This is a genomic window from Dietzia aurantiaca, from assembly GCF_021033825.1.
GTDB lineage: Bacteria > Actinomycetota > Actinomycetes > Mycobacteriales > Mycobacteriaceae > Dietzia > Dietzia aurantiaca.
In genome coordinates, this window is record NZ_JAIFXZ010000020.1 from 1 (window position 1) to 55,563 (window position 55,563).

Genomic DNA, 55,563 nt, shown 5'->3' on the forward strand with positions numbered 1-55,563 from the left:
CGCGGGATCGATCTTCTTCGGCATACAGCCATCCTCCTCGACTCAAAAGGAGGCGGCGGGAAACCTGGGGCGGTTCAAGCTGACCAAGATCTCTGATGTGTACGGGTCTGCTTGGCTCACGGCTGGGGCAGGATCGGTCTTGATGCTAGAGGGCGACCCAGGAACGACCGGCGCTGAGATTCATCACGCCAAGCAGCCCGCCGAGGCTGTGGGGCCGCTGGTGATGCGCCACGACCACGCGACCGGCACGACCGACCCGGTGGACCCGCGAAAAGCGTTGATGGCGCACCTGCGCGGTATGGCGGCTGAGGGGGTCACGAAGAAGTCGGCGGCTGAGGCGATGTTCGGCACCGCCACGGACGCAACCCGCAAGCGCGCCGAGCGTGACTTGATGGGGCTGGTCGCTCAGGGCGGGGTTACTAAGGTCGGCGGAACCTCAGGCGGAAAGGGCGGTGGGACCGAGACTCGCTGGGTCCTCTCCACGGTCAAGTTCAAGGTGACCGCAACTGATGGTGAACCGAATCGCAAGCCTGATGAGCCCAAGAAGAAGCCGCGCACGGCGCAGAAGCAGGCCGCGAAACCCTCCGCCGGGGCGTCGGACGAGTCCGCCGAAAGCGTCGGACGGGCGTCGGACGCGGAGGAGGGGGAGAGCGGTGAAAAACGGTAAAAGCCGAGGTAGAAGGCGTCGGACGCGCGTCCGACGGTCGAGCGTCGGACGAACCGTCGGACGAGCGTCGGACGAAGCCGCCCCGGAGAATGTTTTCGCAGGTAGGAGGCGTCGGACGCGGGTAACGGTCCTCGTCCTACGCCCCCGTTACCCGGACCGTCTCCCCCGTAGGGGGGACGGCCGGAACGAGGAACGACGGGAAGAAAAAAAGAAAGAAATCAGAATGCGTCTGTGGTGGGCGAGTGGACAAGTACTCGGGAGGTTTCCTGGCGCGGTGAGGTCGTGGAGTCCGCCCGCAACGAACTTACTAGGAAGTCATAGTAATACTCAGTGGTCTGAGGGGGCCTGGTTCGGCGCGAGGCATGGCGGAGTTGCTTTGCGGACCGGCTGGCCGGGTGTGAAGCATGGCGATCTGGTCGGCGGACTCGGAGTCCTCGGAGAAGCGGTGGGGATGGGGCTGTGCTCACGTCGAGCAGCCCCCGGCGGTTCAGGGCGGTCTCGCGGTCCGGAACCCCGACCCCTCCTCGTCTCGGCGGCTCCGGGGGCCGATTGTCACCGTCTAATCCTGTTGAGGGCGCGACGAAAGGCCGAACGCGGAGCCTCGGAGGGGTAGCGATCCCTCAACGCCGGAGAATGGCGATGGCCGTTCAGCACCTCGGAACTGTGCGGCGCGAGCGGAAGAGGTCGGCGGTAGTGAGGTCGGCGTTTGTGCAGTTCAAGCTAGTGTCCAACCGAGTTCACGCTGTCGACTTCGGTTCCTTGACAGGCGTAGAGTTCGGCGTAAGGCGTAGACGACCGTATCCGCCGAGCTGACGGTTCCAGCTCGCCCACGAGCAACCCGCCCCAGGGCACGAGAAAAGCAAGCAACTTCAGAAATTGGACAAGTCTGTCCCGAGCACGAGAGGAGCGACAATGAGTCGCCCACCGAAGACCACGCCTCAGCACTCCGAGGGCGATGCCCCGGCTCGACAGGGGACCGCCCTCACCAAGCCTGAGGACGTAATGACGGAACCCACCACCACTTCGGCGGTGGTGCGACCGCTGTACCTCGGGTACGTCCGGGTCTCGACCGCCGAGCAGGCCGACTCTGGCCTTGGGCTGGAAGCGCAGAGCGCAGCGTTATTCACCGAAGCCAACCGGCGCGGGTGGGACATTGAGGTGCTGGCGGACAGGGGAGCGTCCGGGAAGCTGATCAACCCCGGCTTACGGAAGGCTCTCGACCTCCTGGCCGCCGGTCGGGCGGACGGGCTGTTGGTGTCGAAGATGGACCGGCTCGCTCGCTCGTCTCGCCACGCCGCCGAGATCATGGACCTTGCTCAGGACCAGGGCTGGAACCTCGTGCTGATGGATATGGGGATCGACCTCTCCACCCCGCCGGGTCGAGCGATGGCGTCGATGCTCGCGACGTTCGCTCAGTTTGAGCGTGAGCTGATCTCGGCGCGGACGCGGGACGCTCTCGCTGCTCGCAAAGCCTCAGGGAAGCGGTTGGGCCGACCGTCGAGCATCCCCGCCGCGATCCTCAACCGCATCGTCTCGGAGCGCGAGGCAGGCAACTCGTTCCCGATGATCGCTGCCGGGTTGAGCGCGGATGGCGTGGTCTCGCCGACGGGGCTGAGGACGTGGAACGAATCAACGGTGCGGCGGGCGTACCGATCCGCCACCGAGCACGCCGCAGAGTGCGGACCCAGGTCGAGCGAGAGGCGGTGGCCTGAGATGGCGCACATCCGGCGGAACACTCTCTCGACTTCGACCAAGGGCCGACCCAGCTACAGCTACACGGTCGTGTGGACTGAGACGCTGCGCGACAAGTTCGGTCGCCCGATCCCGATCAACCCCACGCGCCCCGAAGGTCGCCACAAGACCAAGGACCACCAGGAGACCTACCGCACCCGCGAGGGAGCGCAGGAGCGGGTGGACGAGCTGAACGCAGCGCGGAACCGGCCCACGGGCACGTCGGCGTCTGAGGTGCGGAGGTTGGGGGATCGGACGCTGGGGGAATACGCGGAGGACTGGCTGGACTCGATGGAGGTACGGGTCGCCGCCGGCAAGCTCAAAGCCGACACCCTCGCGGATTACCGGCGGCTGCTCTCGACTTACGTGCTCAGCGCACCAGCACCACGCGGGACCGGGGGAACCGGTAGCCAGTCGCGCAGCGGGACACGCTCGGAGACCTCGCGGGCCACGTCCCGACGGTCCACGCTCGGGGCAACCCCAGTCGCGCAGGTCACCCCGCGCATGTGCGAGTCGCTACTACGGGACCTCGTGGGGCGGGAGCTCAGCCCGAAGACGGTGAAGCACGCGTGGGCGCAGCTGAACCGGGTGTTGAAGTACGCGATGCGCCACGATGCGATCCCGTCTAACCCGGCTGATCGGGTCGAGTTCGACGGGTCCGGCGTCGGGGACCGCGCAGCCTTCGAGCACCACCCCCTCACCGCCGCACAGGTCGCCTCCGTCGCGGCGGTCGTCGGGGAGCGGTACCCGGTGTACGAGCTGATGACGTTGTTCCTCGCGTATACGGGCCTGCGGTCGGCGGAGTTGAGCGGGCTGGAGGTGAGGGACTTGGAGCTGGCGACGCGCCCCACCCACGCGGGAACGCCCACCTACACCGGCACCGTCCACGTCCGCCGCACCAAGGCGCGGAAGGGCGGGGAGTGGCGCACGAGTACCCCGAAGTCGAAGCGGTCCCGGCGTTCGGTGCCGCTACCGCCGTGGCTCGCGGAGAGGATGGCGGGGTTCCTCGCTGAACACCCCTACGGGCCGACGCTCCCGGACGGCTCGCCCAACCCGGACCACCGCCCCGAGGCCTCGCTGTGGCCGTCGCGGGTTGTCGGCGGGAACCGGATTCCGGGCCAGCTCGCCGTGGTGCCGCTGACGTACGAGGTGCCTGTGTCGGGCGGGACGTTCTACGAGACCGTGCTCCAGCCAGCGTTGGCGGAAGTGGGGTTGCCGGTGAGTCGTCCGGCTCGCCCCGCCACTCCGGCGGACCCCGCCACGGGCACCCCGGCACAGCCCGCACGCCCAGCCACACGGGGAGTCCGGCTCCACGACCTCCGCCACACGTTCGCAACGATGCAGCTGATGGCCGGGGTCCACTACCTCCAGGTCTCCCGCTGGCTCGGGCACGCCACCTTCACTCTCACCCTCGACACCTACGGTGACTGGATTCCGGAGGCTGAGGGCGGCGTGGGGAACGCGCTCCCGGACCCCACGGCGGTCGCTATGCCTGTGGCTCAGGCGACAGCTCCGCAGGAGGAGACGCTGGCTCAGGTTGTGCCTCTGTTCGGTTAGAACTGGCTGAAGGGCGCAGTTTCCATCCGCGGTTCTGTTTGAGAATTTCGGTTCGCGCTACCTTGTACATTTCGGTCGACTTGTCCCTCGCCTCTTTTTCAAGCTCCATGATGTCCCCAAGTCGAGATTCGATTTGTGTCATGCCGGTGGCGTATTCATCCTTTGTTATATGGACCAAGTTACCGTCTTCGTCAGTTTGTGTTGAGCGAGAGTGGAACTCAGCCATTTCTTGTAGGTAGTAGGCCACAGCCTTGAAGCGCTCCGCTGAGGTGCTCTTAAAGGAAATAGAATGGTCCACTACTTCTTGACTCGCGTGTAGGCGTAACTCTTCCACTGCGCCGATCGTGGAGGTCAAGTGTCCAATGACTTCGTCGGGTGGTTTGATGATGTCTGGGATCGATCCAGCAGCTTTTGCGGTTTCCACAGTGTGAACGGCTTCAGTGAGCCAAAGGGTCATCTGCATCTGCTCTTCGACGCTTCGACTTAGTAACTTGACTGTGGATTTAAGTAATTGTTCTCTTCGCCAATTTCTTAATTCTCTATTTCGGGCAGAGTGAATCGACCACCAGACGCCGATTAGGGCCACCGCGCCGGTAATGATTGCCGCGAAGAGTGGGAGCCAGTCTTTGATCGCCATGTCTAGATCGTCCCATGCGGCTACGACAGTCCAGCGCCAGCGCTTTAACTCGGTGCTTCGCGCCACATCGCGTGACGCGGTCAGCCTGGTGCACTATGCGGAGCGAGGTCGGGGACCTCGCTCCCGGACTCCAGGGCTGTCGGGATCAAATCAATGAAGGTTGCCTAGAGCTTCGCCTTTGGCTTTGCGTATCAGGCGATTGATGTTGGTCAACAAAAGGGCTGCTTGCAAGCTGTATTCGTCCGCCATAGAGCTACTAATATGATCGGTCTTTTTGTGGACGGCGATGTTGCGAAGAGTTTGCATGTTTTGGAGTCTGTTGAGGTCCTTTTCTGAGAGTGCTCCAGAAAAAGCCACTTCCCGAACGGAGTAATTCGGGTTGTGTGTGGATCCCTTTGGTAATTTAAGGGCGTGTCCGAGGTCATTGATTGCCCTTTCTACCTCTAGCCAGGTGGTAATAATCGAACCGACTGGCGAAACCGGCGATGCTTCCAGGGCTCCCATGATCGCTAGGCGTTGGTCACTAGCTAGATCGAGTGCAAGATTTTTGAACTCTACCTTGGCGTCTGTGTCGTGATCCCTATGGAATGGGGAGTCGAATCCTTTTGTGGGTTGCTTTTGGCTGTCTTTCGCCTCGGATTCCTGTGTTGGTGAAGGCGATAGCTTGCAGTCACTTTCATCTGAGTCGTTAATTGACGCGTTCTCTACAGTGGCAATGATTTCGTCGCGTTTGATCTCGTTAAACGCAGCCTCGAAACTCCCAGCTTTTAGGGTGCTGAGGTCGTTGACTCGATCAACTAACTTCTCAAGGGCTGCAGATATCTTCGTACGGAATATGATGATTGTGACAATAATTATCACCGGCCATGTGACTGAGGCGATTACCGAGGCCGTGAATTCGAGTCCACTCATTCGGCCATCATCCCACGAGGCTCTGACAACGATGCTCGTCCCACCGGGCGGCACGCCCCAGTCACGGGGTTTTCACGGGGTTTCTCGTGGCCCTGCCCAGCACACTCCGCGGGGTCGGAGCGTCCGCGCAGGTAGGACGGTGTGAGTTGTGGTGCCCCCGGTCGGACTCGAACCGACACTGGACGGGTTTTGAATCCGTTGCCTCTGCCAATTGGGCTACGGGGGCGGGCGCGGCGAGCCGCTGGTCGGAAAGTCTAACCGACGACCGTCGAGCGTCTGTCCGACGCCCGCCCTAGAGTGGCGGTGTGAGCACCACGAGTCAGACCGTCGAAGCCAGTACCCCGTCCACCGCCGTCGTCGAGGACGGGCCCGCGCGTCTGCTCCTCCTGGACGGGCACTCACTGGCGTTCCGGGCGTTCTACGCGCTGCCGGCGGAGAATTTCTCCACCGCATCGGGGCAGCACACCAACGCCGTCTACGGCTTCTTGTCCATGGTGGCGAATCTCGTGACGGAGGAGGAGCCGACGCACCTCGCGGTGGCGTTCGACGTCTCCCGTGCGACGCTGCACCGCACGGCCGAGTACCCGGAGTACAAGTCGACCCGGTCCGCTGCCCCCGAGGAGTTCAAGGGACAGGTCGAGCTCATCCAGGAGGCGCTCGTCGCGCTCGGGGTGCGGACCCTGACGCTCGAGGGCCACGAGGCGGACGACATCATCGCCACCCTCGCCACCCAGACCGTCGCGGCGGCCCCGGGCTCGAGCACGTTCATCTGCACCGGCGACCGGGACGCTCTCCAGCTCGTCACGGACGCGGTGACGGTCCTGTATCCGGTAAAGGGGGTCTCGGAGCTCGCCCGGTACACACCGGAGGCCGTCGAGGCGAAGTACGGCGTGACCCCCGGCCAGTACCCGGACGTCGCCGCGCTGCGTGGCGACACCTCCGACAACCTGCCCGGCGTGCCCAAGGTCGGGGACAAGACGGCGGCCAAGTGGATCACCCAGTACGGATCACTGTCCGAGCTCATCGCCCACGCCGACGAGGTCAAGGGCAAGGTCGGCGAGAGCTTCCGCGAGCACTTGCCGCAGGTGCAGCTCAATCGCCGCATCACCGAACTGACCCGCGACCTGGACCTCGGTGTCGGGCTTCCGGATCTGGTCCGCCACGCCCCGGAGCGGGCAGACGTCAACGCGCTGTTCGACCGCCTGGAGTTCGGGCCGCAGGCCCGCGACCGCTTCCTCAAGGCGTTCCTGCCGGAGGGGGCACCCGAGCCGGTCGCCGAGGTCGCACTCGAGCAGGCCTCGGTCCTGCACGCCGGTGAGGTCTCCGACTGGCTGGCCGCGCACGCGCCGGCCGGGCAGCGGCATGGTGTCGTCGTCGTCGGACCGTCCAAGCCCGGCGCGGGCGACGCGCAGACCATCACCATCGCCGCCGCGGGCGGCGCCTCCGGCCACCTCGACCTCGCGGCGATCGGCCCCGCCGACGAGCAGGCTCTACAGGCGTGGCTCTCGGACGAGGCGGTGGCCAAGGCCCTCCACGACGCCAAGGCCGCCACCCACGCTCTCGCCGGGCGCGGCCTCGCCCTGGGCGGGGTCACGATGGACGTGGCACTCGCCGCCTACCTGGTGCGCCCCGGCCAGCGCAGCTACGGGCTGGCCGAGTTGTACCAGCGCCACCTTCAGCGGGAGCTGCCTGAGGTCGAGGCGGGGGAGAAGCAACTGTCGCTGCTCGACGAGGAGGACGACGCCGAGGTCGAGCAGAAGAACGCCGACGCGGCGGCGACCCGCGCCCGCGCAGTAATCGATCTGGCGGACCGTCTCGATGTGGAGCTCGAGCAGGTGCACGGCGCCCGGCTGCTCGCCGAGATGGAACTTCCGCTGGTACCGGTGCTGGCGCGGATGGAGTCGCTCGGGATCGCGGTGGACGGTGCCGCGCTGGACGAGCTCCGCGACGGGTTCGCCGACCGTGGCCGGCAGGCGCAGGAGGCGGCGTACGCGGCCATCGGCGGTGAGCAGATCAACCTCGGCTCGCCCAAGCAGCTGCAGGTCGTGCTGTTCGAGACACTCGGCATGCCCAAGACCAAGAAGACCAAGACCGGCTACACCACCGACGCCAAGGCGCTTGAGGAGCTGCTGGCGAAGGAGACCGGCGAGACCCCCGGCCGGGCGTTCCTCGAGGCGCTGCTGCTCTACCGCGAGACCACCAAGATGCGCACCACCGTCGAGGGGCTCATCAAGACCATCGGCGACGACCGGCGCATCCACACCACCTTCAACCAGACCGTCGCCGCCACCGGGCGGCTGTCCTCGACGGACCCCAACCTGCAGAACATCCCCGTCCGTACCGAGGACGGGCGCCGCATCCGACAGTCGTTCGTCGTGGGAAAGGGATACGACTGCCTGCTCACCGCGGATTACAGCCAGATCGAGATGCGCGTGATGGCACACCTGTCCGGTGACGAGGGGTTGATCGAGGCGTTCCGGACCGGCGAGGACCTCCACTCGTTCGTCGGATCCCGCGCGTTCGGCGTTCCGATCGACGAGGTGACGCCGGAGCTCCGGCGCCGGGTCAAGGCCATGAGCTACGGACTGGCCTACGGCCTCAGCGCGTTCGGTCTGGCCGCGCAGCTCGGGATCAGCCAGGGGGACGCGCGGGAGCAGATGGACGCCTACTTCGCACGGTTCGGCGGGGTCCGCGACTACCTGAAGGCCGTTGTCGAGCAGGCGCGGCGGGACGGCTACACCGAGACCCTGTTCGGTCGCCGCCGGTACCTGCCCGAGCTCAACTCGGACAACCGGCTCAAGCGGGAGAACGCCGAGCGGGCCGCACTCAATGCACCGATCCAGGGCACCGCCGCCGACATCATCAAGGCCGCCATGCTCCGGGTCGATGCCGATCTGACCGAGCGCGGGCTGAAGAGCCGGCTCCTGCTGCAGGTACACGACGAGCTCGTGGTGGAGGTCGCCGAGGGTGAGCTCGACGAGGTGCGAGACCTGGTGGTGGATCGCATGTACTCGGCCATCGAGCTGGACGTGCCGCTCGACGTGTCCACCGGCACAGGGCCCGACTGGGACGAGGCCGCGCACTGAACCCCGGACGGGTTCCCGATCCGTCCACGTTCAGATCCCGTACCGACCCCGATCCGATACGGCCGATTCATTTTGTGCCGATCCCCGGATGCCCTAGGTTCATTGCAGATTCGGCTAAACAACGCCTGAAAGGCCTGTCATGACCTTCACTTCACGGCGCGGGATGCGTGCCGCGCTGGCCATGTCCGCCACCGCGGCCCTCGTGCTCACCGGTTGCACCACCAACACCGAGGGGCCGGAAGACTCCGGTGAGCCACGTGAGGAGGTGGCCGTGGAGGTGAACGACGAGATCGCCGCGCTCGTCCCGGCGGACCTGCGCGAGCGGGGGGTCATCGTGATCGGCACCAACACCCCGTACGCGCCCAACGAGTTCAAGGACGAGAACGGCGAGATCGTCGGCTTCGACATCGACGTGATGGATGCCGTCGCCGCGGTCATGGGCCTGGAAGCGGATTTCCGCGAGTCGGATTTCGAGAAGATCATCCCCGCCATCGAGGGCGGCACCATGGACATGGGCGCCTCCTCGTTCACGGTCAACGCCGAGCGGCTCGAGACCGTCGACTTCGTGACCTACTTCGAGGCCGGGATCCAGTGGGCCGCCGCCGCGGGCACCGACGTGAATCCGGATGACGCGTGCGGGCTGCGGGTCGCCGTCCAGCGCACTACCGTCTCCGACCAGGAGGACGTGCCCGCACGCAGCGAAGCCTGTGTCGCCGCGGGCAAGCCCGCGATCACGAAGGTCCAGTTCGACACCCAGGACGAGGCCTCCACCGCCGTCGCGCTGGGCAAGGTCGACGCCATGTCGGCGGACTCGCCGATCTCGGCGTACGCGGTCAAGCAGTCCGGCGGAAAGATGCAGCTCGTCGGCGAGGTGTTCGACTCGGCGCCGTACGGCTGGCCCGTGCGTAAGGGCAACGAGCTGGCCGTGGCCCTGCAGGCGGCCGCGAACGAGCTCATCGAATCCGGTGACTTCGAGACCATCGCCGCCAACTGGGGCGTCGAGAACGGGCTGATCTCCCAGTCCGAGATCCGGGAGTGACCGCTCCGTGAGCAGCACGGAAACGGGCACCGGAACACACTCGGGGTCGGCGCCCACACCGATCAAGGCGGTGCCGCTGCGGCATCCCTGGCGATGGGTCTCCGCGGTCGTCGTCCTGGCCCTGGCGTTCCTGTTCATCTGGGGCGCCGCCACCAACCCCGCCTACGGGTGGGACACCTACGGTCGGTACCTGTTCGACACCCGGTTCGGTACCGCGGCGTTCTACACCATCGCGCTGACGCTGCTGTCGATGATCCTCGCGGTGGTCCTCGGCATCGTCCTGTCGGTGATGCGGATGAGCAGCAATCCGGTGCTCAAGTCGGTCGCCTGGGTCTACCTGTGGATCTTCCGTGGGACACCGGTCTACGTCCAGCTGCTGTTCTGGGGTCTGGTCTTCACTATCTACCGGCAGGTCCAGTTCGGGATCCCGTTCACCGACATCCAGTTCATCCGGTTCGACGACACGATGGTCCTCTACTCGGCCTTCTGGCTCGCCGTGATCGGTCTGGCGATGAATGAGGCCGCCTACATGGCGGAGATCGTCCGCGCCGGCATCTCGTCGGTTCCGGAAGGGCAGGCCGAGGCGTCCACGGCGCTGGGTATGTCCTGGGGTCAGACGATGCGTCGGACGATCCTCCCGCAGGCGATGCGGGTGATCATCCCGCCGACAGGCAACGAGTTCATCTCGATGCTCAAGACGACCTCGCTCGTGGTGGCGATCCCGTTCTCCGGGGAGTTGTACGGGCAGGCCCGCGACATCTCCGGGGTCAACTTTCAGCCCATCCCGTTGCTGCTCGTGGCGGCCACCTGGTACCTGGTGATCACCAGCGTCCTCATGGTGGGCCAGCACTACCTCGAGAAGCGGTTCTCCCGCGGTGCGACCCGGAAGCTGACCGGCAAGCAGTTGCGGGCGTTGGCCGATGCCGAGGGGCTGACCCCGTCGTCACTGGCCGCCAGCGGGGCCGCGGGTCCGACCGTCACCGATCAGCCCGGGGGGAACCGATGACGCCGATGGTCAAGGCCGACCAGGTAGTGAAGAACTTCGGGTCGCTGGAGGTTCTCAAGGGCATCGACCTCGAGGTGGGCGCCGGCGAGGTGCTGTGCCTCGTCGGTCCGTCCGGCTCGGGCAAGTCGACGTTCCTGCGGTGCATCAACCACCTGGAGAAGGTCGATGCGGGACGCCTGCACGTCGACGGCTCGCTGGTGGGATACCGGCAGAAGGGCGACAAGCTCTACGAGATCTCACCCAAGGAGGCCGCCCGGCAGCGCCGCGAGATCGGGATGGTGTTCCAGCACTTCAACCTCTTCCCGCATCGCACCGCACTCGAGAACATCATCGAGGCGCCGATGCTGGTGAAGGGCGAATCCCGCCCGACGGCCACCGAGCGGGCCCGGAGACTTCTGGAGACGGTCGGCCTCGCGGCCAAGGCCGACGCCTTCCCCGCTCAGCTCTCGGGCGGACAACAGCAGCGGGTGGCCATCGCACGAGCGCTGGCGATGGAGCCGAAGCTCATGCTGTTCGACGAGCCCACCTCGGCACTCGACCCGGAGTTGGTCGGCGAGGTGCTCGCCGTGATGCGGGATCTCGCCGAGGCCGGGATGACCATGGTCGTGGTGACCCACGAGATGGGCTTCGCCAGAGAGGTCGCCGACACCGTCGCGTTCATGGACAACGGGGTCGTGGTCGAGTCCGGCAAGCCCGCGGACGTGCTCGGAGCGCCCACCCAGCAGCGGACGAAGGACTTCCTGTCGAAGATCCTGTGACCGCCGATGCCGCCTGATCGCGTCCCCTCGAGTGCTCTCGCCCGCGAGGGGACGTGTGTATCAGGACGGCGGGTGGTCACCGAACGGGCGGCCTCGCGATGTCAGGGAAGCGTGGCCACGAAGATCGCGGTGCCGGGGAAGATCCCCCCGCGCAGAGGGCTCCACTGGCCCCACTCCCGGTCCAGCCACTCGGGCCACTCAGGCTCGATGAGATCCCGGACGTCGAAGCCGGCCGCGACCAGCTCCCGGATCCGATCGCCCACGGTCCGATGGTGTTCGACGTAGGTGAGCTCACCGTCGTCGTACTCCGTGTAGGGCGACCTGTCGAAGTACGGGAAGACGGCGACGAGCCCGTCGACGCCCGGGTCGTCGCGGAAGATCCACCGCATCGGATGGTTGACGGAGAACACGAAGCGCCCTCCCGGACGGAGCACCCTGGCGGCCTCGGCCATCACGCGGGCAGAATCCGCGACGAACGGGATCGCGCCGAAGGCGGAGAACGCCACATCGAAGCTGTCGTCGGCGAAGGGCAGCCGCCCGGCGTCGGCCTGGATCAGAGGAACCGATGCGGCCGGGCCGGTGGACCTGCTCGCGGCCTCCGCGCCCACGCGGAGCATGCCCGCGGAGAGGTCGACCGCCACGGCCCGGGCGCCGCGGCCGGCGATCCAGCGAGCGCAGGGCGCCGAACCGCTACCGATCTCGAGGACATCGCGGTCCTCGACCTCGCCCAGCAACCGCCAGTCGCCCTCGTGCAGGCCTTCCGGGCACCAGACGAACTCGCCGTCGGGGGAGTGGGCGCCGAGAAAGTCCCCGTGGGTGGCGTGATATTCAGTGGCCTCGGAATCCCACCACGTGCGGGAGGCGCGGACAGACTCTCCATGTCCAGGGGGGTTTGTGGACGTCACGCTGGAAGCGTACAGTTGACGGTCGCGTGCGTACACGCTCGCGTTTTTCCCGCCCACCTACGATTCCTATCCACCTCGGAGCACCCCACCATATGACCACCAACACCACGTCCCCGCAGGTAGCCGTCAACGACATCGGCTCCGCCGAGGACTTCCTCGCCGCCATCGACGCCACGATCAAGTACTTCAACGATGGTGACATCGTCGAGGGCACGATCGTCAAGGTTGACCGCGACGAGGTTCTGCTCGACATCGGCTACAAGACCGAGGGCGTCATCCCCTCGCGTGAGCTGTCCATCAAGCACGATGTCGACCCCGGTGAGGTCGTCGAGGTGGGCGATGAGGTCGAGGCTCTGGTCCTCACCAAGGAGGACAAGGACGGACGTCTGATCCTGTCCAAGAAGCGCGCCCAGTACGAGCGTGCCTGGGGCACCATCGAGGAGCTCAAGGAGAAGGACGAGGCCGTCAAGGGCACCGTCATCGAGGTCGTCAAGGGCGGCCTCATCCTCGATATCGGCCTCCGTGGCTTCCTCCCCGCCTCGCTGGTGGAGATGCGCCGCGTCCGCGACCTCCTGCCCTACGTGGGCAAGGAGCTCGAGGCGAAGATCATCGAGCTGGACAAGAACCGCAACAACGTCGTGCTCTCGCGCCGTGCATGGCTCGAGCAGACCCAGTCCGAGGTCCGCTCCGAGTTCCTGCACCAGCTGCAGAAGGGCCAGGTCCGCAAGGGCGTCGTGTCCTCGATCGTCAACTTCGGTGCGTTCGTGGACCTCGGCGGCGTCGACGGCCTCGTCCACGTCTCCGAGCTGTCCTGGAAGCACATCGATCACCCGTCCGAGGTCGTCGAGGTCGGTCAGGAGGTCACCGTCGAGGTTCTCGACGTCGACCTGGACCGCGAGCGCGTCTCCCTGTCGCTCAAGGCGACGCAGGAGGATCCGTGGCGGCACTTCGCCCGGACCCACGCGATCGGCCAGATCGTCCCGGGCAAGGTCACCAAGCTCGTTCCCTTCGGCGCGTTCGTGCGCGTCGAGGAGGGCATCGAGGGCCTGGTGCACATCTCCGAGCTGGCCGAGCGCCACGTGGAGGTCCCGGACCAGGTTGTGTCCGTGGGCGACGACGCCATGGTGAAGGTCATCGACATCGACCTCGATCGTCGTCGTATCTCGCTCTCGCTGAAGCAGGCGGACGAGGACTACACCGAGGAGTTCGACCCGTCGAAGTACGGCATGGCCGACAGCTACGACGAGGCCGGCAACTACATCTTCCCCGAGGGCTTCGATCCCGAGACCAACGAGTGGCTCGAGGGCTTCGAGAAGCAGCGTGAGGAGTGGGAGGCCCGCTACGCCGAGGCCGAGCGTCGTCACAAGATGCACACCGCCCAGATCGAGAAGGGACGCGCCGCCGCCGCGGAGGCCGCCGAGGCCGCGCCGACCAACTACTCGTCGGAGTCCGCTCCGGCCTCGCGTCCGGCCGCCGAGGCCAGCCAGGCCGAGTCGACCAGCGGTTCGCTGGCGTCGGACGAGCAGCTCGCCGCCCTGCGCGCGAAGCTGGCCGGCGGCGAGTGATCCTCGTTGCCCTGAGGCGCTAGCCGTCTCGTAGCACTCAGCACGGCCCCGGCCCGCTCCCGAAACAGGGGAGCGGCCGGGGCCGTCGCCAATTTGCCGACCGCCCGCGGGTTTGGTGAGCGTGGCAGAGCCGGAGCGCGCGTGTGACGCGTCGCGCGGGCGCGAACGGGGCTGGAGCCTCGTCGCGCCTGGCACGCGGCCGCGGTGAGGTATACGACGACGACGACGAGGTCATCGGGCGCCGAGGATGCCCACAGCCCCGGGCCCGTCCTCCGCGCTCTGCCCGAGGGGTGACTGAGGCGGGAGGAGCCGGTGAGGGCGCAGCGGCGTTCCCGGGTGGTTGCTCGAAATGAACTCACCGGCGCCGGAGGCATATAGCTCCGACGCCGGTGAGTGTTCGTCGTACGCGCCTTTCAGGAGCGCACGGCTGTGGGTCCGCGGTTCACCGACCGAGGGCGGTTCAGCGGCCCGCCGGTTCCATGATCGGCTCGGGTGCGGCCGGTGCGGTCTCGGCGGCCTCCTCCAGGCGCTGCTCGTCGATCACGCCCTCGTCGTTGATGGCGCCGGCCTTCACCGCCTCGCCCACGGTGATGCGGGACTGCACGTCGGTCTTGGTGTCTGCGGTGGGTGCGGTGAAGTCGAACTGGTCGAGGTCGGTGCGCAGCAGGAAGACGTTGTAGGCATCCCACGTGGAGAGTGCGTAGTAGAGGTACCTCCCGTCCGAGGTGATCGACTCCGGGTGGATCATCGGCGCGTAGGCGTTGGGGAACATGCGCCGGTCGACCAGAGTCTGGGGCTCGGACCAGGGGCCCTGCGGTCCGTTTGCGACGCGCATCGAGACGACGCCGCTCGCCATCGAGGTCAAGGCCACGTACTTGTCCAGATGCTCGTTGTACGCCACGGAAAGCTCCTCGACCGGTCGAGGAAGGACCTCGTAGCCGGTCGGCTCGTTGGCCCAGGCGCCTTCTCCCCCGTACCACTCGTATGCGGTGGGGTCCTCGATCTTGTCGAGATCCACACGCGCGAGCGTGGCCGGCCCGCGACGGCCGGACGGGGTCATGTACTCGTACAGGTGGCCGTCGGCCTCGAGGAAGGCGCTCATCTGCATGCCGTACCAGCCGTCCTGGTCGACTGCGGGCAGGTTCTCAGCGGTGGGTGGCGTATCGAAGTCCACTGTCGGGTTCCACCCGGTGAAGTCGGTGACGCGGCGCATCGAGTCGGTGAGTACCGTCCAGTTGGCGCCGTGGTCCTCCGACGTCACCAGCGCGGAGTAGTTGGTGTTCCAGCCACCCGGGGCGTTCCAGTCCCGCACGGACATGACGCGCATGTACATGGTGCCGCCGACACTGATCGCGGCGGTGGGGATCACCGTCACCTCGCCGACGCCGTTCGCCTGATGGGCGCCCTGGACCAACGCCGCGGCGTCACCGTTCGGGGCGGTGGGCCGCGCCCCGGTGATCTTCAGACCGTTCGTGGGTGTGCCGGACTGCGCCGTGAGCATGACGTTGGACCGCCAGCTGTTGTCCGTCAGGGTGCAGTCGCCGAAGGTGTCCCCGAACATCACCATCGTCTCGTCGCCGTGCTCGAACATGATCCCGAGGTCCGTGCCGTGGATGTTGTACACGGAATCGGTCTTGGCGGGGCTGGTGGGGCCGGTGACCAGTTGGAGTACGGACGTGGCGCCCTTCAGGACGGGGATCGTGCCCTGGTCACTGGTGATCCACCGCGGGAAGTCGCGCACGGAGGAGGCCGCGACACCGGCCACGGAATTCGCGGCGTTGGCGAGTGAACCGGCGGTGAGGTTCAGGCCCAGCGAGCCGGGCGGGAAGTTGCCGAGGAAATTGTTGCACGGCCCGCTCTGGGACCCGGTCGATCCGGCTGAGCCGCTCGACCCGGGCGCTCCGGCGGAGCCGAGCGAGCCCGAGGACTGGGCGGCGGCGGTGACCGGGGCCACGAGGGATACCGACATGACGGCCACGGGCACGGTGAGGAGTAGCGAGTTGATCGCTGAACGACGACGCATAAGGGGGAGTTTAGGGGAGTTGGTTATTGGGGTGCACATTGATGGGTCACTTACACTCCAGGCATGTTGATGGTGGGTCTGACCGGAGGGATCGGTGCCGGTAAGTCGACGGTGACCGCGGTGCTCGCTGAGGCCGGGGCGGTGATCGTCGACGCGGACCGGATCGCACGTGAGGTGGTGGAACCGGGCACGCCGGGCCTGGCCATGCTCGTCGCCGAGTTCGGCGAGCAGATCCTCGGCGTGGACGGGGCACTGGACCGGGCGGCCCTGGCGCGGCTGGCGTTCGTGGACGCGGGGCGCACCGCCGCGCTCAACGCGATCACGCACCCGTTGATCGGCCAGCGCACCGCCGAACTGTTCGGCACGGCGCCGGAGGAGGCGATCGTCGTGCACGACATGCCGTTGCTCGTCGAGGGCGGGATGACCCCGGGATACAACCTGGTGATCGTGGTGGACACGCCCGCCGATATCCGCCTGCGGCGACTCGTCGAGCAACGCGGAATGCCCGAGGACGACGCACGGGCCCGCATGTCCCGTCAGGCGACGGACGAGCAGCGGCGGGCGGTCGCCGACGTCCTGCTCGACAACTCGGGGGAGCGTCAGGTCGTCGCGGACCTGACGCGATCGCTCGTCGAGTCCCGGCTGCTGCCGTTCGAGCACAATCTTCGGACCGGCACTCCGGTGATAGGGGATCGGGCGGTCGTGCCGTTCCGTCCCGAGTGGGCGGGCGAGGCGGAGCGGGCGTCGGCGCGGCTGGGCCACGTCCTGGGGGAGGTCGCCGTGCGGATCGACCACGTCGGTCCGACCTCGGTGGGCGGACTCGATGCGCCGGACATCATCGATATCCAGGTGACGGTCCGTGACGAGGCGGGCCGGGACGCGGCACTGCGCGCGCTCACCGCCGCGGGCTGGGTGCGGGACCGTTCGAGCGAACGCCCGCTGTTCCACTGGTGCGATCCCGCGCGGCCCGTCGAGGTGTCGGTCATCGCGGAGGACGATCCGGAACACGAGTTCTCGTTGCTCATGTCGGAGGTGATCGCCGATGATCCCGCGGCCCGCGAGGAGTACGCCGGCATCCTTCGACGTGCGGATCGCGAGGAGACGCGGCAGTGGGAGCGCGCGCGATGCGCGTCTGCGCGGTCCTGACCGGAAACGATGCCGCGCGGTCCTGAGTAACCGAGGACCGGGCATCTGAAGGCCCGGCTGTCGCCGGGCCTTCAGAGCATCGTCGGATCACTCGGTCGGGACTACCCCGTTCACCAGTTCGGAGACCGGAACCTGTCGTACGACCTCGGACTGTGCGGGCGACGCGGCCCTCGCGGACCGCAGAGCGGAGGGGGCCGGGAACAGCTCGTTCAGGTCGGTGCGCACGAGGAACACGTTGTACGCGTTCCAGGTGGTGACCAGGTAGTACAGATCTTCACCTTGCGCCCACGGGTGCATGAAACCCCCGTATACGCCCGGCAGCATCGAGTAATCGATCAGGGCGGTCGTCTCGCTCCACGGCCCCTCCGGGCGGTCCGCGGTGCGCATGACGATCGAGTCGAACCCCTTGGAGTACATTGCCGTGTACTTTCCCAGGTGCTCGTTCCACATGGTCGACAGCTCGCTGGCGGGGGCGGGCATCACGACCGTGGCGTCCTCGATGTCGGACACCCACGCCTCCGCGTCCCCGTCCCAGTAGTCGTAACCCGCCGGATCGAGCACGCCCGTGAGAAGTGTGTCGTCGGTGAGGTCGTCGTCGCCGAGTTCGGCAGCGGTGGGGGAGTCGCCCGTCGCCACCCGCGCCAGGATCACCGCGCCCTGCCGGCCCGAGGGCGTCAGATACTCGTACAGGTAGTCGTCGTCCTCGCCCTTGACGAACGAGCTCATCTGTGCGCCGCGCCAGGAGCTGTCGACGGCGGGTGCGCCGTCGCCGACCGGCACCGCGTCGGTGATCGGCCGGGCCATCTCGGGCACGGGGGTCCAGTTCTCGCCGTTGTCGGTGGAGTAGGCGATGCCCGAGTAGTTCGTCGTCCACGATCCCGGCTGTCCCCAGTGCGCCACCGACATGTAGCGCAGGTACTGCACCCCGTTGACGGAGATGCCCGCGGTGGGGATGATCGTCACCTCGCCGGGCTGGTCGGCCCGCGGCACGATCGACTTGGCGAGCCCGTCGGGATTCATCGCGGCGGAGTCGATGGTGATGCCATCGTCCAGCACGGCGTCGCCGGAGCGGAACAGGACGTTGGAGCGCCACTGGTTGCCGGGCACGGAGCAGTCGCCCATGGTGTCGCCGAAGGCCATGAGGATCTCGCGATCGTCGGCGTCGCCGTTGTCCCACATGATGCCCAGGTCGGTTCCCCCGACCCCGTACTTGGCGATGGACTCGGTGGGACTGGTCGGGCCGGTGACCAGCTGCAGGAACTGGGTGGGGCCGCGGAGGACGGGCACGGTGCCCTCCTCTCCGGTGATCCACGGCGGCATCCCGTAGACGGAGCCCACGAGCGGATCGAGCGACCCGGAGAGACCGTTGCCGACCGAGCCGGTCTCGAGCTCCTGCACGAGCGACCCGGACCGGTCCGCTGACCCCATCGACCCGGAAGCCGAGCCCAGGAACCCGGAGTCGCCGGTTGAACCGAGCGACCCGAGGGAGCCGGTGGCCATCCCCGCGCCGGTCCGGTGTTCGAGTAGCGAGCCGAAGTTGCCGAACATCTCGCTGCAGGGTCCGGCGTCGGCCGTGCCCGCGCCGAGTGTGCTGACGACCGTCACGGTGGCGGCCGCGGTCACGGTGGCAGCGGCGGCCGAGGCGAGGCGCCGGGCGAGGGAGGGGGTGAGGGGGCGGGTCATGTACTAGGCCTCCGGGAGGGGGATTCTGTCGACGAGAACGGTCTCGCCGGTGTCTGCGGGGTCGGGGGTGTCGCGGGTCCAGCTGTCGTCGGCGGCGCGCATGCGGGCCGCCGCGGACGGCGCCGTCCGCGCGGGGAGCTCATCGAGATCCGTCTTCATGAGGAAGACGTTGTAGGCATCCCACGTGGACAGCGTGAAATACAGATCATCCCCGTTCGTCTTGATCGCGGGACTCCAGGGGTGCGCGAACGCCCCGTACAGGGTGGGGAGATGGTCGTACGACAGGAGGATGTCCCTGCCCGACCACGGTCCCTCGGGCGTCGCCGCCCGGCGCATCACGACGTCGTTGTTGTGGTCGGTGTACAGGGAGATGAACTGTCCGAGGTGCTCACTCCAGGAGACCGACAGTTCGCTCACCCGGCCGTCGAGCACCACCTTCGCGGCGTCCTGATCCGTCACCCAGCCGGTGCCGTCCCAGAATTCGTAGGCGTCCATGTCCTCGATCGACGCCTCGTCGACGCGGGCGAGGATCGCCGAGCCGTTGCGGCCCGACGGGGTCAGGTACTCGTAGACGTGCCCGTCGTCTTTGAGAAAGGCGCTCATCTGCCCGGCGGTGTGTGCGGAGTGCGGTTCCCCGAGAGCGGGCGGGACCAGCGCCGGATCGCCTGTCCCCGTACGAGCGGTGCCGGCGACCTCGGTCCAGTTCTCGCCGTTGTCGGTGGACTTTGCCAGGGCCGAGTAGTTGGTGGTCCACTCGCCGGGTGCGCCCCACGCGCGCACGGACATGTAGCGCACGTACTGGGTCGTCCCCACGGCGACGCCCGCGGTCGGGATCACCGTGGTCTCACCCGGGACGTTCTGGCGGGGCAGGATCGACTTGGCCATGCCCGCGCGTTCCATCGGGGCGTCGTCGATGCGCATGCCATCGGACAGGTCGCGGTCCGAGGAGCGGAAGAGGATGTTACTGCGCCACTGGTCGCCGTCGACGCTGCAGTCGCCCATGGTGTCGCCGAGCGCCATGTGCACCTGATTCTTCCCCCGGGCGTTGCCGTTCTCCCAGAGGATGCCCAGGTCGGTGCCGGTGATCGCGAAGCGGTCCACGGTGTCGTTGGGGCTGGTGGGCCCGGTCAGGAGCTCGACGGTGGTGGTGCGGCCCTCCAGCACGGGGATGTACCCCGACTCGCCGTTGTGCCACGGGGTGGCGGGGTTCGACGGCGCCGCGGACGAACCGCCGAGGCTGCTCGAGCCGCCCCCGCCAGTGCCCGACGGCGGCCAGGGGTCGCAGGGGGCTGCGGCCGCGATCGGCGCGGCGAGTGAGAGGGTCCCTGCCGCGAGGGCGGTGGCGGTGGCCATCGCCGCGGGTCGGCGCCCGATGCGGTGTCCGGGGCGGTGGGAAGTATGACGACGACGAGGTTCATTGATCACAGGGCGACTCCATACGGACGAGCACGATTCACGCCGATTCATGGACCGGGCGGCGATGCGGGCGGTGGAGGCGTAAACACTAGACGAGCGGGACGCGTCGCAGGCTCGTATCCTGGATGTCATGGCTTTCGCGACCGAGATCCCCGACGACGGGATCCCCGTCGACCCGACTGTCCTGTCTTACTCGGAGTTCCGTCCGATCGGCGATATCGAGCGCAGTACGGACCGCTTCGAGGTGGTCAGCGAGTTCACGCCGTCGGGCGACCAACCCACGGCGATCACGGAGCTGGCCGAGCGGCTGGGCCGGGGTGAGCGGGATACGGTCCTGCTCGGCGCGACCGGTACCGGCAAGTCCGCCACCACGGCGTGGCTCATCGAGCAGGTGCAGCGACCGACACTGGTGATGGCCCCCAACAAGACGCTCGCGGCGCAGCTCGCCAACGAGTTGAGGGAGATGCTGCCCAACAACGCGGTCGAGTACTTCGTGTCGTACTACGACTACTACCAACCCGAGGCGTACATCGCCCAGACGGACACCTTCATCGAGAAGGACTCCTCCATCAACGACGATGTGGAGCGGCTCCGGCACTCGGCCACGTCCTCGCTGTTGTCTCGCCGCGACGTCGTCGTCGTCAGTTCCGTCTCCTGTATCTACGGCCTGGGCACCCCGCAGTCCTACCTCGACCGCTCAGTGGCGCTGTCGGTGGGGCAGGAGGTCGACCGCGACCAGCTGCTCCGGCTCCTCGTGGACGTGCAGTACGAGCGTAACGACGTCTCCATGACGCGCGGGACGTTCCGGGCCAAGGGCGACACCGTCGACATCATCCCCACCTACGAGGAACTCGCCGTCCGCATCGAGTTCTTCGGCGACGAGGTCGACGCCCTGTACTACATCCACCCGCTCACCGGGGACGTGGTGCGCAAGGTCGACGAGGTGCGCATCTTCCCGGCCACCCACTACGTCGCGGGTCCGGAGCGCATGGCCAAGGCGATCGCCTCCATCGAGGAGGAACTGGAGGGGCGGCTCGCGGAACTGGAGAACCAGGGCAAGCTGCTCGAGGCCCAGCGGCTGCGCATGCGCACCACCTACGACATCGAGATGATGCAGCAGGTCGGCTTCTGCTCCGGCATCGAGAACTACTCGCGGCACATCGACGGGCGCGCGGCGGGCAGTTCGCCGGCGACGCTGATCGACTATTTCCCGGAGGATTTCCTCACGGTGATCGACGAGTCCCATGTGACCGTCCCCCAGATCGGGGCGATGTACGAGGGCGACGCCTCCCGCAAGCGCAATCTCGTGGACTTCGGGTTCCGGCTGCCGTCCGCGTTGGACAACCGGCCGCTCACCTGGGAGGAGTTCTCCGAGCGGGTGGGGCAGACCGTCTACCTGTCCGCCACGCCGGGCAACTACGAGATGGGGCAGACCGGCGGCGAGTTCGTCGAGCAGGTGATTCGTCCGACCGGGCTGGTCGACCCGAAGGTGGTGGTCAAGCCGACACAGGGCCAGATCGATGACCTGGTGGGGGAGATCCGGGCGCGCGCCGAACGCGACGAGCGGGTGCTGGTCACCACGCTGACCAAGAAGATGGCCGAGGATCTCACCGACTACCTGCTCGAACTGGGCGTTCGCGTGCGCTACCTGCACTCGGAGATCGACACGCTGCAGCGCGTGGAGCTGCTGCGTGATCTGCGGCGCGGCGAGTACGACGTGCTGGTGGGCATCAACCTCCTCCGCGAGGGGCTCGACCTGCCGGAGGTTTCGCTGGTGGCGATCCTCGACGCGGACAAGGAGGGCTTCCTCCGGTCGAGCACCTCGCTCATCCAGACCATCGGTCGTGCGGCGCGAAACGTCTCCGGCGAGGTCCACATGTACGCGGACCGGATCACCGACTCCATGAAGCACGCGATGGAGGAGACCGATCGGCGCCGCGAGAAGCAACTCGCCTACAACGCCGAGCACGGGATCGACCCGCAGCCGCTGCGTAAGAAGATCGCCGACATCCTCGATCGGGTCGGGGAGGATCGGCCCCTGACGGGCGATGTCCAGGAGCGCCCCGAACTCGTCGGCGCCCGCGCGGTGGGCGATGCCGCCCGTCCCCGGCAGGAGCTGGAGAAGCTCATCGAGGAGATGACCGAGCAGATGGTTTCTGCGGCTACAGATCTGCGGTTTGAGCTGGCCGGACGCCTCCGGGACGAGATCGCCGAGCTCCGTAAGGAACTCAAGGGCATGCGCGAGGCCGGTATCGAGTGATACCTCACCTGTGATGTGACACGCTTACCCCCTACGGTGGCGGTCTCTGCCGTCTACGCTGGATGAAACGTGTTCCCTAGGAGAGGACTGAGAATGAGCGCCTACACCAAGGTGATCGTGGGGACGGACGGGTCCGAGTCGTCGTACCGTGCGGTCGAACGTGCCGCGGTTCTGGCGGCCGACGCGTCCGCGACCCTGGTGGTGGCCTGCGCGTACGTGCCGGCCGATCAGCGGTCGGTCAGCCAGGTGGCGGATCAGATGGGCGAGGACGCCTACCAGATCCGTGGCGACAATCCCGCCGAGGACATCGTCCGCGGCGCCAAGGACAGGGCCCACGCCGCCGGCGCCACCGAAATCGAGGTGCGCACCGTCAAGGGGGCCCCGGTCGAGTCGCTCATCTCCCTGGCGGAGGAGACCGGCGCCGACCTACTGGTCGTGGGCAACAAGGGTCTCAACTCGCTCACCGGTCGGCTCCTGGGTTCGGTGCCCGCAGACGCCGCGCGACGCGCCACCTGCGACGTGCTCATCGTCCACACCACCTAGCAGCACGCCCGGCCAGGGAACCGCGGGCACCGTCCGGCACGGTACTCCGGGGGCGGGGCGCTCGGCTTGAATCGCGGCCGGCCGGATCAGTCGCAGAGGTGGGCCCGGCTGGCCTCCACGATGGTGCGACCGACCCGGTCGGTGTCCTGGTCCCTGCTCTGCGTGGCGATCGCGCTGCTGAGGGGGCGGATCTGGTCGAGAATGGTCTCGGTGTCGACACCTTCCGCTGTGTTCTCGCAGATCCCGATCCCCACCTCGACAGTGGTTTCGGCGCTCATGCCGGTCGGCAGCCCGAACTCCGCGAGATCGTCGAGGAACGCCTGCTCGGCGTCGGTCCTCGTCTCCGGTGCGGGATCCGCAGTTGCCTGCGCGCTGTTCGCTTTCACGGAGGTGGGGGAGTCGGTGGCGGTCTCCGAGGCCTCCTCGGCCGTCTGCCCGCACCCGCCGGCGGCCACCGCGAGGACGAGGAGGGCCGGCAGCACCCGGGCGCGATCCGGAACGGACCTCATGCGGTGAGTTCCTCTCTGCTGCCGGCCAGCGTGTCCCGGACCTCCGTGAGCAGGGGGCCGAAACCTCCTGGCTGGGCCAGGACCAGCTCCTGCGTCGCCCGGGTCGTACCCACGTAGAGGTCCTGGAGACCCTGTGGCGAGCGTGCCAGGATCTGTTCGGGATCGATCACCACCACCACGTCGAACTCGAGCCCCTTGGCCAACGCCAGCGGCAACACGGACGTGCCCGGGCGGGCGCGCTCAACCGCCTCGCGTAGATCCGGATAACCGGTCGACGCGGCGGAATCGTTCACACGACCACCGTCGGCGGTGCCGTGACCGTCCTCCGAGTGGACGCCGTTGTCGTCGTCGTACTCGTTCCCGTCCGGGACCACCACCGCCACCGCCCGCTCGGGCGATACGGCGGTGACCCGCTCCACCACCAGATCCACCAACGACGCGGCGTCCGGTTCCGCCCACTCCACCGGGTGCCGGCCCTGACGGACCGGACGCGGCGACGTCGCCGCGGGGTCGATCTCGGCGAGCAACGCCTCGGCCACAGCCGACACGGTCGCCGGGGTCCGGTAGTTGACGGTGAGCTCGCACAGCACCCACCGGTCGTCCACATACGGCGACAGCGCGTCGCCCCACGAGTCGATACCCGCCGGGCTCGACGTCTGGGCCACATCGCCCACCAGGGTCATCCAGCGATTGGGGGAGCGGCGCATGAGAGTGCGCCACGCCATCGCCGACAGCTCCTGCGCCTCGTCGATGATCACGTGCCCGAACGCCCACGTCCGGTCAGCACCGGCGCGGTCCGCGACGGTGAGATCGGAATCCGCGCTGTGCCGACGGGCCAGCGACTCCGCATCCACCACGTCGTACGCCATGAGCACCTCGGGGTCGAGATCGTCCTCGATGTCCTGGACCGCGGAACCGGTGAGGATCTCGAGTGCCTCCTCCGCCTGACGGACCTGCTCGGCCCACGCGCGATCGGCCTCGGTGCCCTCCTCCGACGGGTCGTCGCCGAGGAGCTCCGCCAGCTCGTCCAACAGCGGGACGTCGGCCACCGAGAAGGCGTAACCGTCCTCGCGGAACAGCGCCTCCTGGTCCTCTGCCACATAGTCGCCGGCGGCCTCGGTGATCCGCTCACGACTCGACAGGAGCTCCGCGAGAAGCCGCTCGGGTCGCAGTACCGGCCACCACTCGTCGATGGCCTCGCCCACCTCGACGGACTCCTCGACCTCCGTCCGGAGTGCGGCCCGGTCCTCGGCGTCCAGCAGGGGACGGGCCGGATCGCCCAGATCGCCCAGGCCGTCGCCCCGGGGTGCCCACGCCTCGTCCTCCGCGTCACCCACGGGATCGGTCAGCGCGGCCATGTACTGCTCGGTCAGTGCCTCCGTGATCCGCGTCGCGAACGCGTCCCGCGCCTGATTGTGCGGGCGGCGCGTCATCCGGGCCCGGCCGCGCGCGGCGCGGACCGTCGCCGGTTCCAGGACCAGCCGGTGGCCGTCGACGTGGACCTCCACCTCGTCCGCGGGGGCGAGCTGGCGTGACCGCACCGCGGCCCTGAGGATGTCGACTATCGCCTCCGAGCCCTTGACCTCTTCGCCCCGTAGGGACTCGGGACCGGTCGCCCGGACCCCGGGGTAGAGGTCCCCGAGAGTCCGCAGCACGACCCCCGACTCGCCGAGGGACGGGAGGACGCGGGCGATGTAGTCGAGGAACCGTGGGTTCGGGCCCACGATGAGCACACCGCTGCGGTCCAGCCGCTGGCGATGGGTGTAGAGCAGGTAGGCGGCGCGATGGAGCGCCACGGCGGTCTTCCCGGTGCCGGGGCCGCCCTGGACCACCAAAACGCCGGAGTGCGGGTTACGGATGATCTCGTCCTGCTCGCGCTGGATGGTGGCGACGATGTCCGTCATGTGGCCGGAACGGGCGGCGTCCAGCGCCTCGAGCAACGCGGACTCGCCCACCACGTCGTCGTGGTCCTCCGGCACGTCGCCGTCAACCGGGGCGGTGAGGAACTCATCGTGCACGCCGATCACCCGGCGGCCGATCGTGCGCAGATGGCGCCGCCTGTGGGCCCCCTCCGGGCGGGCCGTCGTGGCCAGGTAGAAGGGTCGGCTGTGGTCGGCGCGCCAGTCGAGGAGAAGCGTCGTGAGGTCCTCGTCGTCGTCCCTCAGTCCCACGCGGCCGATCCGGCGGACCTCGCCGTCCTCCATGTCCAGGCGCCCGAAGTACAGGCCCAGGTTGGCGGCGTTGAAGGACGCGAGCTCCGACGAGTACAGGCGGGCGAACGACTCGCGCTCGGATCGGGCCTGGGGCGTCCCTCCCGTCCCGCGGAGAACGGCGTCGAGCCGCGCGCGGGTGTCCTTGCGCAACTCCTCGAGCCGGTCGAGGAGTCGACCGAGGTGTTCTTGCTCCTCGGCGAGGGCATCGTTTCCCGTCACGGGCGCTCCTTCCCTGGTGGACGGCTCTGGGCAGGACGTCCAGGCTACCGGTATTCGCGACAGGACCGACGACGACGACCCCGCCCGTCGACGGGCGGGGTCGTCACTGGACCCGGGCGGCCCAGGGTGGGCCGGGGTGGCGTCAGGGCGCGATGGCCCGGGCCGCCTTCTTGCGAAGTTTGTCGCTCTTCTTCCGGGCGTCGGCGCCGGCCTTGCGGGCACGCTTCTCGGTCTTGCCGCCCCGCTTCTCGGCCGCCTTGCGGGCGTCCTTTGCGGTCTTGCGTACGGCCGAGGTGTCGATCTCCTCGACCCGGTCGGCCACGTTCGCCGCCACGGACCCGGCGCGGTCACGCGCCTGCGCGGCGAGCGGTCCGGCCTCCTCCGCGGCGAGGTGTGCGGCGGTGGTGGCGCGCTCTCGTGCCTCTGCCGCGTACGGGGCGACCTGCTCGCGGGCATCGGCGACGCGGTCGCGCACCTGAGCGGCGATGACCGGGGCCTTGGACTTCACCAGTCCGGCGATGCCCGACGCCTGGTCACGAACCTGCTCGGCCACCTCGGGGGCACGCTCGCGAACCTGTTCGGCCACCTCGGGCGCCTTGTCGCGGACGGTGTCGGCCGCGTCGCGCGCCTGGTCGGCCACGGTGTGCGCCACCCCGGCGACAGCCGAGCCGGCGGTGAGGGCCTCCGCCTTCGCCCCGGGCAACCTGGCCGCGACCTTGTCCCTGGCCTTGCCGGCGCGCCAGGCCAGCCCCGGCTGGCCGGCGGTGTCGGCGGAGGCGATCAGCAGTGCGCCGAGCAGTGCGACATCGGTTGCCAGGCCGGTCGTCTTACGGCTGCGCGCCGCCGGATCGGACTCCGTCCAGAACGCGTGACGACTGACCGTCGAGGGCACATGTGACGCGGTCAGGGCGAGGGCCGACAACCGCGGCGCCTTGCCCAGGGCGAAGAGAGCGCCCGCGCCGATCTTGACCCCGGCGAGTGCCTTGACGAGGGTCTCGGTGTCCTTGGGGACGGGCGGCACGGTCGTGTTGACGCGCTCGTTGACCGCCTGCTCCCCCTTCTCCACCAGCGGGGTGGCCTGGTCGACCAGCGGAGCCGCATCGGCGACATGGGTCTGGGGGTTACGCAACGTCTCGATGCCGTCGATGACGAAAACCGAGGCGAGCATTGGTCGTGCGAGTCGTCGGATCATCGTTCCTCCTGAATCAGTGGGAGTGCGTGCTCGAACCTAGTGCGAACTCGGGTGCGGCGCCTCCGATCGCGTCATCCCGGGTCGGTGTCGACGACGCCCGACAGGGGTTGGGCTGCGGGAATCGTGTGACGAGTGGGATTGATAACGATTCGGAAATGGTCGCCGCGACGGTTCGGTCGGGCAGCTGGAGCGGCGATCACCGATCTCCTTCTCCCGTCACCAGCCGCGGTCCCGCCACTCGGCCAGGTGCGGGCGCTCGGCCCCCACGGTGGTGTCGTCGCCGTGCCCGGGGTGGACCACCACGTCGTCCTCGAGCACAGCGAACACCCGCGACTCCAGGTCGCTCATGAGACGGTCGAAGTCCTCCGGTGAGCCGGTCTTGCCCGGGCCGCCGGGGAACAGCGAATCACCCGAGATCAGGTGGGTGCCCTCGTCCGTCCTCAGCAGCAGGGCGATGCCGTCCGGGGTGTGCCCGCGCAACCCGATCACCTCGAGCCGCAGATCGCCGACGGTGAGCTGATCCCCATGGGACGCATGACGATCGGTGGGTATGTCGATCGACCCGGCGTCACCAGGGGAGGCGATGGTGGTGAGACCGAGCGCCTCCACCGTCTCCGCGAGCCCGATCCAGTGGTCGGCGTGCAGGTGGGTCGTGAGCACCTCCTTGAGCGACGGGGCGTGCTCACGCAGGTGGGCGACCAGCTGAGGCGCGTCGTTGGCCGCGTCGACGAGGAGGACGTCGCCCGTCGCGACCGACTCGACGATGTACACGTTGTTGTCCATCTCGCCGACGGAGATCTTGGTCAGGCGGGCAGGACCCACGGTCCAGCGCTCGCCGGTGAGACGGCCGTCGAGACGGCCGGTGTAACCCTCGGTGAGGGTGATTCGGTCAGGGATTGGCGTGGTGGAAGTCGACATAGCTGCAGGCTACCGACGCCGCCGGTGGTCGGGGACCGGAAACATGTCGGACGACGTTGGTACCTTCGTGTGCGGGAACGGCGGCCATGCTGCACGTACGGCAATGTGGCGACCTCCCCCCGGAAGGAGAACCCCCATGGTGGACCGGCTGGTCGTCCGCGGCGCGCGTGAGCACAACCTCAAGGGCGTGGATATCGACGTCCCCCGAGAGGCGTTGATCGTGTTCACCGGTCTGTCGGGGTCGGGCAAATCCTCGCTGGCGTTCGACACGATCTTCGCGGAGGGGCAGCGGCGCTATGTCGAGTCCCTCTCGGCGTATGCGCGGATGTTCCTCGGCCAGATGGACAAGCCGGATGTCGACTTCATCGAGGGCCTCTCCCCGGCGGTGTCGATCGACCAGAAGTCCACCAACCGGAACCCGCGCTCGACCGTCGGCACCATCACCGAGGTGTACGACTATCTCCGGTTGCTGTACGCCCGGGCCGGCGTCCCGCACTGTCCCACCTGTGGTGAGGAGGTGTCGCGGCAGACTCCCCAGCAGATCGTCGACCAGATCCTGGAGGGCGAGGAGGGCGTCCGCTTCCAGGTCCTGGCGCCGGTGGTCCGTACACGCAAGGGCGAGTTCGTGGACCTCTTCGCCCAGCTCGCCGCGGACGGGTACAGCCGCGTCCGGGTGGACGGGGAACTGCACACCCTCGCGGAGCCCCCGACGCTGAAGAAGCAGGAGAAGCACGACATCGAGGTGGTGGTGGACCGTCTCGCCGCCAAGCCGTCCGCACGGCAGCGGCTCACCGATTCCGTGGAGACCGCGCTCGGCCTCGCGGACGGTGTGATCGTGATCGACTACGTGGATCTCGAGGAATCGGACTCGGGCCGGCGTCGGCGCTTCTCCGAGCACATGGCCTGCCCCAACGGTCACCCCATCGCCCTGGACGACATGGAGCCCCGGGCGTTCTCGTTCAACTCGCCGTACGGTGCGTGCCCGGTGTGTGACGGTCTCGGATCGCACCTCGAGGTCGATCCGGACCTGGTGGTACCCGATCCGGAGGTCTCTCTCGCGGACGGTGCGATCGCCCCGTGGGCGGGCGGCCAGAGCGCGGACTACTTCCAGCAACTCCTGACCGGACTTGCTGACGACATGGGTTTCGATCTCCGCACCCCGTGGCAGGACCTGCCCGCGAAGGTGCGTAAGGCCGTTCTCGGCGGTGCCTCGACCAAGGTCCGCGTGCGCTACCGCAACCGCTACGGGCGGGTGCGGACGTACGACGCCAAGTTCGAGGGCGTCATGTCGTTCCTCAAGCGCCGGCTCGAGCAGACCGAATCGGAGTCGCAGAAGGAGCGGTACCAGGGCTACATGCGCGAGGTGCCGTGTCCCGCGTGCGAGGGCACCCGTCTCAAGCCCGAGATCCTCGCGGTGACCCTGAGCGGTCACGGCGGGCACGAGCGCTCGATCGCCGACATCAGCAGGATGTCCGTCGCGGACTGCGCAGCCTTCCTCGACGGGCTCGAACTGAACGCCCGGCAGGCCATGATCGCCGGCCGCGTGCTCAAGGAGATCCAGGCGCGCATGGGCTTCCTGCTCGACGTCGGGCTGGACTACCTGTCGCTCGACCGCGTTGCCGGAAGCCTGTCGGGCGGCGAGGCACAGCGCATCCGGCTGGCCACCCAGATCGGTTCGGGTCTGGCGGGGGTGCTCTACGTGCTCGACGAGCCGTCCATCGGGCTCCACCAGCGCGACAACCGACGCCTCATCGACACCCTGGTGCGTCTGAGGGACCTCGGGAACACCCTCCTGGTGGTCGAACACGACGAGGACACGATCAGGGCCGCCGACTGGATCGTCGATATCGGACCTCTCGCCGGCGAGCACGGTGGCCGGGTCGTCCACTCCGGTGACTACGAGGGGCTGCTGGCCAACACCGAATCACTCACCGGTGACTACCTCGCCGGTCGACGCTCCATCGCGCTCCCGCAGTCTCGCCGTGAACGCGATCCGGACAAGCAGTTGCGGGTGCGTGGCGCCCGCGAGAACAACCTCAGGAACGTGGACGTGGTGTTCCCCGGCGGCGTGCTGTGTGCGGTCACGGGAGTATCCGGATCGGGCAAGTCGACCCTGGTCAACGACATCCTCGCGACGGCGCTGGCCAACCAGCTCAACCGGGCCCGGCAGGTCCCGGGGAGGCACTCCGGGATCGACGGCGTGGAGTCCTTCGACAAGTTGGTGCAGGTGGACCAGTCGCCGATCGGCCGGACGCCCCGGTCCAACCCGGCCACCTACACGGGCGTGTTCGACAAGATCCGCACCCTTTTCGCCGCCACCACCGAGGCCAAGGTCCGGGGCTACAAGCAGGGGCGGTTCTCGTTCAACGTCAAGGGCGGCCGCTGCGAGGCGTGCCAGGGCGACGGCACGTTGAAGATCGAGATGAACTTCCTGCCGGACGTCTACGTCCCGTGCGAGGTCTGCCACGGAGCGCGGTACAACCGCGAGACCCTCGAGGTGCACTACAAGGGCAAGACCATCGCCGAGGTGTTGGACATGCCGATCGAGGAGGCCTGTGAGTTCTTCGAGCCCATCACCTCGATCCACCGCTACCTCAAGACGCTCACCCAGGTCGGTCTGGGATACGTGCGGCTCGGTCAGTCCGCACCCACACTGTCCGGCGGCGAGGCGCAACGCGTCAAGCTCGCCGCCGAGCTGCAGAAGCGATCCAGCGGACGGACCGTCTATATCCTCGACGAGCCCACCACGGGCCTGCACTTCGAGGACATCACCAAGCTTCTCCTGGTCATCCAGGGGCTGGTGGACAAGGGCAACACGGTGATCGTCATCGAGCACAACCTCGATGTCATCAAGAGCGCCGACTGGGTTATCGACATGGGGCCCGAGGGTGGTGCAGGCGGCGGAATGGTGGTCGCCGAGGGCACGCCTGAACAGGTGGCGCGGGTGCCGGAGAGTCACACCGGGCGCTTCCTCGCCGAGATCCTGCCCGCCGGATCGCCGAACGGTGAGGACGCAGCGGGTGATTCAGCACCGGGCCCGGCCACGAAGCCGGCGGCCAAGAAGGCCCCGGCCAAGACCGCGGCGAAAAAGTCCGCGGCCAACGCGACACCCGAGAAGTCCACTTCAACGAAGTCGGCAGGGCAGAAGACCCCGGCGCAGAAGACCGCGGCCAAGGCCGCGCGCAAGGCCAGGTCGCTTCGCTGACACGCAAGGGCCGCCCCGGAGCGTTTCTGTCCCGGGGCGGCCCTGACGTGCGTGGGCGGGTTCACGAACCCGCGAGGGGTGAGTTAGTAGACGGGGCCGGTGAACTTCTCCCCGGGTCCCTCGCCGGGCGGATCGGGGTAGGCGCTGGCCTCGCGGAAGGCGCGCTGTAGGCCCTGCAGACCGTCGCGCACCACGCTCGCCTGCGGGCCGAGGTGCTCGGCGGATCCGGCGACGAGGCCGGCCAGGGCGGTGACGAGCTTGCGGGCCTCGTCGAGATCGAGGTGGGCACTGGCCGTCGGCTCATCGTCGGAGAGTCCGAGCTTCTCCGCGGCCGCGCTCATGAGAACGACGATGGACCGGAAGATGACTTCCTGAGCGGAGACGTCGGCCAGATCGACGATCTCGACCTCACGGGCATCGACGTGCTCCTCGAGGGGGCTGTCCGAGGCCTGGTCGGCGGATGCTGGCTGGTCGGTGGTCATGGCGAATACTGTCCCACGGACGGCCCGGTCGCGCGTGCACGGGCACCGGTTTGGGGGTCCCCGCCGAACCTGGTAGTCTGTACCTCGACTGTGGGATCCCGTTAGGCAACGGGGTCCATCGTCCAAGAGGAGCCTGATCTCCCACCATCCGACGCCAGTAGGTTGTTTGATGGTCACCACCCCCGCCGAGGGGTCTGCGAAGTATGGCAGACGTGTCTTCGACGAGGGTGAGGAGTGAGAGGCCCCGGGTATTCGTACCGTGGGGCCTTTCTCGGTTTTCCCGACGTTCGTCGGGGCGGCCGGGGTCCCTCGAGGGCGCAGGTGCGATCACGCGAGTGGTCGACAGCACACACGCACCGTTACTACCGAGGAGGGCCCATCAGCGCCGAAGCACGTATCAACGAACGAATCCGTGTCCCCGAAGTCCGACTCGTCGGCCCCGGGGGCGAGCAGGTGGGGATCGTTCGCGTCGAGGATGCACTTCGTCTGGCCCTGGAGGCCGATCTGGACCTCGTCGAGGTCGCGCCCAACGCCCGTCCGCCGGTCTGCAAGATCATGGACTACGGCAAGTTCAAGTACGAGGCCGCGCAGAAGGAACGCGAGGCCCGGAAGAACCAGCAGCAGACCGTCGTGAAGGAGCAGAAGCTCCGTCCGAAGATCGACACGCATGACTACGAGACCAAGAAGGGGAACGTCGTCCGTTTCCTGGAGAAGGGCTCCAAGGTCAAGGTCACGATCATGTTCCGCGGCCGTGAGCAGTCGCGGCCCGAGCTCGGGTTCCGTCTGCTGCAGCGGCTCGCGGACGACATCACCGACTACGGATACGTCGAGACCAGCGCCAAGCAGGACGGCCGCAACATGACGATGGTCGTGGCCCCCCATCGCGGCGCGAAGACCCGCGCCAAGGCGCAGGACTCGAAGGTCACCGACCCCGCTTCGGAGTAGTCCGCCCGGCTCTGAAACGCCCAACCAGACCCCGGACGTCCGCCGTCCGCCCCCCGAGACCCCACCGGGTCCCGGGACGAACCATGTGAGGAAGACCGATCATGCCGAAGATGAAGACCCACAAGGGCACCGCCAAGCGTTTCCGGAAGACCGGAACCGGCAAGCTGGTCCGCCAGCAGGCCAACCGCCGCCACATCATGGAGAAGAAGCCCACCAAGCGCACCCGTCGTCTCGACGGCCGCACGGACGTCGCCCCGGCCGACGTGCCCCGCATCAAGCGGCTCCTCGGGCTCTGAGCCTCTTCCCATACGTAGAACTTTCGGTCACCGCAGCAGGTGGCCACCCCAGACCAGTGAGGATTGACCAGTGGCACGCGTGAAGAGGGCCGTCAACGGCCAGAAGAAGCGTCGGACCGTACTCGAGTCCACCAAGGGCTACCGCGGGCAGCGTTCGCGGCTGTACCGCAAGGCCAAGGAGCAGATGCTCCACTCGATGAACTACAGCTACCGCGATCGTCGCCAGCGCAAGGGCGACTTCCGCAAGCTGTGGATCTCGCGCATCAACGCGGCGGCCCGCGCCAACGACATGACGTACAACCGCTTCGTCCAGGGCCTCAAGCTCGCCGGCGTCGAGGTCGACCGCAAGGTCCTCGCCGATCTCGCCGTCACCGACCCGGCCGCCTTCACGGCGCTGGTCGAGGTCGCCCGCAAGGCCCTCCCGGCCGACGTCAACGCCCCGGCGGCCTGACGTCCGCGAATTGACGCATCACACCTCGCCCGAGCAGGGCACGCAGAAACGACCCGCGGATCCGTTCACCGAACGGACCCCGCGGGTCGTTTCTGCGTCGAAGCTCCACCGGGCGGCATCCAGACGTAAGGTCGGCCGCTTCCTCGCGGAGGGCGCGAACTCGGTCGAGGCGGCCCTGGCGACCGACCGTGCGCTGGAGGTCTTCTGCGACGAGGACGCTGCCGATCGGTTCGCCGCCCTCATCGACACGGCCCGCGGACGCGGGGTTCGGGTCTCCATGGTGACCGCGCGGGCGATGCGGTCCCTCGCGGATACCGTGACGCCGTCCGGGATCGTCGCGCTGTGTCGGACCCTCGTCGTCGAATCCGGGCAGGATCCGGCCGACACCGCGGGGCCGCACCCGGCACGACTCGTGGCGATCGGGCAGGCCCTGGCCGAACCCGGCAACGTCGGCACGCTCGTCCGCGTCTCGGATGCGCTCGGCGCCGACGCGGTATGGCTCACCGAGGGCTCGGTGGATCCCGAGAACCCCAAGGCGGTCCGCGCCTCCGCGGGGAGTCTTTTCCATCTACCGATCGTGCGGGGCATCGCCGAGTCGGGGTTGGCTGCGCGCGCCCACGCCAGCGGGTTGCAGATCGCCGTGGCGACCGCCGACGGCGAGGTGAACATCGAGCGCGCCGACGAGATCCTGTCGCGCCCGACCGCCTGGATCTTCGGCAATGAGGCGCACGGGGTGCCCGCTGCGCTGGCCGCGGCCGCCGACGTGCGGGTCCGCATCCCGATCCGAGGGCGAGCGGAGAGCCTGAACATCGTCACCGCCGCCTCGATCTGCCTCCACACCAGCGCCCGTCTGCAGGGCGCCGGGTAGTGACGGCCACGTTGACGGCACGCGGGGTCGGGGCCACCCGCGGTGCACGAACGCTCTTCGACGGACTCGATCTCGTCGTCTCCGCCGGTGACGTCTGGGGACTGACCGGCCCCAACGGTGCCGGTAAATCCACGCTGCTCCACGCGCTCGCCGGTGCTCCCGATGCGGAGATGTCCGGTCGGATCACCGTGAGTCCACCGGAGGCGACCGTCGGTGTGTTGCGCCAGGAGGTGGAGAGCGACGACGACGAGCTCGTCCGTTCACTCCTGCATCGGGTCACCGGTGTGGCGCGAGCCCGGACGCTCATGGACGGTTTGGCCGAGCAGATGGCGGAGTCGGACGTGGCCGCCGAGGCCTACGGGGATGCCCTCGAGCGATGGCTGGCGCTCGGAGGCGGCGACCTCGACGAGCGGATCCCGGTTGTGGCTGCACGACTCGGGCTCGAGGAGCAGGTTCTGGGCCTACCGGTCGCGGCGCTGTCCGGTGGGCAGGCGGCCCGGGTCAACCTCGCGGCGGTACTGCTCAGTCAGTACGAAATCCTGCTGTTGGACGAGCCGACCAACGACCTCGACCTGGCGGGACTCGACGTGCTCGAGGAGTTCATGCGATCCGAGCGGCGGCCGATGGTCGTGGTCAGTCATGACCGTGAGTTCCTCGCCCGCTGCGTCACGGGGATCGTCGAGCTCGATGCCGCGCAGCGACAGATCACCGTGTTCGACGGCGGGTACGAGTCGTATCTGACCGAGCGGGCGCTGGCCCGTCAGCGCGCCCGCGAGGCGTATGAGGAGTATGCAGGGCGGGTCGATCAGCTCGCCGATCGCATCCAGACGCAGAAGACGTGGCTGGACAAGGGCGTGCGCAACACGATGCGTAAATCCGGTGGTAGGGATGCCGAGCGCGACAAGCACATCCGCAACCGGGCCGGGCAGCGATCGGAGAAGCAGGCGGCCAAGATCTCGCAGTCCGAGCGGGCCATGGAGCGGCTCGAGGTGGTGGCCGAGCCCCGCAAGGAGTGGGAGCTGCGGATGGAGATCGCGTCGGCACCGCGTTCCGGCTCGGTGGTGGCCGTGCTCGACGAGGCGCTCGCCCGACAGGGCGACTTCGTGCTGGGCCCGGTGACGCTGCAGATCGATGCCGGCGACCGGGTCCTCATCAGCGGCGCCAACGGGTCCGGAAAGTCGACACTGCTCTCGCTTGTCCTGGGCGATCGCGCGCCGGGGTCCGGGCGGGTCACCCTCGGCTCCTCCGTCGAGGCGGGGCGGGTCGATCAGGCGCGCGCCGCGTTCGCCGGCCCGGAGGGGCTCCTCGACGTCTTCTGCGCCGCTGCTGACCCGGACGGGGCCGACCCCACCGAGGCCCGGACGCTGCTCGCCAAGTTCGGACTCGGCGGCGAGCACGTGTCGCGACTGTGCGATTCACTCTCACCGGGCGAGCGGACCCGTGCGGCGCTGGCTCTCCTGCAGCACCGCGGCGTGAATCTGCTGGTGCTGGACGAGCCCACCAACCACCTGGACCTGCCCGCCATCGAGCAGCTCGAGGAGGCGGTCGAGACCTTCGACGGCACGGTCCTGCTCGTGACCCATGACCGACGTATGCGTGATGCCTTCCGATCGACTCGTGAGCTCCTGGTGGACGCGGGCACCGTTCGCGAGCAACGCTGACCCGGCGGCGGGCGGAAGGCTTGTGAGCTGAGACAGCCGCCGGTCAGAGGCCGGGCGAGACACACCCCGAGGGCGGGAGGACCGGCCGGTAGCGGTGCCCGATCCCCGGGTCCGCGGAGTCGGACCCCGGAAGTGCGGAGAGCACACGGAGAGCCCGCACCGGGTTGCGGAGGAGGTCCCGACCGAGCTCAGCGACCGGGTCGTCGGGATTGACCTCGCTGACCGTGCAGCGGGCCAACGGTTCGGATCCGGCCGGAGGTGCCGCGGAGGGCGCCGCTGCCGCAGACGGTGCCGCTGATGCCGTGGCCATCGTTGCCGACCCGGGACGACCCTGCCAGAGTGCGACGTCGACGAGACCGGCGACCGCGGGGTCACGCAGCGCCGCCACTCCGGCCTGCGCCCCCAGGCTCAACCCGTGGACCACCAGTCTCGGACGGTCGTCGTGGGGGAGTGCACGGAGCCGCGACGTGATCTCGGCGAGGATCGCGTGCGCGGAGTCGGCCGCCAACTCCGGCCGGAGCGAGTACACGGCCGCCGAGGGCGCGGACGAATAACGCATCGCCACCGTCGCCACGTCACCCCCGGACCAGTCCTCGATCGCCGTCACCTGCGCCGGGTCCACCCACCCCGATCCGGTGGGGATGGTCACCAGCAGGACGGACCGGTCGAATCCGCCGGCGCCGACGAGGGCGTCGGTGGTCAGCCGCGCCGCGTGGCCCGGATCGAGGCCGGGGTGGTCGCCGTATACGCGGATGGCCGACGACGCGGCCCGGTCGTTCAGGACGAGCCGAGGATCAGCTGCCAACGGCCCCGAGTCGAGTGCCCACCACAGGGCGGACCCCAGCGCGCCGACCAGCGCGTACGCGATCACGGCGTACAACGTGACCCGTGCGACGACCCGGGTCACCACGGCAGCGTTTCCTCGACGGGCGCACCGTGCCTCTGGCGCACGGTGTTGAGCTGGACGGCCGCGTGGGCGATGTCCGCCATCACCGTGCACGCCGTGCGACCCTCGCACGAGTCGTGCAGCTGCCGCGCGAGGAGGGCGTCGAGGTCGGACCGGAGCCCGGGTGGGATCGGGACCCGGTGTCGGTGCGCCACGCGCAGAAGGTCGTAGCCCAGGTCGTGTACGCGGCAGGCGGGTTCGAACGATCGCGGGAGCGGCACCGGGGACGAGCAGTCGCCTGTGCGCTTGGCGGCCGACGCCTGCTCCACCACCGGTTCGTAGCCGAGGTCGAAGGCCACGGCGGGGACCACCATGTCGGCGCCAGGGGTGCCGTCCGCGATCTTCCGCGCGGCGGCCAGGGCGGCGATCGCCGTATCGCTGTCTTTGCCGGTGTCGGCGTCGGCGTCGGTGCCGTGCGGGCGAGTGAGATCGGTGTGCGCGGCGTGGCCCGGGGCCGCGGGCGCCGGTGCGGCCCCGGCGACGGTACCGGCGAAGAACCCGATGACGACGACGCCCGCCACCGCCGCACCTACACCGGCAACGGCGCGGGACCCCGGTCCGCGGGACCGGCTCGCGGTGCCCGAGCGGTGGTCACCGGCCGGCCGGTTCGAGGTGTGCGGGACGGCGGGCGGGTTCGGGTGCTTCGGAGGTGGGGTCATGAGGGCGAAATTAGGAACACCGACCCGCCGGGCGGATCCCCTCCGGAGGTGATCTCGAGGTCACTCTTCGGGGGTAGCCCGCTCGGGGGACGGCGAAGTCACTCCGCAGAGGGATGCCCGGGTACGGCGTCGCGCATACCGTCATGGCCATGCGATCAGAAGACGACCGGCGCACCGCCGAACCCGACAACGCGGGGCCCCGCACGGTGGAGGCCCGCGCCCGGGATCGCCGTGCCGGCCTCGTCGGCGTGCTGCGACCTCACGCGGGGGACCTCGCCCTCGTCGTGCTCGCGCTCGTCTTCTTCGCGGTGGCCTGGCCCACCTACTTCATCACCCACTCGGCGTGGACGGTGCTCGTGCCGATCATCGCCGCGCTGGGGGCTCTCCCGGTGGCGATGGCGCGCCGTGCGCCGCTCCTCGCCTGGGGTGCGGTCGCCGTTGCGTGTGCGGTGTCGGTGCCGCTGCGGGCCGAGTCGACATTCGCCCTGGGCTGGCCGGTCGTGTTCCATCTCGCGCTGGCCGTGTGTCTGGCCGCGGTGATCCTCGTCGAACGACCGGTGCGGGTCGCGGTCGCGGTCGGGGTGACCATCCTGCTCATGGCGCTCAACCCCGGCGCGGAGGTGTCCGTGGGCTGGATGATCGGGGCCGCGGTCTTCTCGGCGGTGGTACTCCTCGTGCGGTGGCTGGCGGTATCGCGCCGCCAGCTGGAGAACTCGAACCTGCGCCTGGCACGAGAGTCCGAGCGGACCCTCCGGCAGTCCGAACTGCGCTTGCTGGCCGAGGAACGCAACCACCTCGCGCGGGATCTGCACGATGTGGTGGCCCACCAGATGTCCATGATCGTGGTCCAGTCCCAGTCGGCGCCGTACCGACTCCAGGGCGTCACGCCGGCCGCCCACGCCGAGTTCGACTCGATCGCCGAGACGGCCCGCGCGGCGCTCGACGAGGTGCGGGGCCTTCTGGGGGTGCTGCGCACAGACGCGGAGAACCCGATGGTAGAACCCGTCGGGGTCGCGCAGATCGAGCCCACCCTCCGCGCCGCACGCCGCTCGGGCGTCGACATCACCTGGCAGCTGGGTGGGCAGATGGACACGATCGACGAGACCGCCGGCGTGGTCCTGCACCGCGTGCTCCAGGAGAGTCTGGCCAATGCCGCCCGCCATGCGCCGGGCGGGCTCGTCGTCGTCTCCCTCGCGGTCTCCACGGTCGACGCGGACGGGGCGCCACCCGCGGTGACCCTCGAGGTGGACAGCGGCCCGGCGGCGCCGGGCGCCCTCGTCGCACCCGGTGAGGGCGGCGGGTCCGGGATCGCGGGGATGTCCGCCCGGGTCCGGGCCGTCGGCGGGGCGTTCGCGGCTCTCCCGGCTTCCGACGGTGGCTTCACCGTCACCGCGACGGTTCCGCTCAGGGACGGGACGGGACGGGGCCCGGGACGCGGACCCGGTCGCGTCTAGGCTGATCCCTATGTCCATCTCCGTACTGATCGCCGACGACCAGGCGATGGTGCGACAGGGTTTCGCCGCGCTGCTCGGGTCGCAGCCGGACATCAGGGTCATCGGCGACGCGGCGGACGGCGCCGAGGCGGTCGGGAAAGTGGAGGCGCTCCGCCCCGACGTGGTGTTCATGGACGTCCGCATGCCGGAGATGGACGGGCTCGAGGCCGCGCGCCGCATACTCGGTTCCGGGATCGACCCGGCCCCGCGGATCATCATGCTCACCACCTTCGATCTCGACGACTACGTGTACGAGGCGCTGCGGATCGGATGCTCCGGATTCCTGCTCAAGGACGCGCCCGCCGAGGAGCTGTTCCGGGCCGTCCGGGTCGCCGTCACCGGTGAGGCGCTGCTGGCGCCGACCGTCACCCGCCGGCTGATCGAGGACGTGGTGACCCGGGGCCGCCGCCCGCGCCGCGAGCCGGCGGAGCTCACCTCCCTCACGCCGCGGGAACGCGAGACCGTCGAGCAGATCGCCACCGGGCGGTCCAATGCCGAGATCGCCGGTGTGCTGTTCATCTCGGAGGAGACCGTCAAGACCCACGTACGGCGGGTCCTGCAGAAACTGCGGCTGCGGGACCGCGCTCAGGTGGTCGTGTACGCCTACGAGAACGGGGTGGTCTGAGCAGGACACGGGGCAGGGGGCGCAAACGCGAATCGACTAGGCTGTCCGGCGATGCACCCGGCGGTCGCCGGAGCTGACCGGGACGGGGAGGACGCAGCACAGGTGAGCGAAGACAGAGGCGCAGTCGAGGTCGGGATCGACGAGGAGTCCCTGGCGGGATACGCCACGGACGCGGAGGGCGCGTTCGCCACGGCCGCGGACCTCGACGCTCTGGCCGCGGCCAAGACGGCCCACCTGGGCGACCGGAGCCCCATCGCACTGGGTCGGCGAACACTCGGCTCGCTCCCGAAGGAGCAGAAGGCCTCCGCGGGCAAGGCCGTCAACGTGGCGCGCGGCCGTGTCCAGAAGGCGTACGAGGCGCGGCTCGGGCAGCTGCAGGCCGAGCGCGACGCGGCGGTCCTGGTGGCCGAGACACTCGACCTGACGGTGCCGTCCGATCGGGCGCCGGTCGGGGCCCAGCATCCGATCACGATCATCACCGAGCAGGTGGCGGACGTGTTCGTCGGGATGGGCTGGGAGATCACCGAAGGGCCGGAGATCGAGGCCGAGCACTACAACTTCGACGCGCTCAACTTCCTCCCAGACCACCCCGCGCGCACGCTCCAGGACACCTTCCACGTGGCACCCGAGGGCAGTCGACAGGTGCTGCGGACCCACACCTCGCCGGTGCAGATCCGGACCATGCTCGATCGCGAGCCGCCGATCTACGTCGCCTGCCCGGGCCGGACCTTCCGGACCGACGAGCTCGACGCCACCCACACCCCGGTCTTCCATCAGGTCGAGGGCCTGGCTATCGACAAGGGACTGACGATGGCGCACCTGCGCGGCGCGCTGGACGCCTTCGCCCGCGCGCTCTTCGGGCCGGAGACCCGCACCCGTATGCGGCCCAACTACTTCCCGTTCACCGAGCCCTCCGCCGAGGTCGACGTCTGGTTCCCGCGCAAGAAGGGCGGCGCCGGCTGGGTCGAGTGGGGCGGTTGCGGAATGGTGCATCCCAATGTGCTGATCGCCTGCGGCATCGACCCCGAGGTGTACTCCGGCTTCGCGTTCGGGATGGGCCTCGAGCGCACGCTGCAGTTCCGCAACGGGCTGTCCGATATGCGCGACATGGTCGAGGGCGACGTGCGGTTCTCGCTGCCATTCGGCATCCGGTACTGACCGGCGTACCGGCCCGGGCGGCGGCCGCCGCCGGCGGGGCCCGGCCCGGTGCCCCACCCGCCCGACCCCAGAGCTCACCCGACCACCGAGAACTACGAAGGACCCCACAGTGCTAATTGCGCAGTCCTGGCTGACCGAGATCCTGCAGCGGGCCAACGACGGCTGGTCGGTGTCGCCGGCCGAACTCGACGCCGGGTTCGTGCGCGTCGGCCTCGAGGTGGAGGGAGAGCCGCAGACACTCCCGGAGATCACCGGCCCGCTCACTGTCGGCCGGGTCAGCAGCATCGAGGAACTCGAGGGCTTCAAGAAGCCGATCCGCTTCTGCCTCGTCGACGTCGGCGGCGACGAGCCGCAGCAGATCGTGTGCGGCGCGCGGAACTTCGATGAGGGCGACCTCGTGGTGGTGGCACTGCCCGGTACGGTCCTGCCCGGTGGCTTCGAGATCGGCAAGCGCAAGACCTACGGCAGGCCCAGTGAGGGCATGATCTGCTCGGCATCCGAACTCGGGATCGGGTCGGATCACAGCGGCATCATCGTGCTCGCGCCGGGCACCGCCGAGCCGGGCACCCCGGCCGGGCCGGTCCTCGCCGCCGGCGCCCCCGAGCGGGACACGGTCTTCGAACTCAACGTGACCCCGGACCGCGGATACTGCCTGTCGGCCCGCGGTCTGGCCCGCGAGCTCGCGTGCGGCTTCGACCTGGACTTCGCGGACCCGGCCGTCGAGCTCGGCCTGCCGTCGGGGAAGGAGACCTGGCCGCTCGAGGTCACCGAGGAGTCCGGCGCCCAGCGGTTCGCGCTGCGCCGGGTCACCGGCGTCGACCCGTCGGCCAGGACCCCCTGGTGGCTGGCCCGTCGCCTGCTGATGTCGGGTGTGCGGCCCATCTCCCCGGCCGTCGACGTCACCAACTACGTCATGCTCGAACTCGGCCATCCGATGCACGCGTTCGACGCCGCCACGCTCACGGGCGGGCTCACCGTGCGTCGCGCTCGGGCGGGGGAGACGCTGAACACCCTGGATGGCGCGGAGCGCACGCTCGACCCGGAGGACGTGGTGATCTGCGACGAGACCGGCCCGGTCTCGCTGGCCGGCGTCATGGGCGGCGCCAGCACAGAGGTCTCGGACACGACCACCGACGTGCTGCTCGAGGCCGCCGTGTGGGACACCCTGGCGGTGTTCCGGACCATCCGCCGACACAAGCTGCCCAGTGAGGCCGGGAAGCGCTACGAGCGAGGAGTGGACGCCTCGGCTTCCGTCGCCGCGCTGGATCGCGCGGCCACGCTGCTCGCCGAGATCACCGGCGGCACCGTCGAGGCGTCGCTCACCGACGCCGGCACGGCGCCCGTCCCGCCCACGATCGCCTTCGACCCGGACCGGCCCTCGCGGGTCGCGGGGCTCGGGTACCCGGTCGGGACCACCCGCCGGCGCCTGGAGCAGATCGGGGCCACGGTGGCCGGCGACGACGCCGTGCTGCTCGAGGTCACCCCGCCCACGTGGCGCCCCGATCTGACGATTCCTGCCGACCTGGTCGAGGAGGTCCTGCGCCTCGAGGGTCTGGAGGACATCCCGTCCGTGCTGCCCACCGCCCCCGCCGGTCGGGGCCTGACGGCCACCCAGCGCGGCCGCCGGGCCGTGGGGCGCGCCCTCGCCGCATCCGGGCACGTCGAGGTGCTCACGTCGCCGTTCTGCGATCCGTCCGTGTTCGACGCCATGGGGCTCCGCGACGACGACGAGCGTCGCCACACGATGTCCGTGGTCAATCCCCTGGAGAGCGACAAGGCGCATCTCGCGACGACCCTGTTGCCGTCGATGGTGGAGATCGCCCGGCGCAACCTCACCCGCGGGACCCGCGACCTCGCGCTCTTCTCGATCGCCCAGGTCGCGTTCCGCACGCCCGCGACCTCCGGCGTGGACATGCTGCCCGTGGACCGTGAGCCCACCGCCGATGAGCAGAAGCGGCTCGGCGATTCGCTGCCCGCGCAGCCGCTGCACGCGGCCGCCCTCTACACCGGTAGACGAGTGCCGGCCGGCCATCTCGATCCGGGCCGCGCCGCCGACGCGCTCGACGCGGTCGAGGCGGCCCGGACCGTCGGAGCCGCGCTCGGCGTCGAGGTCGAGGTGAGGTCGGGGGAGTACGCACCCTGGCACCCGGGCCGCTGCGCCGAGATCGTCGTCGACGGCGCGGTGGTCGGCCACGCCGGTGAGTTGCATCCCGCGGCGTGCGAGCGTCTGGAGCTCCCCGCGCGGACATGCGCGATGGAGCTCGACCTGACCGCCATCGGCACGCGCGAGGTCCTGCCCGCGCCGGCGATCTCCTCCTACCCGTCGGTGAATCAGGATGTCGCTCTCGTCGTGGATGAGGTGGTCCCGGCATCCGCGGTGGAGGCGGCGCTCATCTCGGGAGGCGGCGACCTCCTCGAGAGCGTCCGCCTGTTCGACATCTACACCGGCAGCCAGCTCGGTGAGGGCAGGAAGTCGCTCGCGTACGCGCTCACCTTCCGCGCCGACGACCGAACGCTGACCGAGGACGAGGCCAGCGAGTGGCGCACGGCCGCGGTGGACGCGGCAGCACGGGCCGTGGGAGCGAGCCTTCGTGGCTGACGCGGTGCGGGTGCCCCGCATACTCTGCATCGCCGGCACCGACCCGTCGGGTGGTGCCGGCCTGCTGGCCGACACCAAGTCCGTCACGGCGATGGGCGGCTACGCGATGGGCGTGGTCACCGCCGTCACGGTCCAGAACACCCGCGGCGTGGCCGGCGTCCACGCGGTGCCGGTCGATACGGTGATCGCCCAGCTGGACGCGGTCGCCGATGACGTCCAGATCGACGCCGTCAAGATCGGCATGCTCGGAGAGGCTTCACTCGTCGAAGCGGTCGGGGCGTGGCTTCGTCGTCGTCGCCCACCTCACATCGTCCTGGACCCCGTCATGGTCGCGACCACCGGCGGGCGTCTCGCGAGCGAGGACGCCGCGTCCATGCTGCGCGACCTCGTCCCGCTCGTCGACCTCGTCACCCCGAACGTGCCCGAACTCGGTGTGCTCTGCGGTTCAGACACCGCGACCGACATCGAGGGGATCGTCAGTCAGGCGGAGCTCGTCCACGAGCAGACCGGTAGCGCGGTTCTCGCGACGACCGGCGACCTCGAGGACGGCAGCGCCGAGGACGTGATGGTCGAGTCCGAGGCGGACCGTCGCATGACACTCCGGTTGCCGTTCGTCCGCGTCGAGACGCCGCACACCCACGGCACCGGATGCTCGCTGTCGTCGGCACTGGCCACCGCGCGTGTCGGTGCGCCCGATTGGGAAGCGGCGTACCGACGTGTCCGGCCATGGATGGACGGGGCCCTGCACGGCGGGCTGTCCCTCGACGTGGGGCAGGGCGCCGGCCCGCTCGACCACACCTGGTTCCTCCACCGCTGATCGTCCCGGGGTCATCGACCCGGGCGGCTGTCCGGCGGCGTCGACACAGTCCTGTCGTACGTGTGTGCGAACATCCGTCTCGACATCAATGCTGAGACGATCAGGAGCAGACCATGACCCACACTCGTTCCGACAACTCCCGCGCGACCGGCCAGAACGGGGGCGGCGCCGCGTCAGCGCTCTCCTCGGAGAAGGCCTTCGACCGGGTCCGCAAGCTGTTCGCCAAGGCCGAGAGCGTGGCCGGGACGCCGGAGGCGGAGGTGCTACTCGAGCGGGCCTACGCGTTACTCGCGAAGTACGGGGTCGATGAGGCGCTGGCCAGATCCGGTCCGGATCAGGCGGCGGCCGAGGTGGTGGTCCACGAGCACGTGGTGCTCGGAAAGTACCAGCCCGACCAGATCGGCCTCGTCGCGTCGCTGGCGGTGGCCATGCACTGCAGGGCGGTGTCATCGAGGCGGGCGGACGGGGCTCGGATCGTGTACATCGTCGGGCTCCGTCGCCACGTCGAGCGCGTGTCGATGCTGGGCGGTGCGCTGACCGGGATCATGTTGGCCGGCGCCGTACGGCAGCGCACGGTGCCGGGGGTGTCAGCGGTGACCCACCGCAAATCGTTCATGACCGGGTTCGCCTTCGAGGTGGGCCGGCGCCTCGCCGCGGCCGAGGCAGAGGCGGTGTCCGAGAGTTCGGATGCGGCAGGGGCCGGGCTGGTCCTGCGTTCGGATTCACAGTGCGCCGAGGCGGAGCTGCGTCGCCGTTTCCCCCACACCGTCAAGGGTTCCCGGCGCCGCGTCGGCACGTCCGGCCTCGATGAGGGGCGTCGCATGGGCGGTTCGGTCGACCTGGGGCAACGGCGTTTCGGCGGTGCGCAACGGCAGATCGGGGCATGATCTGGATGTGCTGGTGATCGGACCGGCTCCCGGTTGAACGCGAGGCCCGACGACGGACCTTGTGTGCAAAAGATTGCAACGTGGTGCATACTCGTGCGTATGGCAATCAAGGTAGCGGTCGCAGGTGCATCGGGTTACGCGGGCGGGGAGTTCCTCAGACTCCTCCTCGCACATCCCTCGTACCTCTCGGGTGAGCTGGAGATCGGCGTCCTGGCGGCGGGGTCCAACGCCGGCCAGACGCTGGACCAGCACCATCCGCACCTGCTGCCGTTGGCGGACCGGGTTCTCTCGGAGACCAGCGCCGAGTCGCTGTCCGGGCATGACGTGGTGGTCCTCGGCCTCCCGCATGGTCACTCGGCGGCGATCGCCGAACAGCTCGGGCCGGACGTGCTGGTGATCGATCTCGGGGCGGACTTCCGGTTGACGGACGCCGGTGACTGGGAGGCCTTCTACGGCTCCCCGCACGCGGGTACGTGGCCGTACGGGCTGCCCGAACTCCCCGGAGCCCGCGATGCGCTGCGGTCGACCCGGCGGGTCGCGGTCCCGGGCTGTTTTCCGACGGGGGCGACCCTGGCGCTGTTCCCGGCAGTGGCCAGGGGGCTCGTCGATGCGTCCAACATCACGATCGTCTCGGTGACAGGGGCCTCCGGCGCGGGCAAGGCGGCCAAGGTGCCCATGCTCGCGTCCGAGGTGATGGGCTCGACCAAGGCGTATGGGGTCGCCACTCACCGCCACACCCCGGAGATCACGCAGAACCTCCGGGCGGTGACCGACGCCGAGGTGTCGGTGAGTTTTACGCCCGTGCTCGCCCCCATGGCGCGCGGCATCCTCACCACGGCGGTCGTGCCCACCACGGCCTCTGCGGACGAGCTGCGTGAGGTCTACACGGAGGCCTTCGGTGATGAGCCGTTCGTCCACCTCCTGCCGGCCGGGGTGCAGCCCATGACCGCCTCGGTGCTCGGCTCCAATGCCGTGCAGCTGGGTATCGAGGTCGACGAGCGCACCGGCCGGGCCGTGTTCACCGCCGCGATCGACAACCTGGCCAAGGGCACTGCCGGCGGCGCCATCCAGTCGATGAACCTCGCGCTCGGGCTGTCCGAGACCGCCGGTCTCAGCACGGTCGGCCTGGCCCCTTGAGCGCGGAGGTCCTGCCCGGGGCGACGCTGGTCGGGCACGATCACGGGCTCGAACTGTGGACGGATCCGGCGCGGAACATCGCCGGGTTCTGGCTGGCTCCGCCGGGTGCGACGGCCGCACTCGACGTCTCGGGTGGTGGAGCCGACGCGGTCGAGCTGCAGTGGAGCGCGCTCAGCGCCCAGGTGCCGTCGACCCGCGCGGTCGTGCTGCTCGACGGACCCGGATCCTGCGATACCGGCGCGGACTTCACGTTCGTGCACGGTGTCGCCGAGGACGTCGCCGGATTCGTGGGCGTCCGCACGGGGGTCGAGGCCGGGCCGGTCGAGGTCCTCGCCTTCCGGCCCGACACCGAACTCGGGCCGTGGCCCGAACCCACGGTCACCGAGGCCGGCGCCGCGTTCCGCTTCCGCCACCGCGGCGGCGCACAGATCCACCTGACCCTGACCATCCCCATCACCGCCGGAGGCGACTGATATGCCCACATTGATGAACGACGGGTCGACCGAACTGTCGCCGTTCGTCCGCGCGCACGTCCTCGCCGAGGCACTGCCGTGGCTCAAGGAGTTCCACGACAAGATCGTCGTGGTGAAGTACGGCGGAAACGCGATGGTCGACGAGAGGCTCAAGGCCGCGTTCGCCGCCGACATGGTGTTCCTGCGCACCTGTGGCCTCAAGCCAGTCGTGGTGCACGGCGGTGGTCCCCAGATCACCGCGATGCTCGGCCGGCTGGGCATGGAGGGCGAGTTCCGGGGCGGTTTCCGAGTCACGACGCCCGAGGTGATGGATGTCGTGCGGATGGTGTTGTTCGGTCAGGTCGGCCGCGAACTCGTCGGGCTGATCAATGCTCACGGCCCGTACGCGGTGGGGATCTCGGGCGAGGACGCGGGCCTGTTCACAGCGGTCCGTCGGACGGCGATGGTCGACGGGGAGGCCACCGACATCGGACTCGTCGGGGACGTCGCCGCCGTCGATCCCGGGGCGGTCATCGACCTCATCGAGGCCGGACGCATCCCGGTCGTCTCCACGATCGCCCCCGATGCCGACGGCGTCGTCCACAACATCAACGCGGATTCGGCCGCGGGCGCGCTCGCCGCGGCACTCGCAGCCGAGAAGCTCGTCGTCCTCACCGATGTCGAGGGCCTGTACACCGACTGGCCGGATCGCTCGTCGCTCGTCACGCACCTGGGGACCACGCCGCTGGAGGCACTCCTGCCGTCGCTTGAGAGCGGCATGGTTCCCAAGATGGAGGCGTGTCTGGCCGCCGTGCGGGGCGGCGTCGGGGCAGCGCACGTCATCGATGGCCGCGTCGAGCACTCGGTGCTGCTCGAGATCCTCACGGAGGGCGGCATCGGAACGATGGTCACCGAGGGTGACCACGAGATCCGTTCAGTAGTAGGAGAAGCACAGTGAGCCCGCAGGACACCACTGATCTCATCTCACGGTGGGACACCGCGCTGATGCGCAACTACGGCACCCCGCCGCTCGAACTCGTCTCGGGCCGGGGCGTGACCGTGACCGCCGCCGACGGTCGCGAGTACCTCGATCTGCTGGCCGGCATCGCGGTCAATTCCCTGGGGCACGCCCACCCCGCCGTCGTCGAGGCGGTCAGCAGGCAGGTCGCCGAACTGGGGCACGTGTCGAATCTCTATGTCCACCCGGTGGTCGTGGAGTTGGCGGAGCGTCTCGAATCGCTTCTCGCGGTGGAGGCGCCGGTCCGGGCCTTCTTCTGCAACTCCGGCGCCGAGGCCAACGAGGCGGCGTTCAAGATCGCCCGCCGCACCGGCCGTTCACGGATCCTCGCCGCGGAGAACGGCTTCCACGGTCGGACCATGGGGGCGCTGGCGATGACCGGTCAGCCCGCCAAGCGTGCGCCGTTCGAGCCGATGCCCGCCGGCGTCGAGTACTTCCCCTACGGGGACACCGCGGCACTCCGGGCGCTCGTCGAGCAGGCCCCGGCGGACACCGCCGCCGTCATCGTCGAACCGCTGCAGGGGGAGGGCGGCGTCGTGGAACCGCCCGAGGGCTTCCTCGCGGACGTGCGGGAACTGTGCACCGAACACGGGATCCTGATGATCGTCGACGAGGTCCAGACCGGGATCGCCCGCACCGGCGCGATGTTCGCGTCCCGCAAGGCCGGGGTGGTTCCGGATGTGATCACCCTGGCGAAAGGGCTCGGCGGCGGGCTGCCCATCGGCGCGTGTCTGGGCATCGGCCGGGCGGGGGAGTTGCTCACCGCCGGCCAGCACGGCACCACCTTCGGTGGTAATCCCGTCGCGTGCGCGGCCGCGCTGGCGGTCCTGAGGACGATCGACACCGACGACCTCGTCGCCCACGTCGACCGGCTCGGCAAGTTACTCGCCGCCGAGATCGAGTGCCTGGATCACCCGCTGGTCGATCATGTCCGGGGCCGCGGACTCCTGCTCGGAGTGGTGCTGACCGCGCCGCGGGCGAAGGAGGTCGAGGAGGCCGCGCGCGCCGCGGGCTACCTCGTGGGCGCCACCGGCACGGACGTCGTCCGGCTGGCCCCGCCGCTCATCCTCACCGAAGACCAGGTCGCGCAGTTCGTGACCGCCCTGCCCCCGATCCTCGACGCCGCGTCGGAGAAGGAGACCTCGTCATGACCGGTACGACCTCGCCGTCGTCCACGACGACAGGCCCGGGAAGCCCGACCCCGCGTCACTTTCTCCGAGACGACGATCTCAGTCCCGCGGAGCAGGCCGAGGTGCTGGAGCTCGGGCTCAGGCTCAAGGCGGAGCCGTTCTCGGCGCGCCCGCTGGAGGGGCCGAAGTCGGTCGCGGTGATCTTCGACAAGACCTCCACGCGGACCCGCTTCTCCTTCGACGCGGGCATCGCACAACTCGGTGGCAATGCGATCGTGGTGGAGTCCGGATCCACCCAGATGGGCAAGGGCGAGACGCTCTCCGATACCGCGATGGTGATGTCCCGCTACGTCGAGGCGATCGTGTGGCGGACGTACTCGCAGGCCGGACTGGCCGAGCTCGCAGCGGATTCGGCCGTGCCTGTCGTCAACGCGCTCACCGACGACTTCCACCCCTGTCAGATCCTCGCCGACCTGCTGACGATCCGGGAGAACTTCGGACGCACCGCGGGTCTGCGGGCGGTCTACCTCGGCGACGGCGCAAACAACATGGGGCACTCGTACCTCGTCGGGTTCGCCACTGCGGGGATGCACATCACCATCGCGGCGCCGGCCGGCTACCAGCCGACCGGGCAGGTGGTGGCTGACGCCGAACGGATCGCGGCGGAGACCGGCGGTTCGGTCACCATCACGACCGAGGTCGACACGGCCGTGATCGACGCCGACGTCCTCATCACCGACACCTGGGTGTCGATGGGGATGGAGGACTCGGCCACCGAGCGTCTGCGCGATCTCGCCGACTACCAGCTGGGCCGGGACGCTGTCGACAAGGCCTCCGACGATGTGATCGTCCTGCACTGCCTACCCGCGTATCGCGAGAAGGAGATCACCGGCGAGGTCATCGACGGTCCCCGCAGCCGGGTGTTCGACGAGGCGGAGAACCGGCTGCACGCACAGAAGGCGCTACTCGTCTGGCTGCTGGAGCGATCGTGACCTCCGTCGGCGCGGTCAGTCGGACGGCTCGTCACGCGCGCATCGCCGAGATCCTCCGGGACCGGCCCGTGCGCAGTCAGACCGAACTGGCCGACGCGTTGGCCGGTGAGGGTATCGCTATCGCGGTGGCCACTCTCAGTCGCGATCTCGATGAGCTCGGCGCGGTCAAGCTCCGCGCTGCCGACGGCGGTGCCGGCCGCTATGTCATCCCGGAGGATGGCAGCCAGGTCCCGGGCATCCCGGGCGGTACCGACCGGGTGGGGCGCCTTCTGGGGGAGCTGCTCGTGTCCGCCGACCACAGTGGGAACACGGCGGTCCTGCGCACGCCGCCCGGGGCGGCGAACTTTCTCGCCAGTGCCCTGGACCGTGCGAATCTCGACGACGTGGTGGGCACGATCGCCGGGGATGACACCATATTCGTGATGGCCCGCGAACCCGTGCGCGGAGAAGAGCTTGCGGGCCGCCTCGCAGCCTTGGCCCGGCGCCAACTCTGACGCGGCCCCGGGCCGATGGACAACACCTGAACAACAACCAAGGAGAACACCATGACCGATCGCGTCGTCCTCGCCTACTCGGGCGGACTGGACACCTCCGTCGCCATCAGCTGGATCGGTAAGGAGACCGGCGCCGAGGTCGTCGCCGTGGCCATCGACCTGGGACAGGGCGGAGAGGACATGGACTCCATCCGCCAGCGCGCACTCGACTGCGGCGCGGTCGAGTCGATCGTCGTGGATGCCCGTGACGAGTTCGCGAACGACTACTGTGCGCCGACCATCAAGGCCAACGGCCTGTACATGCGCGAGTACCCGCTGGTGTCGGCGATCTCGCGCCCGCTGATCGTCAAGCACCTGGTGACCGCCGCGAAGATGCACGGCGGCACGGCCGTGGCGCACGGCTGCACTGGCAAGGGGAACGACCAGGTGCGCTTCGAGGTGGGCTTCGGCGCGCTGGCTCCCGACCTGGACGTGATCGCCCCCGTCCGCGACTACGCCTGGACGCGTGAGAAGGCCATCGAGTTCGCCGAGGAGAACGCGATCCCGATCAACGTCACCAAGAAGTCGCCGTTCTCGATCGATCAGAACGTGTGGGGCCGCGCGGTCGAGACCGGCTTCCTCGAGGACCTGTGGAACGCGCCGACCAAGGACGTCTACGACTACACCGAGGACCCGACGATCAACTTCGCCGCCCCGGACGAGGTCACCATCACCTTCGAGGCCGGCGTTCCGGTCGCCATCGACGGCCGTCGGGTCTCCGTCCTCGAGGCGATCGAAGAGCTCAACCGTCGCGGCGGCGCCCAGGGCGTCGGTCGACTGGACATGGTCGAGGACCGTCTCGTCGGCATCAAGAGCCGTGAGGTCTACGAGGCCCCGGGCGCGATGGTGCTCATCACCGCGCACAAGGCCCTCGAGGACGTCACCCTCGAGCGGGAGCTGGCCCGCTACAAGTCCGGCGTCTCGGACACCTGGTCCAACGCCGTCTACGACGGTCTCTGGTTCTCGCCGCTGAAGTACGCCCTGGACGCCTTCATCGACAACACCCAGGAGCACGTCTCGGGCGACATCCGCCTCGTCCTGCACGGTGGCTCGATCACCGTCAACGGCCGCCGCTCCGACAAGTCGCTGTACGACTTCAACCTGGCGACCTACGACGAGGGTGACTCTTTCGACCAGAGCTACGCCAAGGGCTTCGTCAACCTCCATGGCCTGAGTTCCAAGATCGCCGCGAAGCGGGACCTGGGACTGTGAGCGACGAGCAGGGCCGGGACGACCGGCACGGGACCAATACCGGGGCCCTGTGGGGCGGCCGATTCGCCGGCGGCCCCGCAGAGGCGATGGCGGCACTGAGCAAGTCCACCCACTTCGACTGGGATCTGGCGCCGTACGACATCCGGGCGTCCAAGGCGCACGCCCGGGTGCTGCATCGCGCCGACCTGCTCACGGGGGCCGACCTGGACACGATGCTCGACGGTCTGGATCGGCTCGCCGCCGACGTCGACTCCGGGGAGTTCGTGCCCGCCGAGTCCGACGAGGACGTGCACGGCGCCCTGGAGCGCGGCCTGATCGAGCGGGTCGGCCCCGAGGTCGGCGGACGGTTACGTGCCGGCCGCTCGCGCAATGACCAGGTGGCCACCCTGTTCCGGATGTGGCTGCGGGATGCCGTGCGCGCGGTGGCCGCGGGTGTGCTCGATGTGGTCGACGCACTCGTGGCGCAGGCCGATGCGCACCCGGAGACGGTCATGCCGGGCAAGACCCACTTCCAGGCGGCCCAGCCGGTCCTGCTCTCCCACCAACTGCTCGCGCACGCCCAGCCGTTGCTGCGCGACCTCGACCGGATCCGCGATCTGGACCGACGCCTGGCGGTCTCCCCGTACGGCTCCGGCGCACTGGCCGGCTCGTCGCTCGGACTGGACCCGGACGCGATCGCGGCCGAGCTCGGTTTCGACCGCGCCGCCGACAACTCGATCGATGCCACCAGTTCGCGTGACTTCGCGGCCGAGGCCTCCTACGTGCTCGCCCAGATCGCGGTGGATCTGTCGCGTCTGGCGGAGGAGATCATCGCCTGGTCGACGCCCGAGTTCGGCTACGTCACCCTGGCCGACGAGTGGTCCACGGGTAGCTCGATCATGCCCCAGAAGAAGAACCCGGACGTCGCCGAACTGATGCGCGGCAAGACCGGCCGGCTCATCGGCAATCTGACCGGGCTCATGGCGACGCTCAAGGCACAGCCGCTGGCCTACAACCGGGATCTGCAGGAGGACAAGGAGCCGGTCTTCGACTCGGTGGCCCAGCTCGACCTGCTGCTCCCGGCGATGGCCGGTCTGGTCGACACCCTCGTGTTCCACCCCGAACGGCTCGCGGAGCTCGCCCCGGCGGGATACACCCTCGCCACGGACATCGCGGAGTGGATGGTCCGGCAGGGAGTCCCGTTCCGGGTCGCCCACGAGGCGGCGGGGGAGTGCGTGCGCATCGCCGAGGGACGTGGGGTGGGACTGGATGAGCTCGACGACGACGAGCTCGCCGCCGTCGACCCCGCGTTGACGCCCGAGGTTCGCGAGGTGCTGACCGTCACGGGATCGATCGCCTCCCGGAACGCCCGCGGCGGCACCGCCGGTGAGGCTGTCGCGAAGCAGCGCGGGCGGCTGGCCGAGTTCCGTGACGAGCTCGCCGCCTGGGTAGGGTGAACGGCATGTCCGTCCTAGACGAACGACTGCTGTCGATCCTGGCCTGCCCCGAGGACAAGGGGCCGCTCCTGCTCGCTGGGGACGACACGCTGTACAACCAGCGTCTGCGCCGCGCCTACCGGATCGACGACGGCATCCCCGTGCTGCTGGTCGACGAATCCCGGCAGGTCGACGAGGCCGAGCACGCGGAACTGCTCGCCAAGGCGGGCGCCGGAGAGGGCTCATCCCCGGAGTGAGCAACCCGCACACCGACCACGAGTCCCGGTCCGGCGTCACCGACCCGCTCAGAGAGCTGCTGCGGGAGGCGGCGCCGGACGAGGCCGCGCGGATCGTGCTCGGTGGGACGCTGACACACGGCCCGGTTGCTGTTCGCATTCTCGAGGTCGAGGCCTATGGCGGGCCGGCCGGATCCGCCTACCCGGATGCCGCGGCCCACACCTGGCCCGGCCCGACGCCGCGCAACCAGGTCATGTTCGGCGACGCCGGCCACCTGTACGTCTACCTCAGTCACGGCATCCACCAGTGCGTGAACATCACCTGCCGGCCGCCCGGTGAGGGCGGGGGCGTGCTGCTCCGGGCAGCCCGCGTCGAAGAAGGCCACGAGGTCGTCGCGACCCGCCGGCCGGGCATCACGTCCGACAAGCTCGCCCGCGGACCCGGCAATCTCGGCCGTACCCTCGGGGTCGATCTGTCGTTCCGAGGTCTGGACGTGCTCAACTCGTCGTCGTCGGTCTCCTTCCGCCCCAACCCTCTTCCGGACGAACTGATCCGTTCCGGGCCCCGCGTCGGCGTCTCCCGCGAGGCGGATCGTCACTGGCGGTTCTGGGTCGCCGGCGCGCGGGAGGTCTCCGCCTACCGACGGAGCCCGAGGGCGCCCGCGGTCACGCGGCCAGTGGTCGACCTCGGCCGGTGATGGGGGACAATGAACGTCGTGACCAATAACATCCTCGATGACCTGCAGTGGCGTGGCCTGATCGCCCAGTCGACGGACCTCGACACGCTCCGCGCCCATCTGGACGAGGGGATGGTGTCGCTCTACTGCGGTTTCGACCCCACCGGGCCGAGCCTCCACGCCGGTCATCTCATCCCGCTCCTGACGTTGCGCCGCTTCCAGCTCGCCGGGCACCGGCCCATCGTCCTGGCCGGCGGCGCGACCGGCATGATCGGTGACCCGCGCGATGTCGGGGAGCGCGTCATGAACACCTCCGACACGGTGGCGGACTGGGCCGAGCGGATCTCCGGCCAACTCGAGCGCTTCGTCGACCTCACCGAGGGACCGTCCGGCGCCCGCATCGTCAACAACATGCAGTGGACCGGCCACCTCTCGGTGATCGAGTTCCTTCGGGATGTCGGCAAGCACTTCTCGCTGAACACCATGCTCGGTCGGGACACGGTCAAGCGTCGGTTGGATGGCGACGGCATCTCTTACACCGAGTTCTCGTACATGCTGCTGCAGGCGAACGACTTCCTGCAGTTGCGACGTCATCACGAGTGCACGCTCCAGATCGGTGGCTCCGACCAGTGGGGCAACATCGTCGGCGGGGTCGACCTCAACCGTCGTGTCGACGGTGAGGCGGTTCATGCGATGACCGTGCCCCTGGTGACCTCGTCCGACGGCAAGAAGTTCGGCAAGTCGACCGGCGGCGGCAGCCTATGGCTCGACGCCGCCATGACGAGCCCGTACACGTGGTACCAGTACTTCCTCAATACGGCGGATGCCGACGTGGTCCGCTACCTGCGCTGGTTCTCGTTCCTCGGCAGGGAGGAGATCGAGGAACTCGAGGTGCTCACCGCCGAGAAGCCGCATCTGCGCGCTGCCCAGAAGCGGCTGGCAGAGGAGATGACGACGCTCGTTCACGGGGTCGCGGCCACCGAGTCCGTTCAGGCCGCGGCCCAGGCACTGTTCGGGCGTGGCGAACTCGGCCAGCTTGATGAGGCCACTTTGGCGGCGGCACTCGACGATGCCGGCGCGGCCGAGATCGCCGCGGACGATCCACGGACGATCACGGATCTTCTGGTGGCGGGCGGGCTCTGCCCGAGTAAGGGCGCGGCCCGGCGTGCGGTGGGAGAGGGAGGTGCGTACGTGAACAACGAGCGCATCTCCGACCCCGATTGGACGCCGTCCACCGACGACCTGCTCCACGGCAGTTGGGTGGTCCTGCGCCGAGGCAAGAAGAACTTCGCCGGGATCCGCATCCGCTGATTCCTCGCGATTCCGACCACGATAACGCCGGCTATGCCGGCGTTATCGTGCTTTTAGGGCCGTTTACCAGCGGGTTTGCGTTTCAGTTCATGTCTGCGTAACTTAATGGACGTCGCCGAGAGCGAGCCCGGACCGAAACGGACGGGGTCGCTCGAAGTAGACGCGCTCCAGGAACAAGCAGAAACGCCCGGTTTTGGAACTGGGAGTTGGTGGTGCTAGGCTGGAGAAGTTGCCCGAGAGGGCGGCGGTTGCAGGATCTTCCCTGTGAAGCTGTGGTGAGTGTATCGCGGTGGATCGGTGTGTGGGTGTTGTTTGAGAACTCAACAGTGTGTTTTGTTTGTGATAGTGCCAAATTTTTTGTTTGGTTGCGACC

45 protein-coding genes, 1 tRNA gene and 2 pseudogenes are annotated in these 55,563 nt (G+C 68.8%); 34 read left to right on the top strand and 14 right to left on the bottom strand.

Going from position 1 to position 55,563, the window contains the following annotated elements; all coding sequences use genetic code 11:
• The 3 genes and pseudogenes from K3888_RS16180 to K3888_RS17940 all read left to right on the top strand — a co-directional run.
• A pseudogene (locus tag K3888_RS16180) lies at window positions 1-667 on the top strand (hypothetical protein); the annotation flags it as partial.
• Between the two features lie 1,002 nt (window positions 668-1,669).
• Window positions 1,670-2,137 (top strand): annotated as a pseudogene (locus K3888_RS18030) (recombinase family protein); the annotation flags it as partial.
• Between the two features lie 243 nt (window positions 2,138-2,380).
• Window positions 2,381-3,955, top strand: coding sequence for a tyrosine-type recombinase/integrase (locus K3888_RS17940; RefSeq protein WP_504766135.1), 1,575 nt, complete (start codon window positions 2,381-2,383; stop codon window positions 3,953-3,955).
• Here K3888_RS17940 and K3888_RS16190 read toward each other — a convergent pair.
• The 3 genes from K3888_RS16190 to K3888_RS16200 form a co-directional block, all read right to left on the bottom strand.
• On the bottom strand, window positions 3,885-4,592 hold the full coding sequence (locus tag K3888_RS16190; RefSeq protein WP_230931317.1) for a hypothetical protein: 708 nt from the start codon (window positions 4,590-4,592) through the stop codon (window positions 3,885-3,887). The genes K3888_RS17940 and K3888_RS16190 overlap by 71 nt on opposite strands.
• A gap of 150 nt (window positions 4,593-4,742) precedes the next feature.
• Window positions 4,743-5,504 carry a hypothetical protein gene (locus K3888_RS16195; protein WP_230931318.1) on the bottom strand — a complete coding sequence of 254 codons (762 nt, stop codon included), beginning with the start codon at window positions 5,502-5,504 and terminating at the stop codon, window positions 4,743-4,745.
• Window positions 5,505-5,653: 149 nt separating this feature from the next.
• Window positions 5,654-5,730, bottom strand: a tRNA-Leu gene (locus K3888_RS16200).
• 79 nt (window positions 5,731-5,809) lie between these two features.
• Here K3888_RS16200 and polA point away from each other — a divergent pair.
• The 4 genes from polA to K3888_RS16220 all read left to right on the top strand — a co-directional run bounded on the left by polA (window position 5,810) and on the right by K3888_RS16220 (window position 11,393).
• Window positions 5,810-8,590 carry a DNA polymerase I gene (gene polA, locus K3888_RS16205; protein WP_372459587.1) on the top strand — a complete coding sequence of 927 codons (2,781 nt, stop codon included), beginning with the start codon at window positions 5,810-5,812 and terminating at the stop codon, window positions 8,588-8,590.
• 139 nt (window positions 8,591-8,729) lie between these two features.
• Complete coding sequence (locus tag K3888_RS16210) at window positions 8,730-9,629, top strand: ABC transporter substrate-binding protein (protein WP_230931319.1); 900 nt, start codon at window positions 8,730-8,732, stop codon at window positions 9,627-9,629.
• A gap of 7 nt (window positions 9,630-9,636) precedes the next feature.
• Window positions 9,637-10,635, top strand: a complete 999-nt coding sequence (locus K3888_RS16215; protein WP_230931320.1) for an amino acid ABC transporter permease — start codon at window positions 9,637-9,639, stop codon at window positions 10,633-10,635.
• Complete coding sequence (locus K3888_RS16220; RefSeq protein ID WP_308282011.1) at window positions 10,632-11,393, top strand: amino acid ABC transporter ATP-binding protein; 762 nt, start codon at window positions 10,632-10,634, stop codon at window positions 11,391-11,393. Before K3888_RS16215 ends, K3888_RS16220 begins: the two co-directional genes overlap by 4 nt.
• 101 nt (window positions 11,394-11,494) lie before the next feature.
• On the opposite strand, the gene K3888_RS16225 is transcribed toward K3888_RS16220, so the two are convergent.
• The gene (locus K3888_RS16225; RefSeq protein WP_230931321.1) at window positions 11,495-12,298 is read right to left on the bottom strand and encodes a class I SAM-dependent methyltransferase; all 804 of its coding nucleotides are present in this window, start codon (window positions 12,296-12,298) and stop codon (window positions 11,495-11,497) included.
• Window positions 12,299-12,390: 92 nt separating this feature from the next.
• Between K3888_RS16225 and rpsA the strand changes: the two genes are divergently transcribed.
• The gene (gene rpsA / locus K3888_RS16230) at window positions 12,391-13,863 is read left to right on the top strand and encodes a 30S ribosomal protein S1 (RefSeq protein ID WP_230931322.1); all 1,473 of its coding nucleotides are present in this window, start codon (window positions 12,391-12,393) and stop codon (window positions 13,861-13,863) included.
• Between the two features lie 460 nt (window positions 13,864-14,323).
• Here rpsA and K3888_RS16235 read toward each other — a convergent pair whose 3' ends face one another.
• A complete protein-coding gene (locus tag K3888_RS16235; RefSeq protein WP_230931323.1) occupies window positions 14,324-15,886 on the bottom strand; it encodes a glycoside hydrolase family 183 protein in 1,563 nt (520 codons plus the stop codon).
• A 63-nt stretch (window positions 15,887-15,949) separates the two neighbouring features.
• Between K3888_RS16235 and coaE the strand changes: the two genes are divergently transcribed.
• Window positions 15,950-17,032 carry a dephospho-CoA kinase gene (gene coaE, locus K3888_RS16240; RefSeq protein WP_230931324.1) on the top strand — a complete coding sequence of 361 codons (1,083 nt, stop codon included), beginning with the start codon at window positions 15,950-15,952 and terminating at the stop codon, window positions 17,030-17,032.
• A gap of 87 nt (window positions 17,033-17,119) precedes the next feature.
• Here the strand turns inward: coaE and K3888_RS16245 are convergent, their stop codons facing one another.
• Window positions 17,120-18,715 (bottom strand): glycoside hydrolase family 183 protein, encoded by a 1,596-nt coding sequence (locus K3888_RS16245; RefSeq protein ID WP_230931325.1) that lies wholly within the window; start codon window positions 18,713-18,715, stop codon window positions 17,120-17,122.
• Between the two features lie 3 nt (window positions 18,716-18,718).
• Entirely contained in the window at window positions 18,719-20,140 is a 1,422-nt protein-coding gene (locus K3888_RS16250) for a glycoside hydrolase family 183 protein (RefSeq protein WP_308282012.1), read from the bottom strand.
• A 121-nt stretch (window positions 20,141-20,261) separates the two neighbouring features.
• On the opposite strand from K3888_RS16250, the gene uvrB reads away from it, so the two are divergent.
• Both uvrB and K3888_RS16260 read left to right on the top strand, forming a co-directional pair.
• Window positions 20,262-22,391, top strand: coding sequence for an excinuclease ABC subunit UvrB (gene uvrB / locus K3888_RS16255; RefSeq protein WP_230931326.1), 2,130 nt, complete (start codon window positions 20,262-20,264; stop codon window positions 22,389-22,391).
• Window positions 22,392-22,484: 93 nt separating this feature from the next.
• Complete coding sequence (locus K3888_RS16260) at window positions 22,485-22,934, top strand: universal stress protein (protein WP_230931327.1); 450 nt, start codon at window positions 22,485-22,487, stop codon at window positions 22,932-22,934.
• 86 nt (window positions 22,935-23,020) lie between these two features.
• Here K3888_RS16260 and K3888_RS16265 read toward each other — a convergent pair whose 3' ends face one another.
• The 4 genes from K3888_RS16265 to K3888_RS16280 all read right to left on the bottom strand — a co-directional run bounded on the left by K3888_RS16265 (window position 23,021) and on the right by K3888_RS16280 (window position 27,985).
• Entirely contained in the window at window positions 23,021-23,443 is a 423-nt protein-coding gene (locus K3888_RS16265; RefSeq protein ID WP_230931328.1) for a DUF732 domain-containing protein, read from the bottom strand.
• Window positions 23,440-25,875: a HelD family protein gene (locus K3888_RS16270; RefSeq protein WP_230931329.1), complete on the bottom strand. Its 2,436-nt coding sequence runs from the start codon at window positions 25,873-25,875 to the stop codon at window positions 23,440-23,442. The genes K3888_RS16265 and K3888_RS16270 overlap by 4 nt, the downstream gene beginning before the upstream one ends.
• Window positions 25,876-26,017: 142 nt before the next feature.
• The gene (locus K3888_RS16275; RefSeq protein WP_230931330.1) at window positions 26,018-27,067 is read right to left on the bottom strand and encodes a DoxX family protein; all 1,050 of its coding nucleotides are present in this window, start codon (window positions 27,065-27,067) and stop codon (window positions 26,018-26,020) included.
• Between the two features lie 216 nt (window positions 27,068-27,283).
• Window positions 27,284-27,985, bottom strand: coding sequence for an MBL fold metallo-hydrolase (locus K3888_RS16280; RefSeq protein WP_230931331.1), 702 nt, complete (start codon window positions 27,983-27,985; stop codon window positions 27,284-27,286).
• Window positions 27,986-28,121: 136 nt separating this feature from the next.
• Between K3888_RS16280 and uvrA the strand changes: the two genes are divergently transcribed.
• A complete protein-coding gene (uvrA, locus tag K3888_RS16285; RefSeq protein WP_230931332.1) occupies window positions 28,122-31,190 on the top strand; it encodes an excinuclease ABC subunit UvrA in 3,069 nt (1,022 codons plus the stop codon).
• Window positions 31,191-31,273: 83 nt separating this feature from the next.
• On the opposite strand, the gene K3888_RS16290 is transcribed toward uvrA, so the two are convergent.
• On the bottom strand, window positions 31,274-31,672 hold the full coding sequence (locus tag K3888_RS16290; protein ID WP_230931333.1) for a DUF1844 domain-containing protein: 399 nt from the start codon (window positions 31,670-31,672) through the stop codon (window positions 31,274-31,276).
• A gap of 321 nt (window positions 31,673-31,993) precedes the next feature.
• Between K3888_RS16290 and infC the strand changes: the two genes are divergently transcribed.
• From infC to K3888_RS16315, 5 genes are all read left to right on the top strand, one after another.
• Window positions 31,994-32,617 carry a translation initiation factor IF-3 gene (gene infC / locus K3888_RS16295; RefSeq protein ID WP_230931334.1) on the top strand — a complete coding sequence of 208 codons (624 nt, stop codon included), beginning with the start codon at window positions 31,994-31,996 and terminating at the stop codon, window positions 32,615-32,617.
• A gap of 101 nt (window positions 32,618-32,718) precedes the next feature.
• Complete coding sequence (rpmI, locus tag K3888_RS16300; protein WP_007630819.1) at window positions 32,719-32,913, top strand: 50S ribosomal protein L35; 195 nt, start codon at window positions 32,719-32,721, stop codon at window positions 32,911-32,913.
• A gap of 70 nt (window positions 32,914-32,983) precedes the next feature.
• On the top strand, window positions 32,984-33,364 hold the full coding sequence (gene rplT / locus K3888_RS16305; RefSeq protein WP_182632080.1) for a 50S ribosomal protein L20: 381 nt from the start codon (window positions 32,984-32,986) through the stop codon (window positions 33,362-33,364).
• A gap of 10 nt (window positions 33,365-33,374) precedes the next feature.
• A complete protein-coding gene (locus tag K3888_RS16310) occupies window positions 33,375-34,232 on the top strand; it encodes a TrmH family RNA methyltransferase (protein WP_230931335.1) in 858 nt (285 codons plus the stop codon).
• On the top strand, window positions 34,232-35,893 hold the full coding sequence (locus K3888_RS16315; RefSeq protein WP_230931336.1) for an ABC-F family ATP-binding cassette domain-containing protein: 1,662 nt from the start codon (window positions 34,232-34,234) through the stop codon (window positions 35,891-35,893). The genes K3888_RS16310 and K3888_RS16315 overlap by 1 nt, the downstream gene beginning before the upstream one ends.
• A 43-nt stretch (window positions 35,894-35,936) precedes the next feature.
• Here K3888_RS16315 and K3888_RS16320 read toward each other — a convergent pair whose 3' ends face one another.
• Both K3888_RS16320 and K3888_RS16325 read right to left on the bottom strand, forming a co-directional pair.
• Window positions 35,937-36,800: an alpha/beta-hydrolase family protein gene (locus tag K3888_RS16320; protein ID WP_230931337.1), complete on the bottom strand. Its 864-nt coding sequence runs from the start codon at window positions 36,798-36,800 to the stop codon at window positions 35,937-35,939.
• Window positions 36,797-37,498: a phospholipase gene (locus K3888_RS16325; protein ID WP_230931338.1), complete on the bottom strand. Its 702-nt coding sequence runs from the start codon at window positions 37,496-37,498 to the stop codon at window positions 36,797-36,799. Before K3888_RS16325 ends, K3888_RS16320 begins: the two co-directional genes overlap by 4 nt.
• A 149-nt stretch (window positions 37,499-37,647) precedes the next feature.
• Here K3888_RS16325 and K3888_RS16330 point away from each other — a divergent pair, with 149 nt between their 5' ends.
• From K3888_RS16330 to tyrS, 17 genes are all read left to right on the top strand, one after another.
• A complete protein-coding gene (locus tag K3888_RS16330) occupies window positions 37,648-38,952 on the top strand; it encodes a sensor histidine kinase (protein ID WP_230931339.1) in 1,305 nt (434 codons plus the stop codon).
• 10 nt (window positions 38,953-38,962) lie between these two features.
• Window positions 38,963-39,616, top strand: coding sequence for a response regulator (locus K3888_RS16335; protein ID WP_230931340.1), 654 nt, complete (start codon window positions 38,963-38,965; stop codon window positions 39,614-39,616).
• A gap of 102 nt (window positions 39,617-39,718) precedes the next feature.
• Complete coding sequence (pheS, locus tag K3888_RS16340) at window positions 39,719-40,774, top strand: phenylalanine--tRNA ligase subunit alpha (RefSeq protein ID WP_230931341.1); 1,056 nt, start codon at window positions 39,719-39,721, stop codon at window positions 40,772-40,774.
• 109 nt (window positions 40,775-40,883) lie between these two features.
• Window positions 40,884-43,373, top strand: a complete 2,490-nt coding sequence (gene pheT / locus K3888_RS16345; RefSeq protein ID WP_230931342.1) for a phenylalanine--tRNA ligase subunit beta — start codon at window positions 40,884-40,886, stop codon at window positions 43,371-43,373.
• Window positions 43,366-44,190: a bifunctional hydroxymethylpyrimidine kinase/phosphomethylpyrimidine kinase gene (thiD, locus tag K3888_RS16350; RefSeq protein ID WP_230931343.1), complete on the top strand. Its 825-nt coding sequence runs from the start codon at window positions 43,366-43,368 to the stop codon at window positions 44,188-44,190. The genes pheT and thiD overlap by 8 nt, the downstream gene beginning before the upstream one ends.
• A 113-nt stretch (window positions 44,191-44,303) precedes the next feature.
• Entirely contained in the window at window positions 44,304-45,077 is a 774-nt protein-coding gene (locus K3888_RS16355; protein WP_230931344.1) for a DUF2786 domain-containing protein, read from the top strand.
• 99 nt (window positions 45,078-45,176) lie between these two features.
• Window positions 45,177-46,214 (top strand): N-acetyl-gamma-glutamyl-phosphate reductase, encoded by a 1,038-nt coding sequence (gene argC, locus K3888_RS16360; RefSeq protein ID WP_230931345.1) that lies wholly within the window; start codon window positions 45,177-45,179, stop codon window positions 46,212-46,214.
• On the top strand, window positions 46,211-46,687 hold the full coding sequence (locus K3888_RS16365) for a hypothetical protein (protein ID WP_230931346.1): 477 nt from the start codon (window positions 46,211-46,213) through the stop codon (window positions 46,685-46,687). The genes argC and K3888_RS16365 overlap by 4 nt, the downstream gene beginning before the upstream one ends.
• Before the next feature lies 1 nt (window position 46,688).
• Window positions 46,689-47,624: an acetylglutamate kinase gene (argB, locus tag K3888_RS16370; protein ID WP_230931347.1), complete on the top strand. Its 936-nt coding sequence runs from the start codon at window positions 46,689-46,691 to the stop codon at window positions 47,622-47,624.
• Window positions 47,621-48,835 carry an acetylornithine transaminase gene (locus tag K3888_RS16375; protein ID WP_230931348.1) on the top strand — a complete coding sequence of 405 codons (1,215 nt, stop codon included), beginning with the start codon at window positions 47,621-47,623 and terminating at the stop codon, window positions 48,833-48,835. Before argB ends, K3888_RS16375 begins: the two co-directional genes overlap by 4 nt.
• Window positions 48,832-49,806: an ornithine carbamoyltransferase gene (gene argF / locus K3888_RS16380; protein ID WP_230931349.1), complete on the top strand. Its 975-nt coding sequence runs from the start codon at window positions 48,832-48,834 to the stop codon at window positions 49,804-49,806. Before K3888_RS16375 ends, argF begins: the two co-directional genes overlap by 4 nt.
• Window positions 49,803-50,300: an arginine repressor gene (locus K3888_RS16385; protein ID WP_230931350.1), complete on the top strand. Its 498-nt coding sequence runs from the start codon at window positions 49,803-49,805 to the stop codon at window positions 50,298-50,300. Before argF ends, K3888_RS16385 begins: the two co-directional genes overlap by 4 nt.
• Window positions 50,301-50,351: 51 nt before the next feature.
• Window positions 50,352-51,551 (top strand): argininosuccinate synthase, encoded by a 1,200-nt coding sequence (locus K3888_RS16390; protein ID WP_230931351.1) that lies wholly within the window; start codon window positions 50,352-50,354, stop codon window positions 51,549-51,551.
• The gene (argH, locus tag K3888_RS16395; RefSeq protein ID WP_230931352.1) at window positions 51,548-52,987 is read left to right on the top strand and encodes an argininosuccinate lyase; all 1,440 of its coding nucleotides are present in this window, start codon (window positions 51,548-51,550) and stop codon (window positions 52,985-52,987) included. The genes K3888_RS16390 and argH overlap by 4 nt, the downstream gene beginning before the upstream one ends.
• Before the next feature lie 5 nt (window positions 52,988-52,992).
• Window positions 52,993-53,223, top strand: coding sequence for a Trm112 family protein (locus tag K3888_RS16400; protein ID WP_230931353.1), 231 nt, complete (start codon window positions 52,993-52,995; stop codon window positions 53,221-53,223).
• On the top strand, window positions 53,220-53,900 hold the full coding sequence (locus K3888_RS16405) for a DNA-3-methyladenine glycosylase (protein ID WP_230931354.1): 681 nt from the start codon (window positions 53,220-53,222) through the stop codon (window positions 53,898-53,900). Before K3888_RS16400 ends, K3888_RS16405 begins: the two co-directional genes overlap by 4 nt.
• 18 nt (window positions 53,901-53,918) lie before the next feature.
• Window positions 53,919-55,190 (top strand): tyrosine--tRNA ligase, encoded by a 1,272-nt coding sequence (tyrS, locus tag K3888_RS16410; protein ID WP_295653026.1) that lies wholly within the window; start codon window positions 53,919-53,921, stop codon window positions 55,188-55,190.
• The last annotated feature ends 373 nt before the right edge of the window (window positions 55,191-55,563 follow it).

Bases quoted from the DNA above. Each gene is read 5' to 3' on its own strand.
- argF (WP_230931349.1), top strand. From the start codon at position 48,832: ATGACCGGTACGACCTCGCCGTCGTCCACGACGACAGGCCCGGGAAGC.
- K3888_RS16390 (WP_230931351.1), top strand. From the start codon at position 50,352: ATGACCGATCGCGTCGTCCTCGCCTACTCGGGCGGACTGGACACCTCC.
- uvrB (WP_230931326.1), top strand. From the start codon at position 20,262: ATGGCTTTCGCGACCGAGATCCCCGACGACGGGATCCCCGTCGACCCG.
- K3888_RS16335 (WP_230931340.1), top strand. From the start codon at position 38,963: ATGTCCATCTCCGTACTGATCGCCGACGACCAGGCGATGGTGCGACAG.
- K3888_RS16245 (WP_230931325.1), bottom strand. From the start codon at position 18,715: ATGACCCGCCCCCTCACCCCCTCCCTCGCCCGGCGCCTCGCCTCGGCC.
- K3888_RS16355 (WP_230931344.1), top strand. From the start codon at position 44,304: ATGACCCACACTCGTTCCGACAACTCCCGCGCGACCGGCCAGAACGGG.
- K3888_RS16280 (WP_230931331.1), bottom strand. From the start codon at position 27,985: ATGTCGACTTCCACCACGCCAATCCCTGACCGAATCACCCTCACCGAG.
- argC (WP_230931345.1), top strand. From the start codon at position 45,177: ATGGCAATCAAGGTAGCGGTCGCAGGTGCATCGGGTTACGCGGGCGGG.
- K3888_RS16260 (WP_230931327.1), top strand. From the start codon at position 22,485: ATGAGCGCCTACACCAAGGTGATCGTGGGGACGGACGGGTCCGAGTCG.
- K3888_RS16275 (WP_230931330.1), bottom strand. From the start codon at position 27,067: ATGATCCGACGACTCGCACGACCAATGCTCGCCTCGGTTTTCGTCATC.
- K3888_RS16325 (WP_230931338.1), bottom strand. From the start codon at position 37,498: ATGACCCCACCTCCGAAGCACCCGAACCCGCCCGCCGTCCCGCACACC.
- rpmI (WP_007630819.1), top strand. From the start codon at position 32,719: ATGCCGAAGATGAAGACCCACAAGGGCACCGCCAAGCGTTTCCGGAAG.
- argB (WP_230931347.1), top strand. From the start codon at position 46,689: ATGCCCACATTGATGAACGACGGGTCGACCGAACTGTCGCCGTTCGTC.
- rpsA (WP_230931322.1), top strand. From the start codon at position 12,391: ATGACCACCAACACCACGTCCCCGCAGGTAGCCGTCAACGACATCGGC.
- K3888_RS16220 (WP_308282011.1), top strand. From the start codon at position 10,632: ATGACGCCGATGGTCAAGGCCGACCAGGTAGTGAAGAACTTCGGGTCG.
- uvrA (WP_230931332.1), top strand. From the start codon at position 28,122: ATGGTGGACCGGCTGGTCGTCCGCGGCGCGCGTGAGCACAACCTCAAG.
- K3888_RS16195 (WP_230931318.1), bottom strand. From the start codon at position 5,504: ATGAGTGGACTCGAATTCACGGCCTCGGTAATCGCCTCAGTCACATGG.
- K3888_RS16290 (WP_230931333.1), bottom strand. From the start codon at position 31,672: ATGACCACCGACCAGCCAGCATCCGCCGACCAGGCCTCGGACAGCCCC.
- K3888_RS16190 (WP_230931317.1), bottom strand. From the start codon at position 4,592: ATGGCGATCAAAGACTGGCTCCCACTCTTCGCGGCAATCATTACCGGC.
- K3888_RS16235 (WP_230931323.1), bottom strand. From the start codon at position 15,886: ATGCGTCGTCGTTCAGCGATCAACTCGCTACTCCTCACCGTGCCCGTG.
- K3888_RS17940 (WP_504766135.1), top strand. From the start codon at position 2,381: ATGGCGCACATCCGGCGGAACACTCTCTCGACTTCGACCAAGGGCCGA.
- K3888_RS16400 (WP_230931353.1), top strand. From the start codon at position 52,993: ATGTCCGTCCTAGACGAACGACTGCTGTCGATCCTGGCCTGCCCCGAG.
- K3888_RS16265 (WP_230931328.1), bottom strand. From the start codon at position 23,443: ATGAGGTCCGTTCCGGATCGCGCCCGGGTGCTGCCGGCCCTCCTCGTC.
- K3888_RS16330 (WP_230931339.1), top strand. From the start codon at position 37,648: ATGCGATCAGAAGACGACCGGCGCACCGCCGAACCCGACAACGCGGGG.
- coaE (WP_230931324.1), top strand. From the start codon at position 15,950: ATGTTGATGGTGGGTCTGACCGGAGGGATCGGTGCCGGTAAGTCGACG.
- K3888_RS16210 (WP_230931319.1), top strand. From the start codon at position 8,730: ATGACCTTCACTTCACGGCGCGGGATGCGTGCCGCGCTGGCCATGTCC.